The sequence below is a fragment of the Eubacterium sp. Marseille-QA0814 genome (assembly GCF_965119675.1).
Classification (GTDB): domain Bacteria; phylum Bacillota; class Clostridia; order Lachnospirales; family Lachnospiraceae; genus Eubacterium_G.
Genome location: NZ_CBCPMG010000001.1, coordinates 330,856 through 388,526, shown reverse-complemented (window position 1 = coordinate 388,526; position 57,671 = coordinate 330,856). Strand labels below are relative to the sequence as shown.

The window sequence follows — 57,671 nt, the reverse complement described above, 5'->3', positions numbered from 1 at the left end:
CATTCCTGCTATGTAATCACACACCACCTGCTCTTTGTTCTCACCTTTTTCATTAATAAGGTATTTATATTCAGGTGGTAAATATTCTATGTTGTCTAAGTAATAATAAAATAGTTGTTTTAACATTTCTTTTACTTTTATTTCTTCTATTTTTGCAACCGGATTGGTATATACACTCTCAAACATATATTGTCTAAGCCCCATCATTGCTTCCTCTATCTCTTGGGACATTAATATATCCGGCTTATCATAGCTATTCTTCACTATATCGTGAACTAAAGTGTTTAATCGTTCTTTTGTAGACTTTCCTAAAATCTCTGTATAAGCCTTAGGAATATCATTTTCAGTTATGATTTTGCCTCTTATGGCATCATCTATGTCGTGATTAATATAGGCAATCTTATCTGACAGTCTTACAACCTTGCCTTCTAAAGTATGTGGAGTACCTGACGTTCTGTGATTAAGTATTCCATCACGAACTTCTTTTGTAAGATTAAGTCCTAAACCATTATTTTCTAAAACTTCAACCACTCTGATACTTTGCTTTGCATGTGCAAAACCTAATGAACAGACTTTATTTAAAGTTCTCTCTCCTGCATGACCAAATGGTGTATGACCTAAATCATGTCCCAAAGCAATTGCTTCAGTTAAATCCTCATTTAAATCTAAGGACTTTGAAATAGTTCTTGCAATCTGAGACACTTCCAATGTGTGGGTTAATCTTGTTCTATAATGATCTCCCATTGGTGCCAGAAAAACCTGTGTTTTGTGTTTCAGTCTTCTAAAAGCCTTACAATGTATAATTCTGTCCCTATCTCTTTGATAGACAGTTCTTATGTCACATTGAGCCTCTTCTCTGTCCCTACCCATACTCTCACAGCTCTTCGCTGCGTAAAGACTTAAATATTCCATTTCCATTTTTTCATTTTTCTCTCTGATATTCATAATATACCTCCGAAAAATGTGCCATCCTTAAACAATACTTAATTTAAATCATTAAATTTCCGTTATAAGCCTGCTTGCAAAAAAATTCCCTAGTTAATAGTAATTATACAACAAAAACACACTTTATAAAAGAGCTGCTTCAAAGCCTTAATAAAATCTTTTTTTAATTTTTTCATCTTTTTTGTAAAAAATTGTTGACACACTTAAAAACACATGGTATTATATGTCTTGCGTTTGAAACGTATGCGGAAGTGTCGGAACTGGCAGACGAGCAAGACTAAGGATCTTGTGATCAATGCGATCGTGTGGGTTCAAGTCCCATCTTCCGCATTTTATTTTTTTGTTACCTTGAGTTATCAAGGTATTTTTTTTGCTTATTTTTAAGTATATTAACATATTTGTACTTGCTTTTATTAATATTTACTCTTGATATTTTCTCTAAAATGTAGTAAATATTTATATGAATCAAACACTAATATGCTTGGCAGCTATGGCGGAATTGGCATACGCGCATGATTCAGGTTCATGTCCATATTACCTTGGGTGTGGGTTCAAGTCCCACTAGCTGCATAATAAGAGTTGTTATAACTCAAAAAGCCACAGCTATTTTTTAGCTGTGGCTTTCGTTTAAATCAGAAGATACAGTATACACATTATCGTCTCCCTTAACCATCATATAATAAAGCGTTGAATCATACGGATTGACACTTCCAAAATAAATTCGTAGTTTTTACCATTTGAATCTGTTACAGTAATGTTATTTGTACTTCCTGTAATTTCTTCGTTCTTTTTGGTAAATCCATAATCCTTTATATCACTGGGACTGCTTATTTTATCAGAAGCATCAATTTCCACTAATTTTGATAGCATTTCAGAGTTTATTGTACTTCTGCTTACATTTACTGATGAATCACTTTCTATGGTCCATTTTCCACCATTATTTGTTAATTTCGTGTTTTTCTTTCTTTTTCACATGACTATCCATCAAAAAATATCCACCTACGAAAACTACAAGCAAAACAATTACAACTATAACTTGCCCAGGCTTAATTAGATGTAACAACTCCGGCAAGTAAATTAACAAAAATCGTAATAACAACTATAATTGCTATAAAGCTGCCGCTGAAGCTTCGTTACCGGCGCGTGCCTATTTAGCAACATTTTTCCATTCGTGCAAGTACCCATCCATAGTGGAACGTTTCTTATTACACAAAAAAAGAAGACCTTTCGGTCTTCTTTTTATAAGAATAATAAAACTTATGCTAATTTTCCTTTAGCTACGTCTACTAATTTTGCAAATCCTTCTGCATCATTAACAGCCATTTCAGCTAACATTTTTCTGTTCATTTCAACTCCAGCAAGCTTAAGTCCATACATGAACTTGCTGTATGAAAGACCATTGATTCTAGCTGCAGCATTGATTCTTGCAATCCATAACTGTCTGAACTGTCTCTTTCTCTGCTTTCTACCTGCGTATGAGCTTGTTAATGCTCTCATAACAGACTGCTTAGCTACTCTGTACTGTTTTGATCTAGCTCCTCTATAACCTTTAGCTAGCTTTAATACTCTATTATGTTTCTTTTTAGCGTTCATTCCGCCTTTAATTCTTGCCATTTCTTCTTCCTCCTACTTCAGATTATAAATAAGGTAAAATCTTCTTCATATTCTTTACATTTGTAGCATCAGTTGTTGTTGCTTTTCTAAGATTTCTCTTTCTCTTAGCTGTCTTCTTTGTTAAGATATGTGATTTGTAAGCTTTATTTCTTTTAAGCTTTCCTGTTCCTGTCTTTTTAAAACGTTTTGCAGCTGCTCTGTTTGTCTTAATTTTTGGCATGATTAATTCCTCCTTAAATATGTTAAAAGCTTAACGCTTTTTTTCTAAAAACATTGTCATGTTTCTGCCTTCAAGTTTTGCCGCCTTGCTTACCTGAGCAATATCCTCAAGCATCTTTGCAAAGTCGTCTAAAACATGTGCACTACTACCTATATGAGCCATTTCTCTTCCTCTAAAGCGTAAAGTTACTTTGACCTTATCACCTTTTGTGATAAATTTTCTAGCATTGTTTGCCTTAGTCTTTAAATCATTCATTTCAACGTTTGGTGAAAGTCTGATTTCCTTAGTTTCAACAACATGCTGTTTCTTCTTTGCTTCTTTTTCTCTCTTCTGTTGCTCATATCTGAACTTTCCATAGTCCATGATCTTGCATACAGGAGGTTTCGCCTTTGGAGCAATTTTGATGAGGTCAAGTTCTGCTTCGTCAGCTAATTTCTGAGCATCTCTGGCAGACATAACTCCCAACTGTTCTCCATCTGTTCCAATTACGCGGACTTCTCTGTCTCTAATCTGTCCGTTGATCATTAACTCGCTAATAGTATTGCACCTCCATAAATAATTCTTTATGATAGCAGACTATCAAAAAAGTGGATAATCTGCACAGACTATCCACTAAATAATTTCAAAATTAATATTAAACCTCGATTCGCCTTTGCGTCTGGGTGAGAGTGGATAACTCTGCTTTCTTTTCTCAACAGACAATATGTTATCATTTATGAATAACATTGTCAACAACTTTTTAAAAAAATTACAACTTTTATGAAAATTCTAACTTTTTAGATATTTCTAATTAATTTACAATTTCCAAAATTTATATTTTTTATTTTACCCAACCTAGATTATAACACATATTTATCAAAAAATTATAGGTAAAACATTATAGAAATAATTTTTTTAAAATATTTCTTTTTAACTTAGCAGGTACATTCAAAACTACAACATTCTGTTTGGCTCTGGTGTGTTGCACCATTTCCATCAATTGTAATTTCCTTTGCGTGACACATACAATTATCATTATAAGTGCAATGTACCGCATCGCATTTTACGTCCATTTTTGTTTCCGGACCGCAGTTACAATGCTCAACTGTATTTGTCATACTGTTAGTTTTTTCTCTAAAATCTTCACAATATGTGGCATCCATAATTGTGGCATCTGTACCTCCAATTTGTATACCATCCTTGCAGCATTTTGAACTTTTGTTAAAATAACAATTTTTAACATCACAATTTAAAACAGTCATAAAAAACCTCCATACTATTTATTTTCGGAAAACCGATTATTAATAGTATGGAGATTTCTTTTACTTCTATTCAAAAAGCCTAAATACTTTTTTTAACAAAAATCTTATTTTTCTATTTTTGTTTATTATTTTTGATTTTCTTTGAACTCTTCTTTTCTAATTTCTTTTGTATCAATTTCCTTGCAAATCTGATTAATGAAATCATCAAGAGGTTTTACACCTTCATCGCCTGCAAATCTGCTTCTTACTGAAACAGTACCGTCTTCTTCCTCCTGCTGTCCAACAACTAACATGTATGGAAGTTTATCAAGACGTGCTTCACGAATCTTGTAACCAATCTTTTCTGAACGTGAATCTACAGTTACATCTACATGTCTTTCCTTTAATGCCTTTGCTACTGACTGAGCATATTCTTCATATTTTTCTGAAATAGGAAGAACTCTTACCTGTTCAGGGCATAACCATGTTGGGAACTTACCTGCATATTTTTCAATTAACCATGCTAAAGTTCTTTCATAACATCCCATAGATGTTCTGTGAATAATGTATGGTCTAACTTTTTCACCGTTCTGATCCACATAGTACATATCAAACTGTTCAGCTAATAAAGCATCCCACTGAATTGTAATCATTGTATCTTCTTTTCCGTATACATTCTTTGCATTAATATCTACCTTAGGTCCATAGAAAGCTGCTTCTCCAACGTCTTCTGTGTAGTTTATACCAAGTTCGTCTAAGATATTTCTAATATCCTGTTCTGTTTCATTCCAAACATCTGCATCACCAATGTATTTTTCCTTGTTTTCAGGATCCCATTTTGACAGATGATATGTTACATCTTCTTCAACACCTAATGTTTCCAAACAATATTTTGCAAGTGCAAGACAACCCTTGAATTCTTCTACCATCTGATCAGGACGAACAATTAAATGTCCTTCTGAAATTGTAAACTGACGTACACGTGTTAATCCGTGCATTTCTCCTGAATCTTCATTTCTAAATAATGTAGATGTTTCACTGTATCTACATGGCAAATCTCTATATGATTTCTGACTTGCTTTATATACATAATACTGGAATGGACATGTCATAGGACGAAGAGCAAGAACTTCTTTGTCATTTTCCTTATCTCCTAACACAAACATTCCATCTGTATAATGATCCCAATGTCCTGAAATCTTGTATAAGTCTGACTTAGCCATAAGTGGAGTCTTTGTTCTCATGTAGCCCCATTCATTATCCTCTAAGTCTTCAATCCATCTTTGCATTTTCTGAATCATCTTTGTACCCTTTGGAAGCAACAAAGGTAATCCCTGACCAATAACATCTACAGTTGTAAATAATTCCATTTCACGACCAAGCTTGTTGTGATCTCTGTTCTTCTGGTCTTCTAACATTTCAAGATATTCATTTAAAGCATCTTTGTTGTCAAATGCTGTTCCATAAATCCTCTGAAGTCTTGCATTGTCTGAATCACCTCTCCAATATGCCATTGATGATGATGTAAGCTTAAATGCCTTAATTGGCTTTGTGCTCATAAGATGTGGGCCTGCACAAAGGTCTACAAACTCACCTTGACTATAAAATGAAATTGTTGAATCTTCAGGTAAATCTTTAATTAACTCTACCTTGTATGGTTCATTTCTATCTTCCATATATTTAATTGCATCTTCTCTTGGGAGTGTAAATCTTTCAAGTCTTGCTCCTGACTTGATAATTTTCTTCATTTCTTTTTCGATTTTATCTAAATCTTCTCTTGAAAATGGTTCACTGTCAAAATCATAATAGAAACCATCATCAATTGAAGGTCCAATTGCTAATTTAGCTTCAGGGAAAAGATTTTTAACAGCTTCTGCTAATACATGTGATGCTGTATGTCTATAAGCAGCCTTACCTGCTTCATCTTTAAATGTTAAAATATTTAATGTACAGTCCTTATCAATAGTTGTTCTTAAATCTACAACTTCTCCATCTACTTCTCCTGCACATGCAGCTCTTCCTAATCCTCCTGAAATATCAAAAGCTATATCGTTTACTGTCATTGCTTCTGAATATTCTCTTACTGATCCATCTTTTAATGTAATTTTCATGTTTCCTACTTATGGCCTTGCCATATTTCTCCTTTCTGTTTTGACGTAAAACATAAACATTTTTTTCAAAAAGAAAAGTCCCTGTTTATGTTTCCATAAACAGGGACGTATTATGCGCGGTTCCACCCTGATTGCTTTCAAAACAAAAGCCTCTCATTTGGACTATAACGGAGTCACCGGGCTTGATTAGAGCCACTCCAAGGTAGTCTTCAATTATCTTTCTGTAAGATGTTTCCAGCCTAGACATCTCTCTCTGTAACCCTCCGGATAACCTACTGTCCTCTTCAACGTTTTATTCAGTATAAGTATCTTCCTAAGACACTCTCTACTTTTCCCATTATAACATTCAATAATAAGTTGTCAACAAAAGTTTTTATTAATTTTCAAAAATCTTTTTCTTTGTTTTTTCTTTATAGGAAAATCTCTTTCCACGACTTTTTTGCATTAATTTTGGCAAGCTTTTACACCTGCCAAAATCAATATATATTACCAATACCCTTTGGATTTTAAGAATTTCCGATGATTTTCATATTACATAAAATTATTTTCTTACTTTATAAGAATATTTAATTTTTGCATTTTTGAAAACGTAATTCTGTGCTTTATCTAATAAAACAACTTCTTTGATTTCCTCTTTAGTATAAAGCTTTTTCATCTCTTCTACACTATCCAAATTTGCATCTGCGTATGAATTTTCGTACTGTTCTTCAATTTCGTCGTTACTAGCAGTTAATTTTAAGTCCTTTACAAGTTGCCACATTAATAATTCAGACTTTAATTCTGTCTTATAATTCTCCTGCATAGTCTTGTCATCTAAACCTTCTCTCTTCTTATATTCATCAAGAGAAAGGCTTTCATATTCAGCCTGAGCTTCTGCACCACCATTCATTGAATCAATTACTTCCTGCTGTAATTTTGATGGAATAGCTTTCAAATTAACTTTTTCCAAAGCCTTCTGCCATAATTCCGGCTTGATAATTTCTTCTTTGATGTATTCCAAAATCCATTCGTTGTATTCTTTTACAGTTGAAATTCCACGTTCTTCGTAATAATTGTCTTTTACCCATTTATCAGTAATTTTGTTTCTTGTCAACTTATTAACTGATGTAATTTTCAACTTAAATACAACTGTTTTACTGCTATAATCTTTATTTGCTAACGAAAAATCATTAACTTCCTTATTATTTTTTACTTCAACAGTAACTGTTTCGCCACTCTTATGACCTGTAAGTTTGTCTGAAAAAGTCTTTGTAAGTCCTTCATTTGAACTTAAAATATTAATATCCTGCTCTTCTCCTGACAAATCATCTACTTTCTTGTTGTCAACATAAGCTACTCTGTTATATTCTACCTGATCAGTTTCTTTTGCAGCTCTATTAACAACTTCATATTCATCTGTATCTTCATATACAGATTCATCCCACATGTCCTGTGTTAATTCATATGTAAGCCCCTTAACATCGCCAACTGAAATGTAATCTTCAGTTTTTATTCCAAGGTCCTTATCCACATCTGACTTTGGTTTCATAACCTTTGCCCAATAAACAACAACTGCAAAAACAATAATAATAACAACAATTATCCCAGGTACCAACAATCTTTTAGATAAAGGTTTCTTTTCTACCTGTTCAGGTTCTACTGCTTTCACTTTTAATATTTTTTTCTTTTCCGTTGTAGTATTTTCGTTATTAACAATTTCATCTTTCTTTTCGTTCTTGTTTTCCACCGTCTTCTCTCCTTTATGCATAATAAGAAAGAATCTTTATAATAAAGATTCTTTCTTATTCTATCACATATTTAAAAAATAATATACGTTTTTATTAACTTTCTGTTGTATAGTTTGGTGCTTCCTTTGTAATATGAATGTCATGTGGATGACTTTCTTTCAATGAAGCTGCTGAAATCTTAACAAACTTACCTGTTTCTTTTAATGTTTCAACATCCTTTGCACCACAATATCCCATACCTGAACGAAGTCCACCCATAAGCTGGAATACTGTATCTTCAATACTTCCCTTATAAGCAACACGGCCTTCAACACCTTCAGGTACAAGTTTCTTTGCATTAGACTGGAAATATCTGTCTTTGCTACCATTTTCCATAGCAGCGATACTTCCCATTCCTCTATATACTTTATATTTACGTCCCTGGAATATTTCAAAATCTCCAGGTGCTTCATCACAACCTGCAAACATTGAACCCATCATACAAACGCTACCACCTGCAGCGATTGCCTTAACAATGTCACCTGAGAACTTAATACCACCATCAGCGATAATTGGAACACCATATTCCTTAGCTGCTTCATAACAATCCATAATTGCTGTAACCTGTGGTACACCGATACCTGCAACTACACGAGTTGTACAAATTGAGCCAGGTCCAATACCAACCTTAACTGCATCAGCTCCTGCTTCAATAAGATCTCTTGTAGCAGCACCTGTTGCAACGTTTCCTGCAATTACCTGTAAATCAGGGAATTCTGATTTAATCATCTTTAATGTTTTGAAAATATTTGCTGAATGACCATGAGCTGAGTCAATTACAACAACGTCAACCTTAGCGTCAACTAAAGCTCTAACTCTATCCATAACGTTTGCAGTGATACCTACAGCAGCCCCACAAAGTAATCTTCCCTGTGCATCTTTTGCTGATAAAGGATACTTAATCTGCTTTTCAATATCCTTAATTGTAATTAAACCAACTAAGTTAAAATCATCATCTACTAATGGTAATTTTTCTTTTCTTGATTTTGCCAAAATTGCCTTTGCTTCTTCAAGAGTTACTCCGGCCTTTGCTGTAATAAGACCTTCTGTTGTCATTGAATCCTTAATAAGCTTTGTTTCATCTGTTTCAAATTTAAGATCACGGTTAGTAATAATACCTACTAACTTCTTTCCTACTACAATTGGAACACCTGAAATTCTGAATTTTGCCATTAAGTCATTTGCATCTTTAAGTGTATGTTCCGGAGATAAATAGAACGGATCAGTGATGACACCGTTTTCAGAACGTTTAACCTTATCTACCTCATCTGCCTGCTGTTCAATAGTCATATTCTTATGAATGATACCAATTCCACCTTGTCTTGCCATTGCAATTGCCATTCTGTGTTCTGTAACTGTGTCCATTCCGGCACTCATCATAGGAATGTTTAATTTGATCTTCTTTGTTAAATGTGTAGATAAATCTACCATATTAGGTGTCACTTCTGAATACTGTGGTACCAAAAGCACATCATCAAATGTAATTCCTTCGCCAATAATTTTACCCACTGATTCTTTCCTCCTTATTCTATCGTATAATTAAATTAAAGCGCAAATTTCTTCACGCTATTTTAACGAAAATAGTAACATAAAAAAGAGACATCGTCAATGACCATATCTCTTTTTCCCGACATTTTTTATTATTTTTTGCACGCATAAAAATTAAATGTTTATACGTTTTTTACAACAATATTAGGTCTGTAGTGATATAGTGCATCAATTACTTTTTCATTAGGTTCAATAACAACTTTAGTTTTTCCATCGTTGTTACTAATAATCATGGCATATACACCTTCACTTTTTCTTCCTGTTGAATAATCTTTTACGATTGCATTCATGGAACCTCTTATAACCTGCTCTGAATTAATTGGTGCAATTACTTCTGCATCCTTAATTTCATAATTTGCAATGTTTTTTCTTTTTCTCTGGCCCATTATCTTATCAACAGAAAATTCTCCATTTACCAAAGAATATTCATATTCAATGCTTGTATAGCACCATAACATGTATTCTCCGTATATAAGCAATATTTCAATTGTAAAAGCAAGAATTCCTAAGTTAAACATAAGCATTAAAAGAAATGCCATTATTAAAACAATAATAGAAAATACTCGCATTAAAACAACAGAAATACCTGTTTTTCTTTTTACAATCTGTTCTACAAAAATCTCGTCCATACTTTGTCCTTTCTATTCTACAGAAACAATGTAGTAATATACAGGCTGACCACCTGGATATACTTCTACTTCCAAGTCAGGAAGTTCTTCTGTTATTTTTGAAGCAAGGACATCAGCATCTTCTTTTGTTATGCCTTCACCAAAGTAAACGCTAACGATTTCAGAATCCTCATCCTGCATTTCCTTAATCATGTCAACTGTTGTTGCCACAATATCATCGCCAACTGCAAGCATTCCTTCATCGCCAATACCCATAATATTGCCTTCTCTAATTTCTTTATCATCAATTACTGTATCTCTTACAGCGTATGTTACTTCGCCTGTCTTAACGTATGACATACTGTCAATCATAGCTTCTTTGTTTTCTTCCGGTGAACAGTCATCTACAAAACCAATCATGGCTGAAATTCCCTGAGGAATTGTCTTTGATGGAATTACAATTAAATTCTTATCTTCAACTAAACTTTCTGCCTGATTTGCTGCAAGAATAATGTTCTTGTTATTTGGAAGAACAAAAATATTTTCTGCATTAACTTCATCTACCGCATTTAAAATATCTTCTGTACTTGGATTCATTGTCTGACCACCTGAAATAATATAGTCAACATTTAATCCCTTAAATATTTCATCTAAACCTTCACCTACTGATACCGCAATAAAACCATATTTTTTCTTAGGTTCATTCTTTTTAGCTTCTGCTTCTTCCTGCTTCTGCTTTTCTGCCATCTTTTCAGCATTCTTAATGAGTCTTTCATGATGTTCTTCTCTCATGTTATCAATCTTCATTCTTGATAATGAACCGTATGTTAAAGCTCTTGTGAAAGCCTCACCCGGCTGATTTGTATGAACATGAACCTTTACAATCTCATCATCTGCTACAAGAACAATTGAATCTCCAATTGACTCTAAGAAATCCTTAAATAATTTCTCTTCTTTATCATCCATTGGCTTGTCTAAATTAATAATAAATTCAGTACAATATCCAAACTTAATATCTGCTTCGTCCATTGGTAAATCGTCTGTAGATACTGAGGTTGATGAAGCTTTTGATACATTCTCAAGTGTATAATCAACTTCTTTTCCTAAGAAAGCATCATATGCTCCCTGTAAAACAACCATAAGTCCCTGTCCGCCTGAGTCAACCACTCCTGCCTGTTTCAGTACAGGTAGCATTTCAGGTGTCTGACTTAAAACATATTCACCATGTTTTATGATTTCGCCAATTACAACTGTTAAATCGTCGCTTTGACCTAGCATCTCACAAGCTTTGTCTGACATTCCTTTTGCTACAGTTAAAATTGTTCCTTCTTTTGGTTTCATAACAGCCTTATATGCTGTTTCAACCGCTCTTACACATGCCTTTGATAAAATCTCAACGTTAATTTCATCATATTTCTTGATTTCTCTTGTAAAACCTCTGAAAAGCTGTGATAAAATTACACCTGAATTTCCTCTTGCTCCTCTAAGAGAACCTGTAGAAATAGCCTTTGCTACTGTTTCCATTGTTGGGTCAGCAATTGCACCAACTTCATTAGCAGCTGACATTATTGTAAGTGTCATATTAGTTCCGGTGTCTCCATCAGGAACAGGAAATACATTTAATTCGTTAATCCATTCTTTCTTTGCTTCAAGATTCTTTGCACCTGCAATAAACATTTTTTGTAGCATCTGTGCGTCAATTACATTAATTTCCAAAACTTTATCCTCCTAAGCATAAGACACATTAGTCAATTGTTCTTACACCTTCAACATAAATATTTACTTTCTTTACAGTCATTCCTGTAAATTCTTCTATTTTATATTTTACACTTGAAATAATATTTTCTGCTATTGTTGCAATATTAACACCATAAGCAACAATAATATGAAAATCTATTGTTATTTCGTTATTTTCATCTATAACAACATTAATTCCTTTTGTAGAGCTGTCTCTCTTTAATAATCTAACAATTCCGTCTTTTACACTAACCATAGCCATACCAACAATGCCAAAACATTCATAAGCTGTTTCACCAGCATACTTTGCAATAACTTCCTGGCTGATTAATATTTGTCCCATGTCAGTATTCATCTTACCCTTCATATGTTATCCTCCTTTACAAGTGTATTTGCATACTTGCTTACACAGCTACGGATATTATACCCTTTTTGGTATAAAAAGACAAGAAAAAAGACACTACCAAATGCAGCGTCTTTTTATCTAATAACATATACTATGCTCTTTCTACTTTTCCTGATTTCAAACAAGATGTGCAAACGTACATTTTCTTTGCTCCGCCTTCAGTCTTAACTTTAACAGACTTTACGTTTGACTTCCACATTTTATTAGACTTTCTATGTGAATGACTCACTGCGTTTCCAAAATGAGCACCCTTACCGCAAATACTACATTTAGCCATAATAGCACCTCCCTTGTATAAATTAAGTCGAACCTTCTTCGACCTGACACAAAGGCTATCTTAACAGACTATTCAAAAAATTGCAAGCACTTTCGCATATTTTTTCTTTAGCTTTTCTTTAGCCAAGCACTTCTTTGGCAATATCGGCGCTCATTTTCGCATCTTTTGCATAATAATCAGCCCCAATTTCCATTGCATAATCTTCTGTTAAAACAGCTCCTCCTACCATTATCTTACAATCAACATTGTTGTGGTGTAATAATTTAATAGTATCTTCCATAGAACCTAATGTAGTTGTCATCAAAGCTGACAGACCAACTAATTTAACATCATTTTCTACGGTAGCTTTCAAAACTGCTTCAGGATCCACGTCCCTGCCTAAATCAAGAACATCAAATCCATAGTTTTCTAAAATTACTTTTACGATATTTTTTCCAATATCATGTATATCACCTTTTACGGTGGCAATAACAATCTTTCCTTTGGATTCTGATGCTGCCCCCTTATTTGCCATAAATGTTTTTATTTCCTCAAAACATTCCTTGGCAACATCAGCAGCTAAAATTAACTGTGGCAGGAAAATCTTTCCCTTCTCAAACTTATCACCAATTACATCAAGTGCAGGAATAAGCATTTCATTAATAATTATCATTGAATCCTGAGTTTCAAGATATGTTTTAGTTAATTGTCTGCCTTCACTTTTCATTCCCGTTTCCATTGCATGAAGAATAGCTTTTGCTTCGTCAGACTTCAAGTTATCATTCCCCTGTGAAGCTGCCGCCTGTGGTGTACCACCTGACTTTGCACTGGCAGATGTTTCAGGTTCATGGGTATTTGAATACTCAATAAAATCCATTGAATTTTTATCAATGTTTGCCAGAACTTTATATGACTTAACAGCCCAAACCATAGATGAAACATTTGGATTAATAATTGGCAAATCAAGTCCGCTATGAAGTGCCATTGTTAAGAAATATTTATTTATGATTTCTCTGTTTGGAAGACCAAAGGAAATATTTGATACTCCAAGAACTGTTCTTAACCCTAATTTATTTTTTACAGTGTTAAGGGCTTCAAGAGTTTCAAAGCATGCCTTCTGCTCTGCTGAAACTGTTAAAGTTAAACAGTCGATAATTATATCTTCTTTTGGGATGCCATAAGACATTGCCCTGTTCATTATTTTTTCTGCAATAGCTACTCTGCCTTCTGCACTATCTGGTATACCATTTTCATCCAATGCAAGTCCAATAACTGCAGCACCGTATTTTGCTACTACAGGTAAAATTGTATCTAAAACTGCATCTTCTCCATTTACAGAGTTAATAATCGGCTTACCATTATAAACTCTAAGTGCAGCTTCAATTACTTCAGGTTTTGTTGAGTCAATCTGTAAAGGCACATCAACGATTCCCTGCAACGCCTTTACGGTTTTTATCATCATTTCCTTTTCATCAATTTCAGGTAAACCTACATTTACATCTAAAATTTCTGCCCCTGCTTCTACCTGTTCTATTGCCTGCCCAAGAATGTAATCCATATCATCTTCTATAAGCGCCTGTTTAAATCTTTTCTTACCTGTTGGATTAATTCTTTCACCTACAATACGAGGCTGGTCCACTATAACTGTCTTTGTTGGAGAACATACTGCAAGGTGCTTCTTTGTATTATTTTCGTTAAAAGCCCCTTCTTTTTCTGCTTCAACAAGCATTGCCTTAACTGCTTTAATATAGTCAGGCTTTGTACCACAACAGCCACCTAAGGTTCTAACACCGTATTTAAGCATTTCTCTGTATATGGATGCGAACTGGTCTGCATCAACATCGTATGTGTTTGTTACAGGATCAGGCAAGCCGGCATTTGCTTTTACAACAATTGGTAAACTTGTCCACTTAGATATTTCCTCAACAATAGGAATTAAGTCTTTTGGTCCTAAAGAACAGTTTACACCCATTGCATCCACACCCAAGCCTTCCAGTGTAAGACACATGGCTGAAACTGAACAACCTGTGAATGTACGTTTATTTTCTTCAAATGTCATTGTTGTAATAACAGGCAGATTAGAATTTTCTTTTGCAGCTAAAACCGCCGCCTTTGTTTCCAATAAGTCAGTCATTGTTTCAATAACAATAATATCTGCATCTTTTGCCGCAACAACTTCTTCTTTGAAAATATCATAAGCCTCTTCAAAAGAAAGATTTCCTGTTGGTTCTAAAAGTTGTCCAATAGGTCCCATATCTAAGGCAACCATTGCATCTGTTCCTTTTGCTGCTTCCTTTGCATTAGCAATGGCAGCATTTATTAACTCATCAACAGTGTAACCTGTATCTTTCATCTTGTAACGGTTGGCACCAAATGTATTAGCATATACAACATCAGCTCCCGCCTCTATATATTGCTTATGAATATCTACAATCCAATCACTTTTTGTTATATTTAAAGTTTCTGGAACAGTTCCTAATTCCATTCCTTTTTGCTGAAGCATTGTTCCCATTGCTCCGTCTAATACAACATAATTTTTGTCAAATAATTTATTGTTCATTTATAGATTATCTCCTGTTTTCACTTGGGTGTTATTTTAATCTTTATTTAACTACAGGTAGTACCCTGTTTTCTAAACTGACATTTATCCTTAAAATTACAGAAATCACAATTCTTTTTGCTTGAAACTTTTAAATTATGTCCCAAACCTATAACACATGTAACAGACTTAGTTGGCGTAAGCATCATGCTACTGTTTACACACACACCGATTCTTTTAGGTGCATCCAATATATCCAAAAACTGTCCCTGCAATTCAAGTGGAAAATCTCCATATCCCAGACCAAATCTCCACGTATGCTCGTATTCTTTAAAATCTTTTAATATAATTTCTTCTGCCTTGTCACATACCTGTTCAATTACTGCAGAAGCCAAACTGTCTGTAACCATTGCCTCTGCCATACTTACAATCTGCTTTTTTCTAATTAAAGAATCCACTCCGCCTGATAAGGTTGCACACATAAAAACCGCCTTTTCGCAGTTTTCTAAATGTTTCTTGATTGAATTGCCCTTTAATTCAAAATTAGTACCTTCTACTATGCCATCAGCAATAGGGAAAACCTTGTATATAAATTTTCCCTTCATGTTTGCTTTTAATTCTTTTGCACATTTTGAAAGCATCTTCTCTGTCTGTTCATCAGGCTTGTTATTTCCATATCCTAAATATCTTAAAGCTTCACCAAAATTAACATTGTCAATTTCAATAATTCTATGACCATTCATTTAACCAACTTGTCCTTTTTATTTATTCTTTACAAGATTAGTCACACTGTCACTAATTCTTTTTGCCACATAAGGATCGTTCATTGTATAAATGTGAACACCGTCCACACCATTGGCAACAAGGTCAACAATCTGGTCAATAGCGTATGATATACCGGCATCACGCATTGCAACCGGATCATCTCCAAACCTCTGTAAAACCTTAGATAATTTGGCTGGTATGCTGGCGCCACACATTGAAACCATTCTTTCAATCTGTTTTTTATTTGTAACAGGCATAATTCCTGCTTCAACAGGAACATCAATTCCTGCAACTCTTACTTTTTCAATAAAATCATAGAAAACATTGTTATCAAAGAATAACTGAGAAATTAAATGATCTGCACCTGCTTCTACTTTGATTTTTAAATTTTTAATATCTTCTACAATATTTGCTGCTTCCTGATGTGTTTCCGGATAACAGGCACCTGAAACATGAAAGCCCATATTTTTTGACATAATATATTCTGTTAAATCAGATGCGTATTTAAAATCATGTTTTACTTCATAATCAGGATTAGCGTCACCACGTAATGCCAAAATATTCTTAACACCTTTTTCATTTAAGTCATTTAAAATTCTGTCAATATCTGCTTTGGAATTATATAAGCATGATAAATGAGCAATTGTTTCTGTGTTCAATTCATTTTTGATTTTTGCGCATAAATCAACTGTTGTTGCCTTGGCAATTCCTGAGCCGCCGGCACCATATGTTACACTAATAAAATCAGGGTTTAAATCCTTTAATTCTCTTAATGTATTGTACACTGTTTCTACTCCACTTTCTTTCTTAGGTGGGAACACCTCAAAAGAAAACACTGTTTTTTTCTTAAAAATATCTGCTATATTCATCTTATTTTCACTTTCCTTATTTGCATTTTTCTAACTTATCTATTTATATTAGTTTTATTTAATTCCTGCAATTGTATTAGTTCTAATTATATTAATTTTCATATCATACCAATATATTTCAATACATTACTTTTATTAACACATTAATTTTTGCAAAACAAATTAAATCCAACTATTAAACACGTAATAATAATGCATACCGCAAAGAACGTACTCTCTATAAGCATAGAGAAAATCATTCCCACTGCAAACCAAAATAACGCAAATCCAAATAACCTATGCATACAACTCCTGTTTTATCTTCCTGTTTTACTAACAGTATATGCATGTATTATATTTTATTTGCTACTATTCCTTTTATTTAATGTAATCCCTATTCAACTACATCTTCGTCATCAATAGTGTCATCTTCTTTGTTTGTAAACTTGTTTACAATATCAGGTACCATGTCAATTATTCTTGCAAAGCCATCCTGATCCTTAACACTTATAAGTTTTGATGAGCCATCCTTTATAACTAAAACAGCACTTGGTGTAATCTTACCGCCAACACCGCCTGTTCCATTATCGCCTTTTGAAAATGTACCTAGTGCCATTCCAAAAGATACATCTGCCATTGGTAAAATTATAGTTTCACCAATTACAATTGGCTCTCCAACCACAGACTTAGTTGTTATAAAATTTTCCATTGCCTTAAGCAAATCTTCTGAATTTTTCTTATTATCAGCCATAATCAAAGCCTCCTTATACTAACCGATTTTTTTAATTATACGGTGAATTTCTTTATTAAAATAAAATCTCAAGCCGTAATAAAGAACAACACCTAACATTATATGTCCACTTAATTTAACATTTCCATTAAATATTTCATTTTGAAAATCCGGTGTGATTTTTATTTTTTTAGGATTCACATTAAAAACCGAATAGCCCATGGCTATATAGCCTAATGTCTTTCCTGTTAAATCAGGACTTTCAAAACCAATTTCGATATTTCCTTTTATTTTTTTAGGGAAAATATGCCTTAATGTTTTTATAATAATTTCTTTTCCAAACTTAAATGCTTTTTTAGTAGTTGGACTGTTTATAAATGCCTTTATGGCTCTTACCTTCGCGCATTTTTCTTTGAATTTGGAATAAATATTCTTTATATTTTTTCTAACACTAAGTATAAAACCTTTTATATCTTTAATTTTTTCTTTCAGAAAATTAAAGATATAGTTTATATTAATGTGCGTTTTTTTTCGTTCTTTATTATCTGATTCTTGTTTTTTCTCAATTAAGCGATTTGTTTCTTCTGTTTTTCCAATATCTTCTGAAATTTTCTGTTCAAATGTTTTTTCAGAATTTGTATTTTCAGAATCATTTTTATTATTGCCCTGAGTTTTTTGTTGTTTTAATTCTGTAGTCTCACAACTTTCTAATACTTTTTTGTCAGAAGTATCTTTTAGTGAATCCTGTTTTTGTGAACCCTGTTTCTTCAAATCAGTTTTCTCAGGTTTATCTTTTTTATCTTTTTTTTGCTTTTTTTTCAAAAAATCAATTGGCACAAAAAATATTCTAAGTTTTGATACATTACCATCATTGCTGATTACTCCCTTGTAACTTACAAAACGAAGTAACCAGTGAGCTTTTATGGATAATTGATAATCTTTGTCAGATTTACTTCCCTGAATCTTATATGCAATAGGATAAAACAGGATTAACAAAGCCAGTGCAATAATCACCAGCAAAAGTATTCCAATTATTTTTAATATTAATAAAAAAATATGTAACATAGGCTAATTCATTTGCTCCATAATATATTTCTTAACATTTACATTTCCTGTTTTTTCAAGGCATTCCATTATAATAAGCGTCATCATGTCAAGTGCCTCTTCCCTACCTTTTGCAATTCCAATTACAACCATATCAGACTTATGATACCATTTTTGAATCAAAACGTTAGAAGGATATATTTCCAATGTATCATAATCATTTCTTGGCAGAGTGATTACATATGTATCAAACGTTGGTTTTCTATTTTTAATTTTTCCTATAACCTTTCTTTTTTTGTCTAAAAGATTATAGCCTACATATAAATCCTCATACCAAATCATAATTATCCTGCCATTATTCCGTTAATAATTTCTATACAAGCCAGTTTTTCTGCCTTATCGTTGCAAATTGACAAAGTATTATATATATAATCCTGCAATTCGCTTATGTTATTAAAGAAGATTGGAAGTTCACTTAAAGCCTGCGCCATAACTGCCCTTGTAATCATTTTATCTGTCTCTTTAAATAACTCTCTGTATTCATTTATTAACTGTTCTTTTTGTTTTTCTAAATAAGCTTCATCAACTACATCGTTGTTTTCTACCTTATCCAGTTTTACAAACATACTGTCTGAATTTAGTTTAGGAAGCTTAAATACAATATTATATTCTTCCACCAAATCTAACTGTTTAATCTTGTCTGCGTAACTTTCTTTTATCTGGTCTGTTATGTCATAAGCTGAAAGGTGTGGATATATTTTCTCCTGTTCACCTTCGAGCATAACAAACATATCCTCTATTTTCTCAAGTGATTTTGAAGAAAATTTATTTAAAAATAACAAGTTGGTATTTTTTATTATTTCATCACAGCCTTTTACAACATTATCTTCTTCTTTTTCATTGTTAGTATATAAAATCAATAAAAGGTCATTTAGAACTTCCTGAACTCTCATAAGGTTGTCCATTTCATCATCTATATACATGGTTATATCCGATAATCTGTCCTTAAACTCATCATATCCTTTAGAATCCATTTCTTTAAACTTAACATTTTTCAGATTGTCAAATTCTTCATATAAATGGGGATAGTTAGTTGCCATTGTATCCGTCTTATGAAGCATGGAGCATGTTTTAATCATGTACAAAAAGTCGTCTAAAGCTTCCTTTGTGCCGCCGTTGTAAATTGACAAGCCGTTAGAGAGCATTTCGAAAAATTTATTTTTTGTAAGCCTTACAGGAAGTTGTCCAATAACATCTTTAATCTTACTGTTAATCATCATGTTATCTTCATCTTCTAAAATAAACTGCATAATTGTTCTTGTGAAATTTTCATCACTATAGCCACTAGGATAATCTTCTTCCCTGAATCTATACTCCACTCTGTTTACTGCATGCTCGTATACGTTATACTTGTCCACATAACATGTAATATCAGCTACCTTTTCAATAATGATATTTCTAATTGCCTCTAATTCCGCAATATTTTCCGAAAAATCATCTCCGCCATTGGCATACTTTTCAATTGTTTCATTGATAGTTTTAACATATTCATTAAAGCCGGGAGCTACCATGCCACCATCCTCTGAAAGAGACACATAATATGTGTAATAATTCATCGCAAGACGAATTAAAGCATACTTGTTATTTATTTTCATAAATCCACCGGTATACTTTTTCAAACTTTCTTCAATGTTTCTATTTTTTAATAAATCTCCAACTATTTTCTTCATATACACTCTCTTTTAACATATAGAGTGCCTAATACAAGCGCTCTATGTTTTATTCTTTATTTGTAATTCCTATAATTTTCATATAGATATTTTATTTTAAAATGTCAGAAAAATCAAATGTAGCAAAATAATCCTTTGGAGTTTCTGCTCTTCTTATAAGTTCAACTTCTCCATTTTCTTTAAGCAATAATTCTGCTGACTTTAATCTTCCGTTGTAGTTATAGCCCATTGCAAAACCATGTGCGCCTGTATCGTGAATATATAAATAATCACCCATTTCAATCTTAGGAAGTTTTCTGTCTATTGCGAACTTGTCATTGTTTTCGCATAAACTTCCAACAACATCATATGTTTCAGTGCATGGTTCATTTTCTTTGCCAAGAACTGTAATATGATGATATGCACCATACATAGCAGGTCTCATTAAATTAACTGCACAGGCATCAACACCAATATATTCCTTGTAAATGTGTTTTTCGTGAACAGCCTTAGTTACTAATGCACCATAAGGTCCCATCATAAATCTTCCCATTTCTGTAAAGATTGCAACGTCGCCCATTCCGGCTGGAGTTAAAATTTCATCATAAACTTTGTGTACTCCTTCTCCAATAACCATAATGTCATTTGGTGTCTGATCAGGTGTATAAGGGATTCCAACTCCACCTGATAAATTAATGAACTTAATGTCTGCTCCTGTTTCTTTTTCAAGTTCAACAGCCAACTGGAAAATTGTCTTAGCAAGCATTGGATAATATTCGTTTGTTACTGTGTTTGATGCTAAAAATGCATGTATACCAAAATTCTTAACACCTTTTGATTTTAAAATCTTGAAGGCTTCAGTTATCTGTTCTCTTGTCATACCATATTTTGAATCACCAGGGTTATCCATGATTCCGTTACAAACTTCAAAAATTCCACCTGGATTAAATCTGCAGCTTACTGTTTCAGGTATTCCACATTCCTTTTCCATGTAATCAATCATTGTAATGTCATCTAAGTTAATAATGCCACCTAATTCATTACAATACTTGAACTCTCCTTCAGGTGTTTCATTTGAAGAAAACATGATTTCATCGTTTCTAAAGCCTAACTTATCAGCAATCATAAGTTCTGTTGCAGATGAGCAGTCAACTCCACAGCCTGCTTCTTTTAATTTTTTAATAATAAATGGATTTGGAGTTGCCTTTACTGCAAAATATTCTCTAAATCCTTTATTCCATGAAAAAGCTTCATTTACTTTTCTTGCATTTTCCATAAATCCTTTTTCATCATAAATATGAAATGGTGTAGGATATTTTTTTACAATTTCTTCAACCTGTTCTTTTGTTACAAATGGTTTCTTATTCATTATTTTCAGTCCTCCTAAATATTTATCTACCGTAGATATCACAAAGATATCTTAGTCTTTCAATTTCTTTTGCACCAAACTGGCCGTCTAACATTCGCCATCTCCAGTTTGTCCCCATTGATGATGGAAGATTCATTCTTCCTATATATCCAATCTTTAAAATGTCCTGTATTTGAAAAATCACCAAATTGGCAACACTTTCATAAGCCACTTTAAAAATCTTATCAACTAAATCTTCTACTGAGCCTTCTCTACACTCAACATACTCTCTTATGTAGCCAAGCTCACATTTTTCAAAGCTTGTAAAATACCCAACTAATGTGTCATTGTCATGAGTACCACCATAAGCTACAGTATTAGGCACCCAGTTGTATGGCAAATGATCATTACGTCTGTTACCATCAAAAGCAAATTCCAGAACTTTCATGCCGGGATAACCTGATTTTTCAAGTACCTCTACAACTTCAGGCATTTTTATACCTAAATCTTCAGCAATAATGTGTTTGTCACCTATGGACTCGTTAATTGCATTAATAAGTTTAAGTCCCGGTCCTTTTTGCCACTGACCGTTTCTTGCATCACTGTCTTCTGCAGGAATTGCATAATATTTGACAGTGCCTATAAAATGGTCAATTCTTATTACATCATATATTTTAGCTGAATGTTCCATTCGTTTTCTCCACCATGAAAAATCATCAGCTTCCATTTTGTCCCAGTCATAAAGTGGATTGCCCCATCTCTGACCTAAATCAGAAAACGCATCAGGGGGTACACCTGCAACTTTTTTAGGATTTAATTCTTCATCTAATTGGAACATGCCTGTATTCTGCCAAACATCAGCAGAATCCATTGCCACATATATTGGTATATCACCAATAATCAGGATTCCATTTTCATTAGCATATTCTTTTAATTTGCACCACTGCTCATTAAACTTAAACTGTATGAACTTGTAAAAGTCCATATCATCCTTTAGTTCTTCTTTAAAAGCCCCTACTGTTTCGGCTTCTCTAAACTTTATTTCCTTATCCCACTCACTCCAAGGTCTGCCTTCATATTTATCTTTGCAGGCTCTATACAAACTATAATCTTCAAGCCAGAATTCATTTTCTGTAAAAAACTCTTTATATTCATCTAATTCCTTATGATTACTATTCTCATAAGCCACTCTTAAAACTTCAAATCTTGAATTATAAACCAAGCCATAGTCAACATACTGGTCTTCAATATTCCATCTTTTACTGTCAACAAATTCTTTAGTCAAAAGTCCTTCTTCTATCAACATATCTAAATCTATAAAATATGGATTTCCCGCAAAAGCAGAAAAAGAAGCATAAGGGCTGTCTCCAAAACTTGTAGGTCCAAGAGGTAACACCTGCCAATATTTCTGTCTCGCTTTAACTAAGTTATCTACAAACTCATAAGCTTTTTTTCCAAAAGTTCCGATTCCGTATGGACCCGGTAAACTACTAACAGGCATTAACACACCTGCACTTCTGCTAAATTGTTCCTGCATATTATTTATTCCTTTAATATTTTTTCATTTTTTTATGTTTGGACCTGTTACATTTCAACAGGATATAGCATTAATTCCTAGTCATTGCATTAGCAATCACACTTCACACAAATCATAAACCATAGTTTTTATTTATGTTCATGTGTAAATAAATGTTCCTGACAATATTCCTTATTTCCCGAACATTTTGAACAATATCTAAATGTTAATGTTGGATCATCTAATTCTGTTCTGCCACATATAGCACATTTATGTCTTGCACCATTTGCATAAACATTAGGCTTTGCTTTTTTAATTGACTTATTATATTGTGCTTTTCTTTTTATTGAGGAAGGTCTTCTTCCTGATTTTTTATCTAAAATAACATATATAACAACATTAAGTAATGATGCGGCAATTAACACAAGCACTATTAAACCTAAATTCATACTTGTTCTAAACGCACTGATAATGTCATAAATAATATATGCTACATATAGGAATCCGAACCATTTAATCTTAATTGGAATTATGAAATATAACAGTAATTCCTGTTCCGGATAAGTAAAAGCGTATGCTAAAAATATAGACATGTTAATGTAATATGTGCTTACATAGCCACCAATAATTACTCCAAATATACTGCCCATGGCTGTTCCATAAATAACTGTAAGAACTACATATAAAATAAGTCCTGCTATTACTGTAAATATAATTCCTGAAAAAATATACTTTGTGAAGCGTTCACTTCCCCATGTATGTTCAAGTTCACGTCCCAATGAATAATATAGGAACAACATAATAATAGTAAAAATTCCTAAACTTTCAGGTGGTACTAAAATCCATGTAACCACTCTCCATATCTGTCCCTGAAAGATCTCGTATGGATTAAACTGTAAAAACTGATATAGTTCAGGAGTTGTCAACTGAATAACATATCCTATTACATAAGCAATGATTAAATACAATGGTAAATTTGGAATTGAAAAACTCTGTTTTCTTCTATTAAATTCTGACATTCTAATCTCCTTATTTTCCTAATATAACAATCCCATCTAATTTCTAGAGGGTTATAAGTCACATTCTTTGTTCTAAATAACCATATTACAGTATAATTTCTACAGGGTACTTTGTCAAACAAAGTACAGCTTTTTCTTTTAGTTTGTAAACAAACTTTTTTCACATCTTTTTCTGTTGTTTTTTTTTCTTATTTATAATATAATAATAAGTCGATTTTGATATTTTTATGTCAAAAGCATTTTAATAGGTAATAAAACATATATTTAATATACGTTACTCGTATTAATAAGGGTAATTAGGAGGCAAATATGAACGAGAATGCAAATTATAGTTTAGGTATTGATATTGGTTCTACTACTGTAAAAATTGCAATACTTGACCAAGATAACAATCTTGTTTTTTCAGATTACGAAAGACATTATGCAAATATTCAGGAAACTTTAGCTTTACTTTTAGATAAGGCACGTAAACAGTTAGGTTCAATTGAATTAAGTCCTATGATTACAGGTTCAGGTGGTTTAGCACTTTCTGAACATTTGAAAGTGCCATTTGTACAGGAAGTTGTGGCAGTATCTACTGCTCTTGAAGATTATGCACCACAAACTGATGTAGCAATCGAATTAGGTGGCGAAGATGCCAAAATTATTTATTTTACAAATGGTATCGAACAAAGAATGAATGGTATCTGTGCCGGTGGTACAGGTTCTTTTATTGACCAGATGGCTTCACTTTTACAGACAGACGCTTCAGGTCTTAATGAATATGCAAAAAATTATCAGGAGATATATCCTATTGCAGCCCGTTGTGGTGTATTTGCGAAAACAGATATACAGCCACTTATTAACGAAGGTGCCACAAAAGAAGATTTGGCAGCTTCAATTTTTCAGGCTGTTGTAAATCAGACTATTTCAGGTTTAGCCTGTGGTAAACCAATTAGAGGGACAGTTGCTTTCCTTGGTGGTCCTCTTCATTTCTTACCTGAATTAAAAAATGCATTTATCAGGACTTTAAAATTAGACGACGAACATGTTGTTGCACCGGAACATTCTCATTTATTTGCCGCTACAGGTGCAGCATTAAATCATAAAGAAAATATTAAAGTAGACATTGATGACTTATACGAACAGTTATCTCATGGTGTTCAGATGTCAATGGAAATCAAGAGACTGGAGCCATTATTCCAGAATCAGGAAGCTTATGACAAGTTTACTGAAAGACATAATAAGGCAAAAGTTAAAAAAGGTGACTTGGCATCTTATAGTGGTAACTGCTACCTTGGTATTGACTCAGGTTCTACTACAACTAAGGCAGCTTTAGTTGGCGAAGACGGTACATTACTCTACTCTTTCTATAGTGGAAACAACGGTAATCCGTTAAAAACAATTATTGATTCAATTAAAGATATTTACACAAAGCTTCCAAAAGACGCTCACATTGTCCGTTCCTGTTCAACAGGTTATGGTGAAGCTTTAATAAAAAATGCCCTTCTTTTAGATGAAGGCGAAGTTGAAACTGTTGCCCATTATAATGCGGCTGCATTTTTTGAGCCACAGGTAGACTGCATTCTTGATATCGGTGGTCAGGACATGAAGTGTATCAAGATTAAAAACAATTCTGTTGACAGTGTTCAGTTAAACGAGGCCTGCTCTTCAGGATGTGGTTCATTTATTGAAACTTTCGCAAAATCTCTTAACTATTCTGTTGAAGATTTTGCCAAAGAAGCTTTATTCGCTTCTAATCCAACTGACCTTGGTACAAGATGTACAGTATTTATGAATTCAAATGTTAAACAGGCTCAAAAGGAAGGGGCCAGCGTTGCAGACATTTCTGCCGGTTTGGCATACTCAGTTATAAAAAATGCTTTATATAAAGTTATTAAAATATCAGATGCCAGAGACCTTGGTAGAAAAATTGTTGTTCAGGGTGGTACATTCTACAATGACGCCGTTTTAAGAAGTTTGGAAAAAGTTGCCCACATCCACGCAATCAGACCTGACATTGCAGGTATTATGGGTGCTTTCGGTGCTGCTCTTATTGCAAGAGACAGATATAAAGGCGAGCCTACAACAATGTTGAATCTTAAGCAGTTAGAAGAATTTACATACACAACTTCAATGACTAGATGCAAAGGTTGTACAAACTCATGTTTACTTACAATCAACAAATTCTCTGATGGCAGAAGATTTATAAGTGGTAACAGATGTGAAAAAGGTATTGGTGGCCAGAAAAACAAAGATAACATACCAAACCTTTTTGAATATAAACTTAAAAGAATGTTTGATTATGAGCCATTGTCACCTGACAATGCGCCTAGAGGAATTGTGGGTATTCCAAGAGTTCTTAATATGTATGAAAATTTTCCATTCTGGGCTACATTCTTTAAGAAACTTGGCTATAGTGTTGTTCTTTCACCAGAATCATCACATAAACTTTACGAAATGGGTATTGAATCAATACCTAGTGAATCGGAATGTTATCCTGCAAAACTTGTACACGGACACATTACATGGTTAATTAAACAGGGTGTTAAATTTATTTTCTATCCTTGTATACCATACGAGAGAAACGAAACGCCTGATGCAAACAACCATTATAACTGTCCTATTGTTACATCTTATGCAGAAAATATAAAGAACAACGTTGAAGAATTAGAAGATCCTTCAATGAAGTTTATGAATCCTTTCATGGCTCTCACAAATGAAGAAACAATTACTTCAAGACTTGTTGAAGAGTTTGGAAAAGAATTTGGAATTAATGCCGGCGAGGTTAAGGAAGCTGCTCACTTAGCTTGGGAAGAACTTCTTAACTCAAGAAACGATATGGCAAAAAAAGGTGAAGAAACTCTTAAATACATGGAAGAAAACGGAAAGCGTGGTATTGTTCTTGCAGGCCGTCCATACCATGTTGACCCTGAAATAAATCATGGTATACCTGAAATGATTAATTCATACGGTCTTGCTGTTTTAACTGAAGACTCAATTTCTCATTTGGCAGAAGTTGAACGTCCGTTGATTGTATCTGACCAGTGGATGTATCACTCAAGATTATATCGTGCAGCTAACTATGTAAAAACAAGAGACGATTTAGACCTTGTTCAGTTAAACTCTTTTGGATGTGGTTTAGATGCTGTAACTACTGACTGCGTTAGTGATATTTTAACTAAGTCAGGAAAAATCTACACTGTACTTAAAATTGATGAAGTAAATAACTTAGGTGCCGCAAGAATCCGTATTCGTTCACTTCTTGCAGCAATTAGAGTTCGTTCAGAAAATCATTTTGAAAGAACAATTCAGCCTTCTTCAATTAACAAGGTTGAATTTACAAAACAAATGTATGAGGATAAATACACAATTCTTACACCACAGATGAGTCCAATTCATTTCAAAATGCTTCAGGCTGCTTTAAATTCATGTGGTTACAACTTTGAAGTAATGGACAGTAAGCCATCATGCGTAGATGTAGGTTTAAAATATGTAAACAATGATGCCTGCTACCCTTCTTTAATTGTTGTTGGTCAGATTATGGAAGCTTTGCTTTCAGGTAAATATGACTTAAACAAAACAGCAGTTATTATTACTCAGACAGGTGGGGGTTGTCGTGCAACTAACTACATTGGTTTCATTAGACGTGCTCTTGAAAAAGCAGGTATGTCACATATTCCTGTTCTTTCTCTTTCACTACAGGGCTTAGAGAAAAACAGTGGCTTTAAGATTACACCAAAGTTTGCTATTAAGGCTGTTGAAGCTGCAATGTACGGTGACTTATTTATGAGAGTTGTTTACAGAACAAGACCTTACGAAGTAAACGAAGGCGAAACTGATGCTTTACATAAAAAATGGGAATATAAATTATGTAAAGAACTTGCCGATAATAAATTTGGTATCAGACGTTTTAAGAAAAACATGAAAAAAATCGTTAAAGAATTTGATGCCATTCCTGTAAAAGATATTAAGAAACCTAGAGTTGGTATTGTAGGTGAAATTCTTGTTAAATTCTCTCCTACTGCTAACAATAACTTAGTTGAATTATTAGAGTCAGAAGGTGCTGAAGCTGTAATGCCTGACTTGGTAGACTTCTTCCTATATGGATTTAGAAATGCTACTTTTAAATACGAGAATTTAGGTTTTGATAAAAAATCAGTTCGTATTAACAATTTAGGTATAAAAGCTATTGAATGGTTTAGAAATTCAGCCAAAAAGGCACTTATTGAGAGCAAGCACTTCACTCCTACTTCCGATATATGGGAAATGAGCGAAATGGCTGAAAAAGTTGTTTCTATAGGCAACCAGACAGGTGAAGGTTGGTTCTTAACAGGTGAAATGCTTCATTTGCTACATGATGGCGTTCCAAATATTATTTGTACTCAGCCTTTTGCATGTTTACCAAACCACATTGTAGGTAAAGGTGTAATTAAAAAATTAAGAGCCATGAATCCTGATGCAAATATTGTAGCCGTTGACTATGATCCCGGTGCCAGCGAAGTAAACCAGCTTAACCGAATTAAGTTAATGCTTGCAACTGCAAACAAACGACTAAATCAGGAAAAAAAATAGATAATTAGATAATTTCAAAATTATAAAGTAAAACAAAAAACCGGTTAATAGTTGTAATCTATGATGTGACCCCAAAAAGTTAGACTTTTATTGCGTAACAGGTTTTAATATCTGTTACGCATTTTTCATGCAACCAAGAGGCTGAGTCTGTATTGGACAGGACTCAACCATCCTAGTTTTTCTTTAATTCTTTTTTCATTGTAATATCTTATATATTTTTCAATTTCAGTTTTCAATTCTTCATAACTGTAATAAACAGTTCCATAGTATATTTCTTGTTTAAGCAGACCAAAGAAATTTTCCATGACTGAATTATCAAGGCAATTACCTTTTCGTGACATGCTTTGAAATATTTTCTCTTCTCTAAGTCTATGTGAATAAGCTTTCATCTGATATGCCCATCCTTGATCTGAGTGAAAGGTCCTTCGAAATGGGCAGTCAGAAGTTACCTCAATGGCTTCATTTAGTGCATTCATCACATTTGCTGCTGAAGGACGTTTATCTATTCCATAACTTATTATTTCACCATTGAACATATCCATGAATGGATCTAAATATAGCTTATGCATTGTCATTTTACCTTTAGAATCTACTTCATAGTATTTAAACTCTGTTGTATCAGTTGTAATCTTCTGATGAGGTATATGTGTATTAAATCTTCTTTTGATTCTATTAGGAGCAACCGTTCCAATTCTACCTTTGTAAGAACTATATTTACGGCTCTTCCTCGTAAATGACATCACCTGAAGATTATATTTCTGCATAATGCGTTGAACCTTCTTCTTGTTCACGATATAGCCTTGATTACGGAGTTCACCACACATGCGACGGTAGCCATAATCTTTGTTACGTTTATGTATTTCATGAATCTTTTCTTCTAATTCTATATCTGGATTTTCTCTATCAAATCTTTTTTGCCAATACATATATGTTGCCTTTGGAAAACCAACAACTGCGAGAATGTCTTTTAGTTTGAATTCTCCCCGGAGGCTGTGGACGATTCTCGCTGTTTTTTCAAAAGAGTATTTATCTTGTTTTCGCGAACGCATAAGTCCTTTGTCACCATGAGTTTCATAATTCCGAACCCATTTCTTAATGTTTGACCAGGCAGGTACACCATATTGTTTGGCTAAGTATTCATAGCCACCTTCACCGCTAAGATATGCTTCAACAACCTGCTTTTTGAATTCATAACTGTATTTTGCCATAAAAATACCGACCTCCAATCGTTAGATTTTTAGGTCTAACTTTTGGGGGTCGGTACACTACTATTAACCGTTTTTTATTTAGGTTTAACATTCTTTTTTATATTTAGATATTACTACCCCTGCAATCCATTTGCCTGTCTAATCATATCTTCCACAACAATGTCGAATATTTCACCAACAGTATTGCAGTATTCTAATATTTTCCAAGGTTCATTTGTATGAAAATGAATTTTTACTAAATCTTCATCTCCTGCTGCAATTAAACTGTTTCCTTCAAAATTATCTGTTATGTAATCAGAAATTTCATCCTCATCTAAATCTTTATCTCTTCTTTCGATTAATAACTGTGTGTCATAACGATATGCGAACTGATCCTCTTCCGCATCAATTGAATTTACTGCCATTTCTTCTCTCCTTTATATATTTTCTATTTGCCAATCTATTGGCTCTAGGCCACTTGCCTTTAAGAACTCATTTGCCTTGCTGAAATGTTTACATCCGAAAAAGCCTCTGTACGCTGATAAAGGGCTTGGATGTGGTGCTTCTAAAATCAAATGTTTTGGGTTAGTGAGCATTGCTTTTTTTCTTCTTGCAGGCGCTCCCCACAACATATACACAATTGGTCTGTCCTGTGCATTAACTGCCTGAATTACCGCATCAGTAAACTGTTCCCAGCCATGTCCCTGATGAGAATTTGCCTGATGTGCTCTAACAGTCAAAACTGTGTTTAGTAATAAAACTCCCTGGTCTGCCCATTTTTTCAAATAACCGTTATTTGGAATATAGCATCCTAAATCATCATGTAATTCCTTGTAAATATTTACAAGAGATGGCGGAATATCCTGTCCCGGCTGAACTGAAAAAGACAACCCATGTGCCTGGTGTTCATTATGGTAAGGATCCTGCCCTAATAATAAAACTTTTACATCTTTTAAAGGTGTAAAATGAAATGCATTAAAAATATCCTCTGCGGGAGGATATACAACTGTTTTACTGTATTCATCTTTTACAAAATTGTATAACTGACTGTAATATCCTTTTCTAAACTCACTGCTTAAAGGCTCAAGCCAGTCATTTGTTATCATTGACATAAAAACTCCCTCTTGTACTAATTTATATACCAATTTGTTGGTACTCGTTTATAAACCGAATCATTTATAAAATAAATTATTTGTACTCATTTATCTGATAAACTATTTTTTCTCTTACTTCTGCAAAATTTCATCAATAAAATTCCTGTCGTTGTATACTTTTATGCCACCTGAAATATTAATGATTTCAAAATGATTTGACGTCATTTTTTCTCCATCAACATTAAAAGTACATAACTCATCAGTATCTATTATAATCTTATTTTCTGAAAATCTTGTAACGTATTCTGAATTTTCGTGTTTTCCTCTTAACAGTTTAATTAAAATTGGAATAATCTTAGGTTTAGGCAATTTTTCAACAAAATATATGTCAAACATACCATCTTCCAATAAAGCATGAGGTGCAATTCTAAAACCGCCACCATAATACTGTCCATTTCCAACTGCAAGAATTGTGCATGAATTTTCTACCTGAGTTTCTCCCATTGTTATTTTCAAATCCTTAAACTTATATTTAAAATAAGAGTATACAAGACTTGCATTGTATCTTTGAGAAACCGGAATCCATTTTTTCTTTCTTATAAATGATATGTTATTTGCCACATCTGCATCCAGTCCAAGACACGCCACATTTATAAAAAATCTGTTATTGATTTTTCCTAAGTCAATATTCAGTATCCCATTTTGATACTGCTTTAGGGTTTTATCAAAATCATTTCCACTGCCTGTTGGAATATTTCCAAGAATCTTGTTTTCAGATTTTGCAATTCCGTTAAGCACTTCGTTTAAATTACCGTCACCACCAACGGAAAAAACTACACATTCCTCATCAGGTATTTTTTTTGCCAGATACTGTGCATCACCTGTTTTCTTTGTGTACATAACTTTGTAAGGCACCTGTCTTTTAAGACATGCCTCTCTTATATTCTTTTCTAATAATTGTTTGTTAATTTTTCCACTTATAGGATTAATTATAAAATAATACTTCATTTGTATCACTCTCTTCTGTAATTAATTATTTTTCTGTCTGATTAACTATTACTATTTTCTTTTTTAACTATTACTATTTTCTTTTTTTGAGTATAGTTATAATCTAACAGAAACCCCATTTTCGTTTAGATATTTCTTTAAATCGCTTATTTCCAATTCCTTATAATGGAACAATGATGCGGCAAGAGCTGCGTCTGCCTTACCATCTGTTAATGCTTCTAAGAAATGTTCTTTCTTTCCTGCGCCACCTGATGCAATTACAGGAATTGAAACATTCTCTGCAATTGTTCTTGTTAATTCAAGGTCATAACCCTGCTTAATGCCGTCACAATCCATACTTGTAAGAAGAATCTCTCCTGCTCCAAGTTCATTTGCCTTCATTGCCCACTCAACGGCATCAATTCCCATATCGATTCTGCCACCGTTTTTGAAAATGTTCCAGCCACTTCCATCCTCACGTCTCTTTGCATCAATTGCCACAACTACGCACTGACTTCCAAACTTGTCCGCTGCTTCACTTATTAAATTAGGATTCATTATAGCTGATGAATTAATTGAAATCTTGTCAGCTCCCTCACGTAAAAGCACCTTAAAGTCATCAACAGTTCTAATTCCTCCACCAACTGTAAAAGGAATAAATACCTGTTCCGCAACCTTTCTAACTAATTCCGTAACAGTGGCTCTATGGTCAGATGTTGCTGTTATATCCAAAAAAACAAGCTCATCTGCCCCTGCTTTGTTGTAAGCCTTAGCTACTTCAACAGGATCTCCGGCATCCCTTAAATTGACGAAATTGGTCCCTTTAACTACTCTGTTGTTATTTATATCCAAACATGGAATAATTCTCTTTGTATGCATATTCTGTCTCCATTCTTACTTTAAATATTTGCAAAATTGTCCAGTATCTTCAAGCCAACATCACCACTTTTTTCAGGATGAAACTGGCACGCAAAAACATTGTCTTTTTCAACTGATGAATGAAAATCAGTAATGTAGTTTGTTTTTGCCTTTACTATTTCCTCTTCTCTTGCTTTTAAATAATAAGAATGAACAAAATAAACATACGCCTGGTGGTCAATATCTTTAAATAGGCGGCCATTGTTTGTAAGTTCTAGGGAATTCCAGCCAATATGTGGAATTTTAAAGCCCGGTGTTTCAGGGAATTTAACAATCTCTCCCGGTAAAATTCCAAGACCTGCCACTCCCGGTGTCTCCTCACTACTTTCAAACAATAACTGAAGTCCAAGACATATTCCCAAAAAAGGAATCTTCTTATCCACAACATCATATATTGTGTTCACTAAATTGTATTCTTTTAATTTGTTCATTGCATCACCAAAAGAACCAACTCCCGGTAATACAACCTTGTCTGCTGAAAGTATTTCATCTCTGTCTCTTGATAAAATAGTATCCTGATCTAAAAACTGAAATGCCTTTTCAACACTCTTAATGTTTCCTGCATCATAATCAATAATTGCTATCATTAATCAAGTCTCTCCTCTGAATTATTGCAGTCTAACTGGAACCAAAATTCCACTCCATTTTCTTTATTTACAACACCACATTCTTTATTATGTCTGTCCATTATTGCCTTAACAATAGAAAGTCCAATACCGTTTCCACCGTAGGCTCTTGTTCTTGCTTTGTCAACTTTATAGAATTTAATCCAAATATTTTCCAGTTCATTTTCCGGAATGTTTTTTCCAGTGTTAAAAACCGCTACTCTTACTATACCATTTTTTTCAGTAATTTCTACTTTAATTATTTTGTTTTCGTCAACATGGTTAATTGCATTGTTCAAATAATTAGTAATTACTTCCTCAATTTGGAACTCATCTGCGTATACATATAAAGGTTCATTATAATCAAAAGTTACATTAATATCCTTTTCTTCCAACTTAATCTTAAGGGAAGCAATAACACCTTTAATTACTGATACAATATCAAATCTCTCCAGATTAACATGTGTGTCACCAAACTCTAACTGGTTTAATGTAAGAAGGTTCTTAACCATCTTATTCATTTTGGAAGCCTCATCAATAATAACATTACAATAATACTTCATATCTTCCGGATCTTCTGTAATTCCGTCCTGAAGCCCCTCAGCATAACCCTGTATTAAAGCAATTGGTGTTTTTAATTCATGAGATACGTTTGAGATAAACTCTTTTCGCATTTCATCTATTTCATTTTTCTTTTCAATATCTTTTTGAAGTTCAATATTAGCAGACTTCAAATCAGTAATGGCTTTCTCCAATTTATCCGACATATCATTCATGCTGTTTCCAAGAACACCTAACTCGTCATTATGATGCCCCTTGTACTTAACATCAAAATCCAAATTCGACATTCTCTTTGAAATATCTGCCAACTCCAACAGTGGCTTAGTATATCTGCTGGTTACAATTAAAATAATTATTGTTGCCACTAATATTGCAACAACTCCTATACCTAAATAAAATTTATTAGAAATACTTATACTTTCCTTAAAGCTTTCCACTGACATACGAATCATTATTGTATAACCGTTAGACAAAGTGCTGGTTAATTCATAATATTTATCAGAAGACTCCTTATCTACTGTGGAATGAATTTTATACCCATTGCCTTTTTCCACAAGAGTAGGTGTCTTGTTTTGCATAATATTTCGACCAAAAATAATGTCACGCCATCTGTCTTCAAGCATTTTACCGGCACCATAGTCGTAAACAACATTACCAGAGTCATCTACTACAATAGATGTAGCCCCTGCCTTTTCACAGGTCTTATTTACCGACTTAGTGCTTGAATCATCAGAAAATGTACTGTCTTCTTTTACAACCTGCTTTATTTTGTAATAAACTTCCTTTATGGAATCCTGTTTTGTTTTCGTATAATATTTCTCCATAAAAAGACTGCTATATATTACAAGTGATGCCATTGACAATGTCATAATAATAACTATTAAAGCAGCCATTTTATATCTTATTGATTTTTTCATTAATTTACCTCGAACTTGTATCCCATTCCCCAAATAGTAAGAATGTATTTTCCGCAGTCGCCTAATTTGCTTCTAAGTTTCTTTACGTGAGTATCGATTGTTCTAGCATCGCCAAAATAATCGTAATTCCAAACATTATTTAGGATTTTTTCTCTTGATAAGGCTATACCTTCATTTTCAACAAAGTATGTAAGAAGTTCAAACTCCTTGAAACTTAAGTCTACAATTTCTCCATGAACTTTTACTAAATGTGCAGCCTTATTAATTTCAATATCTCCTGCCTGCTCAATTTCATTTTGGTCAATCTTGTTAGTTCTTCTAAGAATTGCGTCAACTCTTGCCACCAAAATCCTTGGACTGAAAGGTTTTGAAATATATTCATCCACACCTAATTCAAATCCTAATAATTCATCACTTTCCTCACTTTTTGCAGTAAGCATGATAATTGGAATCTTTGAGAATTTTCTAATTTCCCTGCATACTTCCCAGCCGTCCATCTTTGGCATCATTACATCCAATATAATTAAATCAAAATCATTATGTTCAACAAATAAGTCAATAGCCTCTTCCCCATCAGCCGCTTCTATTACTTCATAGTCTTTTCTAACAAGGAAATCTTTCACTAATTTTCTCATTCTTGCTTCATCATCTACAACTAATATTTTCAACTTTGACATATCCATTATTCCTCCTGCTATACTTTTAGTTATTGTATCATAATAATTTTAAATTAACAAAAAGTTGTGTTTATTATGTGTATTAGAATGAAAAACTTAATGCTAATGCCATTCCAAATATTGATGGTCAACCGTAAATGCCATTTGTTTCTCCTGTCTGTGCTATTATTTTTTCCTATATGTTCTTAAATTAATTAAGTAGAAACTTAAAAACATTTTCAATATACATCTTTTTTCTAAAATTGGGACGTTTTTATTTGATTTTATTAATATTTCTTATTTTTTATTTTTCTTTATTGTTTACAGTGTTTTTTACCCGGCTTTCTTTTTTTTTTATTAGACAAATATTTTTTTTTTTACAATTTGGTAACTTTTTTATTATTGACTTTTATGCCTTAAAAGTTTAACATAATACTTGCACAATTTAATATTTATGGGCTAGTACTGGTTTCGACAGGGATTTGGAATCTGGTGAAGCTATCCGTAGGTGATACGTTAAATCACAACTTTAAAATTAAACGCTGAAGATAATTTAGCTTACGCTGCCTAGTTGCAGCTGTCACTAATAAGTCTCCTACAGCTTGTTAGTTGGCATCGACTTTCGTAGGGAACCCTAATTACAAAGCTTTGAGTAATTAGGAGCATTATGAAGCTACTAAGAGGTAAAGGGTGTTAGTTCCCGTTATCTTAAGGGAATGTCAAATAACTGACTATGATAGTAGAAGAACGGTGGAAGGATTTTTGGACAGGGGTTCGACTCCCCTCTAGTCCACTCTATTTATCCCCTATAAATAAAGGGATTCAGGTGTGTCAAATTTGTTTGACACCAATTTGACACCAATTTTTTAGAATTCTTCTTCCAGCTTTTGTTTTGGAAGATTTTTTTATCTATCATATTTCGTTTTAGTTTTTTATCTGTTCAACCTTATCGCCTACTTTCTTATAATAAAAAGAAGTGAAAAAACTAGATTTCACTTCTTTTCAATGTTTATTATTATATACAATATTATTATTTTGTTTATTTTAATTGACATTACTAATCTTCGTAATGTCCTCGACATGCAATTATCCACAAGAAACCATTTTCGTCTATATTATAAATAAGTCTATTTACCTCATCAATCCTTCTACTCCAAGCCTTTCTATGTCTAAGTGGTTCTGGTTTTCCTATTCCTTGTGTTAATCCCTCTCGTTCAATTGATTTAACAAGTTCGTTAATTCGTTTTAATGTTTTCTTGTCTTGCGTTTGCCAATATAAATAATCATCCCATGCTCTATCTGACCATAATTTCTTCATTAATCCACCTCAATCAATTCATGTTCTTGACCTTTTCCTGATTCAAGTTGTGCAATTCCTCTATCTATCATGGCAAGATATTCATTATTTCTAGCTGCCTTTTCTAATTGATTATATTTATCAAGACTCATAAGGACAACATTTTTTTCATTTTTTCTTGTTACGATGACCGTTTCCTGATTATCAGTAGCCTTATCACAATAATCCTTTAGATTATTTCTTATTGTTGAATAATTTACTGCTAACATATTTCCACCTCTCTTTATAACATGTTCAATTTATTGTACAATATTTTGTACATTTATTTTATCATATTATTATATGCAAATCAAATAGAACTTATTATCCGTAGATGCCCCAAATTTTGTTGTTGATGCAAATGGAGATACATCTTGCTTTAGATTTATTGACAAAATCTTCTAAAGCTACTGAATTAGGTATACTAGTATTATCATTGGCTGGCAATATGATTGCAAGCGCATGGATTAGATTGGCAATTTCTAAAGTGATTTCTGCTCTCTACAATTTAGTATATTTCCCTTATTTCTACATACACTGTTAATATGAATTTAATTGAAGGTGGCTTTATGTATAAAAATTTCAAAAAATATATTATCAGTGGCATTATTTTTACAATTGTTTTCGGCTCTCTTCTCCACTTCTTTTATGACTGGTCGGGAAAAAATGCAATTGTAGGTTTATTCTCCCCTATTAACGAAAGTGTTTTTGAACATTTAAAACTTTTATATTTTCCTATGTTATTGTGGATCGTTCCGGGATATTTTATTTACGGAAAGAAAAACCGCAACTACTTCCTATCTTCATTCATAGGATTAGTTTGCGGTTTAATCTTAACACCTGTTCTATTTTATTTATATACGTCATACACTAAAACATCTATTCTTCCGGTTGATATAGGAATTTTTGTAATTAGTGTTGTTGTATCTTTCGCCTTGTTTGCGTATATATTTTTAAATTATAATTTTAATTTCTTCTCCGTAAAAATGGGAATACTTCTTTGGGAACTTGTTTTTGCAATGTTTATTATTTCTTATCTCTTGCGGTAAACAAAAACATAAATCCAATAAACAAGCCACCAACAATATTTCCAAGTGTAACGGGAACTAAGTTGCTTACTAAAAAGTTATACCATGTAAGACCTGCTGTATCTATTCCAAGGCTACCATACTGTGAATGAATAAATAAACCACCACTTATATAACTCATGTTTGCAACGCTATGCTCGAACCCTGAAATAACGAATACCATAATTGGTAAGAATAATGCCATGATTTTACCTGATACTCTTTCAGCTGTAAGTGCCATCATAACTGCCACACAAACTAATATGTTACAGAATATACCTTTAATAAATGCATCTGAAAAAGAAAGATTACATTTTGCAACTGCTGTTGTCATAATATTCTTTGCTACACCATTGTTAAATAATGAAAATTCATGACCTAACGCATAACCGCCTGTAACAAAAATAGAACCAACAAAGTTTCCAATATATACTACTATCCAGTTTTTAAGCATTGAATAGAATTTAATTCGTTTATCTAATACTGAAATAATTAATAAGTTGTTTCCTGTAAAAAGTTCTGAATTATTTAATATTACCATTGCAAGTCCTGCCGGAAATATTAATGCTGCTATTAACTTTCCAAGTGATGCATTTTCTACTGTTGTTGCAGCAACTGATGATGCAACTCCTGCAAATGAAATAAACATACCTGCCATAAATGCCAATGCAAACATTTTACCTAATGGCATGGTTGTTTTTCCCATTCCTCCTTCTGAATATTTTACTGTTGCCTGCTTCGCGTTTAACATTTTTTATACCTCTTTAAATTTTTTTCCTGTAGTATTCTAACAGATTTTCCGACAAATTGTTAGTGTTTTTTATCTGCAGGGAAAACTATCCCCTGAATTGCTCTTGCCTTGTCCATAATTTCAAGTGCCATAAGTGAATATTTGCTATGTTTATCACTATAGTCATGGCTATTTATCATTGTCTCCCACTCTTTCGCTTCAAATACCAGATTATTGTCTAACTCTACGTTATAGACTTCCTCTGTAGTTCCATCGTTGTAACGAACTATTACACGTCTTGGACAATCTATTGCTTCAATTAAAATTGCTCCTTTTTCACCTTGTATTTCACTTGGTGTAAAACCATTTGAAATTTTTGAATAGGTTATGTCTGCCAACATATCCTTATACTTAAGGGATATAGTTCCTTCTCCGTCTATACTATCCGGTAAAATAATGGCGCTTGCATCAATTTGCTCAGGCATACCAAATAATTTTACCATTGGATGAACGCAATATACTCCAATATCCATAATCGCTCCATTGGAAAATTTAGGGTTAAAAGCATTTTCCACAATACCGTTTTTAAACTTATTATATCTTGATGAATACTGGCATAGCTTAAAGCTTGCTCTTCTTACAGGAGCTATTTTTTCTATGGCCTTTTCCACCGCCTTAAAGCCATCATCATAAACAGGGCGCATTCCTTCAATTAAAACCACATTGTTTTCATTTGCTTTTTCAATTAAAATTTCCACTTCCCTGCTATTACTTGCCATAGGCTTTTCAACAAATACATGTTTCCTATTTTCAATCATTTTAAGAGCCTGTTCAAAATGAAAGGATGTTGGACTTGCAATATAAACAGCGTCTATGCTATCGCATTTTGCAAGTTTATCTAAATCATCAAAGAAAAGAGTGCTTCCGTACTTTTCACCAAACTCTTTTGCTTTTTCAATGTTTCGTGAATATGTTCCCTTGTATTTCAAGCTATCACATTGTGAAGCCGCCTCAAGGAACCAATCTACAACAAAATTAGTGCCAACAGTTGCAAAATTAATCATAATTTCCTCCTAATCTATAAATGTTACTTAACGTTTCACCTTATACCTATTAGGATTATACCGTTGGCACTAACTTATTTCAATTTTCTATTAATTGCTTTTTTGCACTTTAGGTAATTCAATGTAGAAAACAACACCGTTCTCAACATTTTCACACCCGTACTTTCCATGATGTAACTCTACAATACTTTTTACAAGATATAGACCAAGTCCACTGCCTTTTTGTCCATTTAAGGTTGCACTGTCGTTGCCCTGATAAAACATGTTCCAAATATTTTCAATGTTTTCTTCAGGTATATGTTTTCCATCATTTTCAACTTCGACTTTAATATTGTTTTCGCCAGACATAACTCTAACGTAAACATTACCTTCTTCTTTGCAATGTTTTATTGCATTTGTTATGTAATTACTCACTGCCTGAGTGAAAAATCTTTCATTAACTTCTGCCATACATTTTTCAGTATAGCTTTCATGAAGAGAAATGTTTTTCGCAAAGAAAAGCTTATCATAGTCTCTACAAGTGAATTCTACAAGTTCGTTAATATCAGCACTTACAACCATTAACTCTTCCTCTGCACTTTGCATTGAATATATAACTATCATGTCATTAATCATTTGAGACATATTCTCCGTTTCCTCTATGATAGACTGACAATATTCCTTCTTTTTCTGCTTATCCTGCAATAGTTCTAACATTTCCACCTGACTTGAAATAATGGCAAGTGGTGTTTTCATTTCATGGGAAACATTGTTTACAAACTGCTTTCTGAGATTTTCAACTTTTGTTTTATTTTCTATTTCATTTTCCAATTCAGTAATCTGTTCCCTGATTTTTGATAACATAATATTAATGCTATGGGCTAAACCTGAAAGTTCAACAAATTCCTGATTTTCATTAATATTAAGTTCAAAGTTATTCTTTACAGCAAGTTTTGTATTTTCTTCAATTTGTCTTATTGGCTTACAAATACGGTTAGAAATTACAACAGAAACAATTACTCCAACTACAGCAACAAGAATTAACATTATCCCAAAGAATAACTTATAATATGATAAATGTATTTTCATATTACTTTTTAATTCATATACATATAAATAATATTTGTTGCCATTCTGAGTTATTATTTCACGCCCTGAAATTTTTCCCACACCATTATTTGTAACTATTTCTTTCTCAGAGAATCTATACAATCTACTGACAATGCTATTTTCAACCTTTGCTTTTGCCTTTGCATTTTGTGCCATAGGCTTAAAATTCTTTGTTTTTGACGTTACATATATTGGTTCAAATTTTTCATTTGCAATAACAAATCTCAACTTCTGTTCTTCATAAGAAATAATATACCTGTTTTTATATGTAAGAGTAGATATATCCTCTTTTTGCAGTGTGTTGAGCGATTGCTTAATTACCCCAATCTTTCTGCTGAAATAATAATCCTCTGCAAATGCACTAAATAAAACAAACAATATACCCAATATAAAAAATATTGTAATTGTCTGCATAATTATCATTCGGCTTTTTATTGTTTTAAACATCTTCAACCTCAAAAATATAACCAATGCCATATATTGATTTAATATATGGACACTCATCACTTAATTTTATTCTTATCTGTTTTACAATTGTGTCAACTGTTCTATAAGTCCCGTCATAATCCGGTCCCCATACAGCATCAAGAATCTGCTCTCTTTTCAAAGTGACATTTTGATTTTCAATAAAGAAACTTAACAAATCAAATTCCTTTGGTGTTGTAACTATATGTTGGTTATTTACATACACTTTCCTTGCTTTGCAATCCAATGAAAGTTTGCCAGCTTCAAGCTTCTTATGTCTGTTCTCTGATTTGTATGTTCTTTTTAAAACTGCTTCAATTCTTGCTTTCAAAAGAGCTAACATAAACGGTTTCTTAATGTAATCGTCTACACCATTTCCAAAACTTTTTACCTGTTCCACATCTCCCGATTTTGCTGTCATCATAATAACTGGAACCTCTGATGTTTCTCTTATCTTCTGTAAAACATACTGACCATCATAAATTGGAAGCATTATATCTAGTAAAACTAAGTCAATTGAGTGAATGTTTTTTTCAAATTGTTCCAATGCCATTTCACCATCTTTTGCTTCAATAATGTTATAGTCATATAATTTCAAAAAATCACTTACAGTTGTTCTTAATTTTTCTTCATCTTCAACAATAAGTATTGTTCTATTAATTTTCATCAGTTAATCTCCTCGTATCTTAAAACTCCATCTTTCAGTAAAAATTCTGTAATATACTGCAGATTTCTAAACCATCGATTATTAAGCCATTATCACAGCAATCTATTACAACTATCCATACTCTATCTCCTATATAGTATCTTAATAAATTGATAGAATTAAAATATAATGTGTCCATTAATCTTTAAATTGCTATTAATTGCTGTAATTTACTGCTAATTTAATATTTTCACACAATCAGTTTTATTTTAGTAATTCTAAAACTTCTTCTTTTGATACAAGTCCCACTGATCTGTTTACCTCAACACAATTTTCAAATACAAGTAATGTTGGAATACTCATAATGTTGTACTCAATTGAAATTGTAGGTTCTGTATCAACATTTACCTTGCATACTTTTACATCTTCTAATTCTTCTGCCAACTTATCAATTACAGGACTTAACATTTTACATGGTCCACACCAGTCTGCCCAGAAATCTACTAAAACTTTCTTATCAGACTTTAAAACTTCCTCTTCAAAATTATCTTTATTTACTTCAATAATTGCCATAATATTCTCCTCCTAACTGTTTGCTTAGCTATTTGTTGTTTAACTTTTTTGTTTTATTGGCTAATTGTTTAACCTATTGTTCTTTATTGATTATTAATCATTTAGCTGATTGATATTTGTTCTTCAGCCATTCATTCTTTTGTAGTATAACCATTTTTTATATATAATTATACTAATTTTGATTTTAACTTTTTTACGGAAATGTTTCAACACAAAAAAGGATACCTTCCATACATGATTAGCTGCAAATTTAATTGCAAAAGATGCATAACTCTTTGAGTTGTCAGCCTTATCAAACACTTCTGCCACAGGTTTTGGTGGTGTTGCAAGCATTCCACCTTTTACCGGTTCCATAATAATTACAGGTAAGTTATATTTTCTTGCCACCTCATAACATGCTCTAGATTGAATTGAAAATACATCGGAACATAACTAATCAATGTTTAATTTAATTTTAGACTTTTTTCTTTTCTATGTCTAATGCTTATTTATTATCTTTTATGCTTTTTAAGTATATTATATATGCTTATAATGTTTAATAACATTAATCAGGAAAGCTTCTTGAAAGGCATAGAGCACCCGAGGATGTCAAGTCATTGCTACAAACTTTTTTGCCACTTTTTCCTCGATTTTTCCCATAAAACCGTTGTTTTGGAACAGAGGACGTTATATTGTTGTCACAAAATCAGCAGGGAGGATGTAACGTCATTGCTACAAGTTCAGTAGTAGTGGACGTTACATTATTGCTACAAATCAAGCCAGTGATTTCCATTCCACCTCCACTCTCCCATCATCATACACATATATCCCCTGCACATATTCTTCCAGCATCTCTCGTGTCAGCTTTTCATAGCCTAAATACATCAACATCTGCTCCACCGGAACATTCTTTTTCATCAGGATTTCTTTCTCACCGTTTATCAGTTCTTCCAACTCCTGTATACGTTTCTGCAATCGTTCTCTTTCTTCTTCCAACTGCTTCTTGGCTTCCATGAACTGTTTCTGGTTCATCTGTCCCTCATGATACTTCTCATAGTTCTGACGGTTCTGAAGCTTTATCTGCTCCTGACGTTTTTCACAGTCCGTACTTTCCAGCTCATAGGCTTCTATGCTGTCCGTATGCTGTTTTCTCATAGATTGCTGCATCTGTTCCTGGCTGATATTCTGACGTAAATATGCCTTAATTTCTGCCAGCACGATATGCTCTAGCATTTTGTTATCAGCTTTTCCGGCAAAGCATCCTGTATCTTCTTTTCCTTTACTGTAAGCACAGCTATAAAGGATATGACCATGAACCGGACTGCTTGAAGTCAGGCTTCTGCGACAATTTCCGCATTTCACATAGCCACCTAACAATGTTGTTTCCCTGTCGAATTTGCTTTTCTTGGTGTATCTGATCTGCAAGGACTGTGCTTTTTCAAAAATTTCTTTTGATACGATCGGCTCGTGATGATTTTCCATCACTTTCCACTGATTTCTCGGTACCGGTACTTCTTTCCCTGTTCCGGGATCTGGAATTTTTGTCTTTCCATAGACCATACAGCCTATATAAGTTTTATCATCCACAATCTTCCGTATCATATCACTCGTCCACTGCAGTCCTCTTGATGCAGCTTTCTTGCTGTCTGATTTCTGTCGTCTGCTCATGGACTGCAAGGGAGTCAGTACCCCCTCTTCATTAAATAACCGACAAATCTCCATCTTGGAATACCGCTGATTTGTCAGTTCAAATACTCTGCGAATCACTTCTGCTTCGTCCTCTACAATCACCAGTTCTTTCTTATTTTCAGGATTGATTCGATACCCATAAGGTGCAGATCCACAGCAATACTCACCTTTTCCTCGTCTGGTACTGACTGCCGATTTTACCTTTACAGACTGGTCTTTCACATAAAAATCTGCGATCAGTCCTTTAAACTGTACTTCGATGTCGGAACTCTTTCCTATATAATCTTTAGAATCATATCGGTCTGAGATAGAAATAAATCGTACTCCCAGGAATGGAAAAATCTGTTCCAGATAAGTTCCCATCTCAATATAGTTTCTGGCAAAACGTGAAAAATCTTTTACCACAATACACTGCACTTTATTCTCCCTAGCAAGTTCCAGAACCTGCTTAATTGCCGGACGCTCCATACTGGAACCAGAATATCCATCGTCGTAGAACTCCTGAAATGGCATAGAAGCCAGTTCCGGGATATTGGAAATATAATCTTTTACCAGTTTTCTCTGATTGATAATGCTGTTACTTTCTCCCTCTGAATCATCTTCCATGGAAAGACGGTAATATCCAATAATCAGTTTCTGATCACTCATGTTCTACCGCCCCCTTAAACCCGAAGTTGATTTCCAGTCTGCCATCACCATACAGATACATACTTTCAATCAAGCCCTCCGCAAGTTCCGCATTGATTCTGGTTGTCCCATCCAGTTCCAACAGACTTCGTAAAAATCTGGCTTCTTTTTTCTGTTGTTTTTCCAGCTTTCGTATGGTCTGCTCCAGAGACTTCTTTCTCTCTTCACAAAACTCTTTCCAGTTATTACGGTCATCTTTCATTTCTATATAGGCTTCTTTGGAAAATTCACCCTCTTTATATTTCATAAATGCCTGTGCCAGTTTTTCTGAACGTCTTTCCATATCTGCATCCAATTTTCTGATCTCAGTTTGAATCTCATTGATTTTGGAAAGAAATACCGCACTGCTTATAGCAGACATATCCTTTTTCCGCAATCCAGATAACTGAAACTGTCTGGTTAGCTCCGAACGGACAATTTTCTGCAGCTTCTCTTCGGAAATAGATTTGTGACTACATTTTCTTTCATCCCGATACCAGGCAGCATTGCAAAAGTAATACACATTGCCTCTGTATCTACGTGTACACATTTTCCGCTTACAATCACCACAATAGAATACATTGTAAAATGCTCTTTCATCATCTTCCCACCCTGCAGTAGTTTTTGTTGCTTTCTGTTGTGCTGCTTTTAGCCTGACCTGTGCTTTTTCAAACAATTCTCTGCTAATAATTGGCTCATGGGCATTTGGCGTAATAATCCACTGGCTCTCGTCCAATATGTCACACCATTTTTCACCTCTTTGAAATCTGGATTCATATTTTCTCTGAACCAGATCGCCATAATAATTATTCCGGTTCAGCACTGCACGTATCGAAGAATTTCCCCACTGATGAAGGTTCTCTCCGTCCTGACAGTACACATGATGATATTGGTTATAATCTGAAATCCGATGTACCCTATCCTCAAACAGCCTGTCAATAATGCTCTGTACGCCATCTCCCGAAGCATATTCTTCAAAAATCCTGCGGACAATCTTTGCAGCTTCCGGTTCCACCATCAACTTATAAATTCCATTTATCTTTTCCACACAATATCCATATGGAGCTGTAGATCCCACATACTCACCATTTTTCTGTGCAATACGTTTCGCTGCCCGTTCTTTTGCGGAAATGTCTTTCGCATAAGCATCATTCACCAGATTCTTGATATTCATGGATAATTCCTGATTCTTGGCATCCGGTGCAAATGAATCATAGTTGTCACATACAGAAATAAACCGCACTTTCATAAAAGGAAGAATCTTTTCCAGATAGTTGCCAGTTTCGATATAATTTCTTCCAAATCGTGAGAAATCCTTTACCAGAATACAGTTTATTTTACCTTCCCTGACATCATTCATCATCCGTTCAAATCCCGGTCTGTCAAAATTTGTTCCGGTTTTTCCCAGATCAGAATAAATGTTATATACAGCAATTTCATACTCTCTGTTCGGATTTTCATTGTGCTTCTGAATGAACTCTTTTATCAGCGTAACCTGTGTTTCAATAGGTTCTGACTTTTTTTCATCACTGTCTACGGATAATCTGACATAAATTGCAGCCATACATACCGGAATCCCAAGAACTTTCTTCTCTGTGTTTTTCTTATATCTTTTTGCTGTCCTTGCCATTTATCCCACCTCTTTCCTGCACTCTGTCCGGTGTTCCGCATAAAACCGTCTTATGACTTTCATTTTCTCAATCATATCCTGATAACGGATATGAATTTTGATCTGTTTGTTTTCATAAATATAGATTTTATCTACAGTCAGTGCCAGCAATGTGCGATCCAGTTCTTTGATTTCCAGTGATTTCTTCCAGTCCTCCAACTGAACAGTTGCAGACACTCCACCCTCAAACATTTGCTTTACCAGTTTTTTCTGGTTTTCAATCATCTGCTCCAGTTCTTCACATTTTCTTCCGTAACTTTCCCGAAAATCATCGAACTCCTCTTTGCTGATCAATCCCTCTTTCAAGTCATCACCCAAAGATGCTTTCAGGCTGTAATAACGGTTATATTCTTCCTGCAACTTACTAATCTGCGTATCATAACCGATTACCTGATCGTAACTGACTTTCATTTCACAAAGTTCTTCCATAATCATCTGATAGTCTACGAAAAGTGCCGTATATGCCTGAATCTCTTTCAATACAATCCTTTTCAGCACCTCTTCCGGAATACTGTGTCTGGTGCAATCTCCACCTTTATTTTTTGTCTGGCAAATATAAAAGGCTTTTTTCTTTCCCTTATACTGATTTACCCTGCGTATCATCGGTGTATGGCAATCTCCGCAAAATACAAAACCCGAAAAAAAGTTTGCACTGTCCGATGTTTTCGATGCCCTGCCATCATACTGAAGTAGCTTCTGCACCACATCAAAATCATTCTGCCTGATTATTGCCGGATGCGTATTTTCTACTTTCACCCACTCTGATTCTGGCTTATCCAGACGTTGCTTTACCTTATAGCTGATTCGTTCCTGCTTGCCTTGCACCATGTTTCCAATGTAAACCTCGTTGGTCAGAATCCTTTTAATCTGCACTGCCGACCATTTCGGTGTGTCTGAGCTGTGAAATCCAGAATTGTAATTCTCGCCATTTGCCTTTTTATATTCTTTTGGCGACTGCACATGACGTACATTCAGTTTTTCTGCGATTGCTCCAAGACTGAATCCATCAATTTTCCACGAAAATATTTTTCTTACAATATCTGATGCATAAGAATCAATCACCAGACAATTCTTATTCTCTGGATCTTTGCAGTAACCATACGGGGCAAACGCTCCAATAAATTCACCTTTTTCACGTTTGATTTTCTGGTGGCTTCGCACTTTACCGGAAATGTCCCGACAATAGCTTTCATTTACGAAATTTTTGATTGGAACTACAAATGACTTCTCTGAAAAATCTGCTGTTTTACTGTCAAACTGGTCTGTAACTGAAATAAAACGCACATTTAAAGCCGGGTAGGTCTTTTCGATCCATCGCCCGGCTTCTATATATTCTCTTCCGAATCTGGATAAGTCTTTTACAATCACGCAATTTACTTTTCCAGCTTCTATATCAGTTGTCATTCGTTTAAACTCAGGTCGATCAAAATTTCCTCCTGAGTATCCGTCATCCACATATATATCAAAGATCTGAATATCCGGCTGGCTTTTTACAAAGCTCCGAAGTAACTCTCTCTGATTTGCAATGCTGTTGCTCTCTGACTTCACACCGCCCTCTTCCATATCATCTTTCGATAATCGAAGATACAATGCAGCATCGTATATATCTGGCATATTCATTTGCATCTGTTCCATTTTACATCGCTCCCAACTTACTTATTCCATTGAATTTGAAGTCAGAAACCATGTATCACGTTCATTTTCCCTGACCTCACATTAACATAACATCTGTACCTTTGCAAGACATTTTAATACATCAACTCCGTCCTTTTTCTCAGATAATCACTAATGGCATCTGTGGCATCCATTTCTCCTGTCATCTCCACAACCACTACATATCCTTCATTCATGTGAGCATACGGCTGATCGCCGGATTTATCCAGAAAAGTTTCCACTTTCTCAGAAATAGCTTTATCCATATCAGGAATTAAATCTTCAATGTCCTTTAACTGCTCCAGATCAACACTAGAATCTATTACCGACTGATTCACCATGATGCTCACCTCTTTTCCAACATATTCTTTGTATCAGTTGTCCTATACCTACAATTTTCTCAATCACATCACCTTACCTTTCACATTTTGTTCTCAAATTTTATCTATTACTATGGCATTGCATATTCTGTTCGGCGTGTTGGCTTCCATTTGTATAACCCGTTGTCAACGTCACAGTCAACCTCTATCAGAGTATTTCTGAATACTGCCAGCTTCTTCGCAAGCTTACCAGTCGTTTCCGGAGTATCTTCGACGCTCGCCCATAAAATCATTTACAGGGTTATGGCATCTGTGAGATCAGATTATACAGCTCATGTAATTTTCAAGGTACAAAAGAGTTTTTTTGAATATCCTTTCACTTATTACAGCCTGGAAACACCAAAATGTTGTTCACTTCAAAAAAATCCTCTCACTAATAAAGCCTGACAGAAGGATTTTACCAACCTCATTTTGCAATAATTTGCAAAAAGTATTTATCCTCATCTGTACATTCGCTTTCATGCGAACCTTTATCGTACTGTTATTTTAATTCGCATTCATGCGAATGTCAAGTGTTTTGTTCGCTTCAATGCGAATCTTTCTGTTTACATTCACTGTTTTTGGTAGTAAAATGGATTTATCAAAAAGAAAGTGGGAAATCTGATATGACAATCGGTGATAAAATAAAAAAAATCCGGACATTCCGGAATATGACACAGGCAGAACTTGGTGCTGCCCTCGGTTGGGGCGATAAAGGTGCAAATCGTCTTGCCCAATATGAAACGAATTACCGGGTTCCCCGCAAAGATCTGGTAACTGAAATGGCTAAGATTCTGGACGTAAACCCACTGACACTACATGAGCCAACCACGATGGACGCCTCTGAACTGATGGAAATTCTGTTCTGGATTGATGAATTTAACCCAGCAGCTATTAATCTCTTTCAGTTAGAAACCTATCCGGGTGAAAAATGCAATTCCAGTGAGGATACCGCTGTCCGTTATCATGATTCTGATAACTGGCCGGCTCATCCACCTGTTGGTATGTGGTTCAATTATGGAGTTCTCAATGATTTTATGAAAGAATGGGTTCTCAGAAAAGAAGAATTGAAATCCGGTAAAATTACCAGAGATGAGTATTTTGAGTGGAAAATTAACTGGCCACAGACCTGTGATGGGTGTGGGAAATATGAGCCGAAAAGGCAATGGCGATCTGCAAATGCAGAACTTAGTGAAACTTAGCAAAACTTAAATTTATTATGTTTTTTCTCTTTAACCAAAGAAGAAAGCACTGAAAACCATTAGTCCAACGGTTTTCAGTGCTTTTTTCATATTGCTCTATTGAATTTTCCTCATTCCACCTATACAAGTGAAACTTAGAGAAACTTAAATGAAATCTCTTTCAGACAATTCAATTTGGATATTCTCCAACTGTGGATTATTTCTCAGTGGGCCAGTTTCCAGCTTACTGCCTGTTGCCTTGCATCCACAAATCTCTTATAAATACCTTCCTGCTTCATTAGCTGCTCATGTGTTCCCTGCTGTACAATTCTTCCTTTGTCAACAACCACAATCTGGTCTGCATGTCTGACTGTTTTTAATCTGTGGGCAATCATAATAATCGTTTTTTCCTTTGTAAGTGCATCTACTGCATCCATCAGATCCTTTTCATTCTCCGGATCAACATTGGCTGTTGCCTCATCTAATATAACGATCGGTGCATCCTTCATGATTGCTCTGGCTATCGAGATCCGCTGTTTCTCGCCACCGGAAAGTGTAGCTCCACCTTCTCCGATCACTGTGTCATATCCATCCGGAAGTTTGCTGATGAAATCGTGACAGCACGCTTTCTTTGCCGCTTCCACCACTTCCTCATGGCTTGCATCCTGACGTCCGAATTTAATATTATTCTCAATGGTATCTGCGAACAAATACACTGACTGAAATACGAATGAAAAATTACGCATCAGACTGTTCATGCTATAGTCTTTTACATTCACGCCTCCAAGCGTTACTTCCCCGGAATCCACATCCCAGAATCTGGCAATCAGATTGCAAAGTGTTGTTTTTCCTCCACCGGATGGTCCAACAATTGCTGTCGTCGTTTTCTGTGGGATAGAGAGCGATACATCATCAATAATTTTCCGTTTATCATAGGAAAACGAAATGTAAGAAAGTCTGATATCGTAATTTTCCGGCTGGATCTCTTTGCCGTCGATATCCATGGTATCCAGTTCCAGTATTGCATTTGCTTTATCTACACATACACTTACCACATGTAAAAGGGATGAATAATTTCCTGCACATTCCAGGCTGGAATAAAGCATAAATGCTGAGATTGTCATACCAATTGCATAGACTGCACTCATAGTTCCATTAATATAAAAATATGCACTGCATGCTACAATCACTGCACCTGTGATTTTTGTTATCACACTTTGCAGAAAATGATAGGGAACAAACAACATCTCCATCTTTGTATTGATCTTTTCACATGCTTCATTTGCATCATTTAATCTTTTCGCCTGTTTTCCAAGCAGGTTGTATGATTTAACTTCTGATATTCCCTGCAGATACTCCATGATCTGGTTTACAAGTTCCGTATCGCATACCACTTTTTGCTCTGAATCTTTTTTACCCGCATTCTGCATCACAGAATTGACCCCAAAGAAAATAAGTACTCCTGCTGCAGCGATCAGTCCGATTCTCCAGTCAAAAATAAACAGCATAAGAATGATCATGGATGTTTCCAGAATTCCCTGCATGGTCAGCATAACCACTCTCGCAGCTACATCGCCAAGTGTTTCCATTGTATTCGTCGTAATAGAAGAAATTTCCCCGATGCTGTTGGCATTAAAATATCCCATCGGCAGATAACGCAGATGCTCTGCAATCTTGATTCTCATAAAAGCACTCGCATTATATCCGCCTTCTGTCTGAAGCACCGTAGAGTATCTCTTACAGATGACATCAACTACAATTGCAATCACCATGATCGCAATTGAACCACCAATATATTTTCCTATTGGTTTTCCACTCATCAAACCAATCAATATGTACATAATAGCCGGTATCTTCATTGCTGAAGCGAGAGCCTCTATAAGTCCGATCACTATCGACAGTTTAAATTTATTACCATTTTCCCTGCCTGAAAAACGAAAGAATTTTGCCAGAATTCCAAACATATCATTCTCCCTCCTTCACCGTATCTTTTACAGAAATATGGGCATCCCACATTTCCTTATAAAGCGGGCATGACATCAGTAGTTCCTCATGTGTACCATGTGCTGTTACATTTCCATCATTTACGACAAAGATCTGATCACTGTCCTTAACGGTAGAAAGCCTGTGTGCGATTACGATCAGTGTCTTCCCTGCTACCAGTTTTGCAATAGAATTCTGCAGAATCGCCTCATTTTCCGGATCCGTATAAGCAGTTGCCTCATCAAGAATTACAATCGGAGCATCCTTCAGCATTGCCCTTGCAATGGAGATACGCTGCCTCTCTCCTCCTGACAGATGTCCTCCTGCACCTCCTACAACCGTATCAAATCCGTTCTCAAGCTGCATGATAAATTCATAGCATCCGCTTTTCTTTGTCACCTCGATGATCTGTTCATCTGTAGCCTCCGGATTTCCCTGTCTGATATTTTCACGTACCGTTTCATTGAACAGATAATTATCCTGTGCAACATATGCAATTTTCCGATTAAAATCTGCAAGCGACATTTCTTTGACATCAACTCCACCGATTTTAATACTTCCGGAATCCACATCCCACAAGGACGCAATCAGCTTTGCGATGGTTGACTTGCCGCTTCCGGAAGGTCCTACGATTGCATTTACCGTTCCTGCTTTTAGCTCCATAGTTACTCCATGCAGAATCTCTTTGTCGTGATAACCAAATCTGACATCTTCAAGAGTAACGGAGTTATCTTTTGGAACACTTTTACTTTTCTCTGGACGTTCAAGCTCCGGCTGTTCCAGAATTCCTGCCACTTCACCAACAATCACTCCGATCTTGCCAAGATCATCTGTATAGGAACCCACTGTGATCAACGGTCCAACGATTCCAAGTGATAAAATAATGCAGATGACAAAATCTGAAATCGCAAGTGTTCCATTGGCTACATAATGTGCCCCAAACGGCAATACCGTAAGAAGCGTATAAGGTGTGACCACCATCATCAGTCCATGAAAGATCGAGCACCGTTTCATCCAGGAAATAAAGGAATCTGCATAAGCCATAGCCGCCTTTGTAAATTTTGCATAAGAACTTTCTGTCTTTCCAAATGCCTTGATCACTTCGATTCCGTCAATATATTCCACTGCCGCATCATTCAGATCTTTTGTTGTCTGAACCGTTCTCTCGAAGCTTGGTTTATAATCCAGCATCATTCCGAAATAGGAAAGAAATCCCACTATAACCGGCACCAATGACCAGAGTGCCAGTCTCCAGTCTGTCAGGAAGAAATAAATCAAAATCAAAATCGGTGCCAGCAGATTGGACGTGAATTCCGGGACAATATGCGCCAGTGTTGTCTCGATACTGTCGATTCTTTCCACCATAATATTTTTAAATGTACCGGAAGGTGTGTCTTTCACATAGCCAAGAGGTACCCGCGCCAGCTTGTCACAGCAGGATTTTCTTATATTTGCAAGTACTGCAAACGTTGCTTTATGTGACAATGCTGTCGAAAGTGAATGAAGCAGTTCTGCAATGATAAACGATAATGCAATCAGAACCGCTTTTGCAAGATATATTTCAAGCTCCTTTTCACCATTTAAAAACAGCTTTACTATATCTGCAATAATAAAATACGGCAAAATCTTAAAAATCACATTTCCGATTGCAAGTAACACACTCCATACATAGGCAATTCTTTTTTGTCCGGCCCATGTCAGGATCCAGCTGACTGCCGACTTCTTTTTTTCTTTCACATTCGTTCACTCCTTACTTTGGTTTTATTGTTGTTTCTTTCATTAGTTTATTCTAACTCATATATAATAAAATAGGTGGCTTACTGGCATTAGCCACCTGATTTACATTAGTTATACCGGGAATTCAATATTCCACAATCGTTCCCAGCCACCTGTATTGAATTCTTTCAGCTGATGTACATTTTTCTTTGCAGTCTCTCTATCTATATCGTGCTCAATGATCTGAAATACTGATGAAAAAAATCCCGTATAGATCATATGCATAAGGCTTTCCTCTACAATCGGTATTTTCACACCGTTCTCTTTCATCTTTTCCATATAATTCAAGCTGGACTTCATTTCCCGCTCTACCATATTGTGTATGAATAGTTCAAATTTTCCACTGTCTCCACATTTCAACAATAATCTGAAATTATCATAATGATCATAAATATAATCAACCATCCGCTCCATTCCGTCACTGGATGTATACGACATATTCCTTGTCTGATCACTGGCCGAAAGCTTTTCAAACTCCTCAACGATCTGATCATAAATCTGATAAATGTGTTCCATATAAGGATCTGTCAGTGCATCAAAAAGTGCCTCTTTCGTCGGATAATATTTGTAAAATGCACCAGTAGTAAGTCCGGCATCTTTTACAATGTTTCTTAAAGATGCTCCGGTCAGACCATCTTTCAGGAAATGTTTTCTGGCTGTATTTAATATATTTTTCTGTGTATCTTCTGCTTTTGTCGACATTCTTTTCGTATCCTCTAAAGTTCTTTCCAAAAATATAACAGTGCTATATAGCACTGTTATATTTTAACTCATTACAGGAATTTGTCAAGTCTGCTGTTTCGATTTTTTATTTTCCCGTGTATTCAATTTTCACTTAGCAGATGCATCTGTAGTTTGATTTTGCCGTCGTCACACCACATGATTCTCTTCAGCATCTTTCCTTTTGACCAATATAAACTTTTCATTGCTATATATAAGAACGGAACCATGATTTTGCGTGTTGCCTTTCCAATTTGTACAAACTGTCCACCATCAAAAAATACATGCTTTAACGGTATTTTTGCCTATGTCAGAAATGCCATGGCAAGATCTGCACCAATCGAAGATGCAACTACAAGTTCTATTTCTTTGATTCCATGTTTAAGCCTCCTCTTCGACTTTTTCAAAATCTACTGTCTGTTCCTTCATAGAAATTTTTACCACCTTAAAACCATACTGCAAAAGTTCCTTTTTGAATGTAAGGAACGAATGATCTATAGGCACTCCGGCAATGTTTTCAATTTCAGCAAAAGTCAACTTGAAATCGTCTGTTTTATTTTTATTGATCCACTTCCATAAAGGATTATATTTGCTCATAATTATCATTCATCTACTTTCCAAAACTATTTACAATATCCTTTACCATCAGTCAGATTTACTCCACTTGCCACAACACTTTCCCTGGATAAAATATTTTCTTATCTTCTCCATTCCTTCTGCATCCATCTGATACTGATCTGCAATAGTTCCATTTTCAAAATGAATGACATCAGTGCAACACTCTATAATCAGTTCCAAATCATGTGTGATCACATAAACCGAAATTCCGGTATCCCACACTTCTCTTAGAACCTCTGCAACCTCCAGCATATGCTTATGATCAAGACCACTGGTTGGTTCATCCAAAAACAGCACAGAGCGCCCGGAGGCAATTGCAGATGCGATAGCCGCCCGCTGCTTCTGACCTCCGGAAAGTGACATTGGATGACGGTCTTTGACTTTTATCAGATCCAGCATATCAAGAAATTTGTCTGCTTCTTTCTCATTTTCTTCTTTCATGCTAATCATAACTTCATCCTGTATTGTCTCTGTAAAAAGCTGATGATTCACTTCCTGCATAACCATATAACAGGCTTTCAGCCTTTCTTTTGGTCTGTAAGTTTTTCCATTCCAGATGATTGTGCCACATTGTTTTTCCAAACCACAGAAACAACGGGAAAAAGTAGATTTTCCAGCTCCATTATTGCCCGTAATTGCGACAATTCGATTTGCCGGAATCTCACATTCTCTGATATATAAAATCTGTGGACCATTCTTATATGCAAAATTAAAATCATGAAGCTCCATTGTGGTTCTTTCTGATATCAACATCTCTGGCATAAGGAGATTTTCCAGAACATAAGCCCGCAGTCCCATCTCTCCTCGCTTTTCTTCTGTCAGATTTTCAAACTCTGTGGCTGAATAATCCTGAATAATCTGTCCCTCTTTCATATAAATAAACCGATCCGCCAGCCCACGCAGATAATACAGGCGATGCTCCGATATAATAATTGTTTTTCCCTGTTCCTTCCAGTGGGCGATTATTCTTCGCAGATCCATGATTGAAGCTGCATCCAGATTAGAAGAGGGTTCGTCCAGGACAAAAATATCCGGTTTCATAATAGAAACCCCTGCACAGGCAATCTTCTGCTTCTCTCCACCTGAAAGCTGAAAAATATTGCGTCCAATCAATTTTTTCAGATGCAGCTCCTGAATTGTAGCCTGCAATCGATCTTTGATTTCTTCCTTTGGCATTCCAAGATTTTCACATCCAAAAGTAATCTCGCTTGTTGTGTCTACATTAAAAAACTGTGACCGTGGATTTTGAAAAACACTTCCAACAATTTTTGCTGTATCATACAGTGGCTGCTGCGAAACATTTATCCCATTTATCCATATCTCACCAGTTAATTTTCCTTCATAATAATGTGGAATCAACCCATTGATCATTCGAGTGAGTGTTGTTTTTCCACAACCGCTCTCCCCACATAGCACAATAACCTGACCATCTTCTATCTCCAGATCAATATCCCGGATTCCCACAGAATATTCATTATTTTCTCCATATGTAAATGTTGCATGATCTATTTTTATCATAATGTACTACCTCAAAAAACAATATACTGATGCAAAAAGAACAATATAAAGCATGCAAAGCAAACAACAATGGCAATAAAATCCTGTACATGAAAGCCAATCTCGCAGACATTGGTTCTTCTGACCGGTGCACCAAGTCCCCTTGTTAGAGCTGCTGCAGACAGCTCATCACCAATTTTTATTACGGATACCATCAATGGTATCAGCCGGTATTCAATCATAAGGAATGGATTTTTACCACCAAAACGGATATTTCTCATTTTCATTGCATCCCGGATTGCCTGATATTCTTCCTTGATTGTAGGAAAGAAACGGAAAATAACTGACAACGGTATTATGATTTTTTCTGTGACATGCATCCGCTCCATTGCACTGATAAACTCACTTACAGATGTAGAAGAAATCAGATATGCGCCTGTCATAATTCCCGGTGCAAAACGCGTCATAATTGATGTTGCTGCCAATATCAGAAAAGAAATCATACCACTCCAAACATTCAATGCCAGCCGCTCCAGTACAAAGCATACCGCATAGAGAACTGCATATTTACCGGCTGTTTTGAATTTGTGCTCTGACAAAATCAATGCAAATGGTATAAGGCTTAGTATTGGTTTCACTATATTCATGATTCCATCATTGCTGGTACTGAACATCAATGTTGTAATCGTTATAAGCATAAACAATTTTGTTCTAGGATCTAAAACAATTCCATTTCTGCTGTCAACAGTAGCAGATAATATCTCATCCATTACACGATTCCTGCTTTTACAAAGTGTTTTTTGAGCAACGCTTTTCCAATCATTCCTCCAATGATTGCGCAGATAAAGATACCTGCAATCACAAGAACAATGCTCCACATAGGCATGACAGCCATTACTTTATCTGCATACTCTTTACCAAAACTGGCTGCGAAGCTGGCTCTTGAATCTTCTACCATGAAGTACATTGGAATATATGTACCAACCATCCAGAGACTGAATACTGCATATCCAATCAGGCTCCTTTTAGCACTTTTATAATTGCCAAATTTCAGAATCAAATCTCCCAGCAGCCCAAAGATAAGTCCCAAAGGTACACCCCAATATCCCATTCCGGTAAGTCCCATCAAAAGGCCACTCAGAATTGCCATCAGCGTTACCATACCAAACTTCTTTACCCTTGTCAGGAATAACATAAATGGAATTCCTGTGATCAGTGTCCACAATGCACCAAGAATCGGAAGAAATATCGGAACAAAGCCAATCGGAATTGCCACACAACATCCGAGTACAAAATAAAGGACTGTGAAAAGTCCCAGATTAATCAGGTCCTTCGCCTGTAATTTGTTATTCATACAGAATACCTCCCTTGTATAATTAGCTCTATCTAACTACTCCATAAAATACCATATGTTTTGTTATATCTCTACAACCAAATATCATTTTAGCTCCAAACAGCATTGGGTTTTATTGTTGACTCTGCT

Annotated in this window: 54 protein-coding genes, 2 tRNA genes, 1 other RNA gene and 1 other annotated feature (1 of these 58 running past the window's edge); of the genes, 6 read left to right on the top strand and 51 right to left on the bottom strand. The window is 34.6% G+C overall.

The features are described from left to right. Nucleotides 1-945, bottom strand: partial view of a deoxyguanosinetriphosphate triphosphohydrolase gene (locus ACQY63_RS01805; protein WP_022165608.1) — the 5' portion only. It extends 63 nt beyond the left edge of the window; only the first 945 of its 1,008 coding nucleotides appear in the window; it begins with the start codon at nt 943-945; its stop codon lies beyond the left edge, outside the window. A 245-nt stretch (nt 946-1,190) separates the two neighbouring features. Here ACQY63_RS01805 and ACQY63_RS01800 point away from each other — a divergent pair. Continuing rightward, nucleotides 1,191-1,275 (top strand) — tRNA-Leu (locus ACQY63_RS01800). A gap of 154 nt (nt 1,276-1,429) precedes the next feature. After that, nucleotides 1,430-1,515 (top strand) — tRNA-Leu (locus ACQY63_RS01795). Between the two features lie 40 nt (nt 1,516-1,555). On the opposite strand, the gene ACQY63_RS01790 is transcribed toward ACQY63_RS01795, so the two are convergent. From ACQY63_RS01790 to ACQY63_RS01680, 23 genes are all read right to left on the bottom strand, one after another. Continuing rightward, nucleotides 1,556-1,621, bottom strand: a complete 66-nt coding sequence (locus ACQY63_RS01790) for a hypothetical protein (protein WP_428245270.1) — start codon at nt 1,619-1,621, stop codon at nt 1,556-1,558. Continuing rightward, complete coding sequence (locus ACQY63_RS01785; protein ID WP_428244627.1) at nt 1,618-1,815, bottom strand: hypothetical protein; 198 nt, start codon at nt 1,813-1,815, stop codon at nt 1,618-1,620. Before ACQY63_RS01785 ends, ACQY63_RS01790 begins: the two co-directional genes overlap by 4 nt. Before the next feature lie 387 nt (nt 1,816-2,202). After that, on the bottom strand, nt 2,203-2,559 hold the full coding sequence (gene rplT / locus ACQY63_RS01780) for a 50S ribosomal protein L20 (RefSeq protein ID WP_022165610.1): 357 nt from the start codon (nt 2,557-2,559) through the stop codon (nt 2,203-2,205). A 22-nt stretch (nt 2,560-2,581) separates the two neighbouring features. Continuing rightward, complete coding sequence (rpmI, locus tag ACQY63_RS01775; RefSeq protein ID WP_022165611.1) at nt 2,582-2,779, bottom strand: 50S ribosomal protein L35; 198 nt, start codon at nt 2,777-2,779, stop codon at nt 2,582-2,584. A 30-nt stretch (nt 2,780-2,809) separates the two neighbouring features. Further along, a complete protein-coding gene (gene infC, locus ACQY63_RS01770; RefSeq protein ID WP_022165612.1) occupies nt 2,810-3,304 on the bottom strand; it encodes a translation initiation factor IF-3 in 495 nt (164 codons plus the stop codon). Between the two features lie 389 nt (nt 3,305-3,693). Further along, on the bottom strand, nt 3,694-4,020 hold the full coding sequence (locus tag ACQY63_RS01765; RefSeq protein ID WP_022165613.1) for a DUF1540 domain-containing protein: 327 nt from the start codon (nt 4,018-4,020) through the stop codon (nt 3,694-3,696). 125 nt (nt 4,021-4,145) lie between these two features. Beyond that, the gene (thrS, locus tag ACQY63_RS01760; RefSeq protein WP_428244626.1) at nt 4,146-6,110 is read right to left on the bottom strand and encodes a threonine--tRNA ligase; all 1,965 of its coding nucleotides are present in this window, start codon (nt 6,108-6,110) and stop codon (nt 4,146-4,148) included. 98 nt (nt 6,111-6,208) lie between these two features. Then, nucleotides 6,209-6,407 (bottom strand) — a binding site (T-box leader). A 244-nt stretch (nt 6,408-6,651) separates the two neighbouring features. Next, nucleotides 6,652-7,836 carry an FKBP-type peptidyl-prolyl cis-trans isomerase gene (locus ACQY63_RS01755; protein WP_428244625.1) on the bottom strand — a complete coding sequence of 395 codons (1,185 nt, stop codon included), beginning with the start codon at nt 7,834-7,836 and terminating at the stop codon, nt 6,652-6,654. Nucleotides 7,837-7,930: 94 nt separating this feature from the next. Beyond that, the gene (guaB, locus tag ACQY63_RS01750; RefSeq protein WP_022165616.1) at nt 7,931-9,385 is read right to left on the bottom strand and encodes an IMP dehydrogenase; all 1,455 of its coding nucleotides are present in this window, start codon (nt 9,383-9,385) and stop codon (nt 7,931-7,933) included. A 161-nt stretch (nt 9,386-9,546) separates the two neighbouring features. Continuing rightward, the gene (locus ACQY63_RS01745; RefSeq protein ID WP_022165617.1) at nt 9,547-10,053 is read right to left on the bottom strand and encodes a DUF6106 family protein; all 507 of its coding nucleotides are present in this window, start codon (nt 10,051-10,053) and stop codon (nt 9,547-9,549) included. Between the two features lie 12 nt (nt 10,054-10,065). Continuing rightward, nucleotides 10,066-11,748 (bottom strand): DAK2 domain-containing protein, encoded by a 1,683-nt coding sequence (locus ACQY63_RS01740; protein WP_428244624.1) that lies wholly within the window; start codon nt 11,746-11,748, stop codon nt 10,066-10,068. A gap of 28 nt (nt 11,749-11,776) precedes the next feature. After that, the gene (locus ACQY63_RS01735; protein ID WP_022165619.1) at nt 11,777-12,136 is read right to left on the bottom strand and encodes an Asp23/Gls24 family envelope stress response protein; all 360 of its coding nucleotides are present in this window, start codon (nt 12,134-12,136) and stop codon (nt 11,777-11,779) included. Nucleotides 12,137-12,266: 130 nt separating this feature from the next. Then, nucleotides 12,267-12,452, bottom strand: coding sequence for a 50S ribosomal protein L28 (rpmB, locus tag ACQY63_RS01730; protein WP_022165620.1), 186 nt, complete (start codon nt 12,450-12,452; stop codon nt 12,267-12,269). A 118-nt stretch (nt 12,453-12,570) separates the two neighbouring features. Beyond that, nucleotides 12,571-14,991 carry a homocysteine S-methyltransferase family protein gene (locus tag ACQY63_RS01725; protein WP_428244623.1) on the bottom strand — a complete coding sequence of 807 codons (2,421 nt, stop codon included), beginning with the start codon at nt 14,989-14,991 and terminating at the stop codon, nt 12,571-12,573. Between the two features lie 47 nt (nt 14,992-15,038). Beyond that, entirely contained in the window at nt 15,039-15,713 is a 675-nt protein-coding gene (locus ACQY63_RS01720; protein WP_412335017.1) for a methionine synthase, read from the bottom strand. Between the two features lie 18 nt (nt 15,714-15,731). Continuing rightward, nucleotides 15,732-16,604: a methylenetetrahydrofolate reductase [NAD(P)H] gene (metF, locus tag ACQY63_RS01715; RefSeq protein ID WP_412592958.1), complete on the bottom strand. Its 873-nt coding sequence runs from the start codon at nt 16,602-16,604 to the stop codon at nt 15,732-15,734. A 373-nt stretch (nt 16,605-16,977) separates the two neighbouring features. After that, the gene (locus ACQY63_RS01710) at nt 16,978-17,334 is read right to left on the bottom strand and encodes a GerW family sporulation protein (RefSeq protein WP_117999058.1); all 357 of its coding nucleotides are present in this window, start codon (nt 17,332-17,334) and stop codon (nt 16,978-16,980) included. Nucleotides 17,335-17,352: 18 nt separating this feature from the next. Continuing rightward, nucleotides 17,353-18,378 (bottom strand): DUF2953 domain-containing protein, encoded by a 1,026-nt coding sequence (locus ACQY63_RS01705; RefSeq protein WP_428244622.1) that lies wholly within the window; start codon nt 18,376-18,378, stop codon nt 17,353-17,355. A 3-nt stretch (nt 18,379-18,381) separates the two neighbouring features. Continuing rightward, nucleotides 18,382-18,699, bottom strand: coding sequence for a hypothetical protein (locus ACQY63_RS01700; RefSeq protein ID WP_428244621.1), 318 nt, complete (start codon nt 18,697-18,699; stop codon nt 18,382-18,384). Nucleotides 18,700-18,701: 2 nt separating this feature from the next. Beyond that, on the bottom strand, nt 18,702-20,087 hold the full coding sequence (locus tag ACQY63_RS01695; RefSeq protein WP_428244620.1) for a hypothetical protein: 1,386 nt from the start codon (nt 20,085-20,087) through the stop codon (nt 18,702-18,704). A 91-nt stretch (nt 20,088-20,178) separates the two neighbouring features. Then, nucleotides 20,179-21,435, bottom strand: coding sequence for a diaminopimelate decarboxylase (locus tag ACQY63_RS01690; RefSeq protein WP_022165630.1), 1,257 nt, complete (start codon nt 21,433-21,435; stop codon nt 20,179-20,181). Nucleotides 21,436-21,457: 22 nt separating this feature from the next. After that, on the bottom strand, nt 21,458-22,951 hold the full coding sequence (gene malQ / locus ACQY63_RS01685; protein ID WP_428244619.1) for a 4-alpha-glucanotransferase: 1,494 nt from the start codon (nt 22,949-22,951) through the stop codon (nt 21,458-21,460). A gap of 128 nt (nt 22,952-23,079) precedes the next feature. After that, nucleotides 23,080-23,949: a rhomboid family intramembrane serine protease gene (locus tag ACQY63_RS01680; protein ID WP_117999064.1), complete on the bottom strand. Its 870-nt coding sequence runs from the start codon at nt 23,947-23,949 to the stop codon at nt 23,080-23,082. Nucleotides 23,950-24,258: 309 nt separating this feature from the next. Between ACQY63_RS01680 and ACQY63_RS01675 the strand changes: the two genes are divergently transcribed. Further along, nucleotides 24,259-28,503: an acyl-CoA dehydratase activase-related protein gene (locus ACQY63_RS01675; protein ID WP_428244618.1), complete on the top strand. Its 4,245-nt coding sequence runs from the start codon at nt 24,259-24,261 to the stop codon at nt 28,501-28,503. 125 nt (nt 28,504-28,628) lie between these two features. On the opposite strand, the gene ACQY63_RS01670 is transcribed toward ACQY63_RS01675, so the two are convergent. The 8 genes from ACQY63_RS01670 to ACQY63_RS01635 form a co-directional block, all read right to left on the bottom strand. Next, nucleotides 28,629-29,711, bottom strand: a complete 1,083-nt coding sequence (locus tag ACQY63_RS01670) for an IS3 family transposase (RefSeq protein WP_428244617.1) — start codon at nt 29,709-29,711, stop codon at nt 28,629-28,631. Between the two features lie 113 nt (nt 29,712-29,824). Further along, entirely contained in the window at nt 29,825-30,115 is a 291-nt protein-coding gene (locus ACQY63_RS01665; RefSeq protein ID WP_022164505.1) for a hypothetical protein, read from the bottom strand. A gap of 12 nt (nt 30,116-30,127) precedes the next feature. Continuing rightward, nucleotides 30,128-30,802 carry a uracil-DNA glycosylase gene (gene ung / locus ACQY63_RS01660; RefSeq protein WP_022164504.1) on the bottom strand — a complete coding sequence of 225 codons (675 nt, stop codon included), beginning with the start codon at nt 30,800-30,802 and terminating at the stop codon, nt 30,128-30,130. A gap of 114 nt (nt 30,803-30,916) precedes the next feature. Continuing rightward, on the bottom strand, nt 30,917-31,792 hold the full coding sequence (locus ACQY63_RS01655; RefSeq protein ID WP_428244616.1) for a diacylglycerol/lipid kinase family protein: 876 nt from the start codon (nt 31,790-31,792) through the stop codon (nt 30,917-30,919). A gap of 96 nt (nt 31,793-31,888) precedes the next feature. Next, entirely contained in the window at nt 31,889-32,650 is a 762-nt protein-coding gene (gene hisF, locus ACQY63_RS01650) for an imidazole glycerol phosphate synthase subunit HisF (protein WP_022166206.1), read from the bottom strand. 20 nt (nt 32,651-32,670) lie between these two features. After that, a complete protein-coding gene (hisH, locus tag ACQY63_RS01645; protein WP_022166207.1) occupies nt 32,671-33,276 on the bottom strand; it encodes an imidazole glycerol phosphate synthase subunit HisH in 606 nt (201 codons plus the stop codon). Beyond that, on the bottom strand, nt 33,276-34,772 hold the full coding sequence (locus ACQY63_RS01640) for a sensor histidine kinase (RefSeq protein WP_022166208.1): 1,497 nt from the start codon (nt 34,770-34,772) through the stop codon (nt 33,276-33,278). Before ACQY63_RS01640 ends, hisH begins: the two co-directional genes overlap by 1 nt. After that, nucleotides 34,772-35,449, bottom strand: coding sequence for a response regulator transcription factor (locus ACQY63_RS01635; RefSeq protein WP_022166209.1), 678 nt, complete (start codon nt 35,447-35,449; stop codon nt 34,772-34,774). The genes ACQY63_RS01640 and ACQY63_RS01635 overlap by 1 nt, the downstream gene beginning before the upstream one ends. Nucleotides 35,450-35,884: 435 nt before the next feature. Between ACQY63_RS01635 and ssrA the strand changes: the two genes are divergently transcribed. Beyond that, nucleotides 35,885-36,224, top strand: a transfer-messenger RNA (tmRNA) gene (gene ssrA / locus ACQY63_RS01630). A 261-nt stretch (nt 36,225-36,485) separates the two neighbouring features. Here the strand turns inward: ssrA and ACQY63_RS01625 are convergent. Both ACQY63_RS01625 and ACQY63_RS01620 read right to left on the bottom strand, forming a co-directional pair. After that, the gene (locus tag ACQY63_RS01625) at nt 36,486-36,746 is read right to left on the bottom strand and encodes a Txe/YoeB family addiction module toxin (protein WP_022166210.1); all 261 of its coding nucleotides are present in this window, start codon (nt 36,744-36,746) and stop codon (nt 36,486-36,488) included. Continuing rightward, a complete protein-coding gene (locus tag ACQY63_RS01620; RefSeq protein WP_022166211.1) occupies nt 36,746-36,994 on the bottom strand; it encodes a type II toxin-antitoxin system Phd/YefM family antitoxin in 249 nt (82 codons plus the stop codon). The genes ACQY63_RS01625 and ACQY63_RS01620 overlap by 1 nt, the downstream gene beginning before the upstream one ends. A 339-nt stretch (nt 36,995-37,333) precedes the next feature. On the opposite strand from ACQY63_RS01620, the gene ACQY63_RS01615 reads away from it, so the two are divergent. After that, complete coding sequence (locus tag ACQY63_RS01615) at nt 37,334-37,813, top strand: DUF6512 family protein (RefSeq protein ID WP_022166212.1); 480 nt, start codon at nt 37,334-37,336, stop codon at nt 37,811-37,813. Here ACQY63_RS01615 and ACQY63_RS01610 read toward each other — a convergent pair. The 10 genes from ACQY63_RS01610 to ACQY63_RS01565 form a co-directional block, all read right to left on the bottom strand. After that, nucleotides 37,791-38,582, bottom strand: coding sequence for a formate/nitrite transporter family protein (locus ACQY63_RS01610; RefSeq protein WP_428244615.1), 792 nt, complete (start codon nt 38,580-38,582; stop codon nt 37,791-37,793). The two genes, ACQY63_RS01615 and ACQY63_RS01610, sit on opposite strands and share 23 nt — an antisense overlap. Before the next feature lie 59 nt (nt 38,583-38,641). Continuing rightward, nucleotides 38,642-39,625 (bottom strand): Gfo/Idh/MocA family protein, encoded by a 984-nt coding sequence (locus ACQY63_RS01605; protein ID WP_412335030.1) that lies wholly within the window; start codon nt 39,623-39,625, stop codon nt 38,642-38,644. A 90-nt stretch (nt 39,626-39,715) separates the two neighbouring features. After that, complete coding sequence (locus ACQY63_RS01600; protein ID WP_412621965.1) at nt 39,716-41,161, bottom strand: sensor histidine kinase; 1,446 nt, start codon at nt 41,159-41,161, stop codon at nt 39,716-39,718. Further along, the gene (locus ACQY63_RS01595) at nt 41,154-41,846 is read right to left on the bottom strand and encodes a response regulator transcription factor (protein ID WP_412335034.1); all 693 of its coding nucleotides are present in this window, start codon (nt 41,844-41,846) and stop codon (nt 41,154-41,156) included. The genes ACQY63_RS01600 and ACQY63_RS01595 overlap by 8 nt, the downstream gene beginning before the upstream one ends. Before the next feature lie 243 nt (nt 41,847-42,089). Further along, complete coding sequence (gene trxA / locus ACQY63_RS01590; RefSeq protein WP_302689180.1) at nt 42,090-42,398, bottom strand: thioredoxin; 309 nt, start codon at nt 42,396-42,398, stop codon at nt 42,090-42,092. Nucleotides 42,399-42,521: 123 nt separating this feature from the next. Further along, nucleotides 42,522-42,785, bottom strand: coding sequence for a hypothetical protein (locus tag ACQY63_RS01585; RefSeq protein WP_412335036.1), 264 nt, complete (start codon nt 42,783-42,785; stop codon nt 42,522-42,524). Nucleotides 42,786-43,151: 366 nt separating this feature from the next. Beyond that, nucleotides 43,152-44,714, bottom strand: coding sequence for a recombinase family protein (locus ACQY63_RS01580; protein WP_055146821.1), 1,563 nt, complete (start codon nt 44,712-44,714; stop codon nt 43,152-43,154). Then, complete coding sequence (locus tag ACQY63_RS01575) at nt 44,707-46,362, bottom strand: recombinase family protein (RefSeq protein WP_008369877.1); 1,656 nt, start codon at nt 46,360-46,362, stop codon at nt 44,707-44,709. Before ACQY63_RS01575 ends, ACQY63_RS01580 begins: the two co-directional genes overlap by 8 nt. Beyond that, nucleotides 46,363-48,021, bottom strand: coding sequence for a recombinase family protein (locus ACQY63_RS01570; protein ID WP_428244614.1), 1,659 nt, complete (start codon nt 48,019-48,021; stop codon nt 46,363-46,365). It lies immediately after the preceding gene. A gap of 128 nt (nt 48,022-48,149) precedes the next feature. Next, nucleotides 48,150-48,395, bottom strand: coding sequence for a DUF6870 family protein (locus ACQY63_RS01565; protein ID WP_008369874.1), 246 nt, complete (start codon nt 48,393-48,395; stop codon nt 48,150-48,152). Nucleotides 48,396-49,039: 644 nt separating this feature from the next. On the opposite strand from ACQY63_RS01565, the gene ACQY63_RS01560 reads away from it, so the two are divergent. Further along, nucleotides 49,040-49,615: a helix-turn-helix domain-containing protein gene (locus ACQY63_RS01560; RefSeq protein WP_055146818.1), complete on the top strand. Its 576-nt coding sequence runs from the start codon at nt 49,040-49,042 to the stop codon at nt 49,613-49,615. Between the two features lie 203 nt (nt 49,616-49,818). Here ACQY63_RS01560 and ACQY63_RS01555 read toward each other — a convergent pair whose 3' ends face one another. The 7 genes from ACQY63_RS01555 to ACQY63_RS01525 form a co-directional block, all read right to left on the bottom strand. After that, nucleotides 49,819-51,558: an ABC transporter ATP-binding protein gene (locus ACQY63_RS01555; RefSeq protein WP_015540892.1), complete on the bottom strand. Its 1,740-nt coding sequence runs from the start codon at nt 51,556-51,558 to the stop codon at nt 49,819-49,821. Between the two features lies 1 nt (nt 51,559). Further along, nucleotides 51,560-53,314 carry an ABC transporter ATP-binding protein gene (locus ACQY63_RS01550; protein ID WP_428244613.1) on the bottom strand — a complete coding sequence of 585 codons (1,755 nt, stop codon included), beginning with the start codon at nt 53,312-53,314 and terminating at the stop codon, nt 51,560-51,562. A 111-nt stretch (nt 53,315-53,425) separates the two neighbouring features. Then, entirely contained in the window at nt 53,426-54,055 is a 630-nt protein-coding gene (locus tag ACQY63_RS01545; RefSeq protein ID WP_015540891.1) for a TetR/AcrR family transcriptional regulator, read from the bottom strand. A gap of 399 nt (nt 54,056-54,454) precedes the next feature. After that, complete coding sequence (locus tag ACQY63_RS01540; protein ID WP_015540890.1) at nt 54,455-54,679, bottom strand: hypothetical protein; 225 nt, start codon at nt 54,677-54,679, stop codon at nt 54,455-54,457. Nucleotides 54,680-54,718: 39 nt separating this feature from the next. Continuing rightward, nucleotides 54,719-56,209 (bottom strand): ABC transporter ATP-binding protein, encoded by a 1,491-nt coding sequence (locus ACQY63_RS01535; RefSeq protein ID WP_015540889.1) that lies wholly within the window; start codon nt 56,207-56,209, stop codon nt 54,719-54,721. 11 nt (nt 56,210-56,220) lie between these two features. After that, the gene (locus tag ACQY63_RS01530) at nt 56,221-56,958 is read right to left on the bottom strand and encodes an energy-coupling factor transporter transmembrane component T (RefSeq protein ID WP_015540888.1); all 738 of its coding nucleotides are present in this window, start codon (nt 56,956-56,958) and stop codon (nt 56,221-56,223) included. Then, a complete protein-coding gene (locus tag ACQY63_RS01525) occupies nt 56,958-57,542 on the bottom strand; it encodes an MptD family putative ECF transporter S component (RefSeq protein ID WP_005333775.1) in 585 nt (194 codons plus the stop codon). The genes ACQY63_RS01530 and ACQY63_RS01525 overlap by 1 nt, the downstream gene beginning before the upstream one ends. Between the last annotated feature and the right edge of the window lie 129 nt (nt 57,543-57,671).

Excerpts from the sequence above, each read along its gene's own strand:
- hisH (WP_022166207.1), bottom strand. The coding sequence starts at position 33,276 with ATGATAGCAATTATTGATTATGATGCAGGAAACATTAAGAGTGTTGAA.
- ACQY63_RS01570 (WP_428244614.1), bottom strand. The coding sequence starts at position 48,021 with ATGAATATGCCAGATATATACGATGCTGCATTGTATCTTCGATTATCG.
- ACQY63_RS01635 (WP_022166209.1), bottom strand. The coding sequence starts at position 35,449 with ATGTCAAAGTTGAAAATATTAGTTGTAGATGATGAAGCAAGAATGAGA.
- ACQY63_RS01765 (WP_022165613.1), bottom strand. The coding sequence starts at position 4,020 with ATGACTGTTTTAAATTGTGATGTTAAAAATTGTTATTTTAACAAAAGT.
- ACQY63_RS01690 (WP_022165630.1), bottom strand. The coding sequence starts at position 21,435 with ATGAATAAGAAACCATTTGTAACAAAAGAACAGGTTGAAGAAATTGTA.
- ACQY63_RS01665 (WP_022164505.1), bottom strand. The coding sequence starts at position 30,115 with ATGGCAGTAAATTCAATTGATGCGGAAGAGGATCAGTTCGCATATCGT.
- ACQY63_RS01655 (WP_428244616.1), bottom strand. The coding sequence starts at position 31,792 with ATGAAGTATTATTTTATAATTAATCCTATAAGTGGAAAAATTAACAAA.
- ACQY63_RS01575 (WP_008369877.1), bottom strand. The coding sequence starts at position 46,362 with ATGGCAAGGACAGCAAAAAGATATAAGAAAAACACAGAGAAGAAAGTT.
- ACQY63_RS01745 (WP_022165617.1), bottom strand. The coding sequence starts at position 10,053 with ATGGACGAGATTTTTGTAGAACAGATTGTAAAAAGAAAAACAGGTATT.
- ACQY63_RS01735 (WP_022165619.1), bottom strand. The coding sequence starts at position 12,136 with ATGAAGGGTAAGATGAATACTGACATGGGACAAATATTAATCAGCCAG.
- ACQY63_RS01605 (WP_412335030.1), bottom strand. The coding sequence starts at position 39,625 with ATGATTAATTTTGCAACTGTTGGCACTAATTTTGTTGTAGATTGGTTC.
- ACQY63_RS01675 (WP_428244618.1), top strand. The coding sequence starts at position 24,259 with ATGAACGAGAATGCAAATTATAGTTTAGGTATTGATATTGGTTCTACT.
- hisF (WP_022166206.1), bottom strand. The coding sequence starts at position 32,650 with ATGCATACAAAGAGAATTATTCCATGTTTGGATATAAATAACAACAGA.
- ACQY63_RS01705 (WP_428244622.1), bottom strand. The coding sequence starts at position 18,378 with ATGTTACATATTTTTTTATTAATATTAAAAATAATTGGAATACTTTTG.
- infC (WP_022165612.1), bottom strand. The coding sequence starts at position 3,304 with ATGATCAACGGACAGATTAGAGACAGAGAAGTCCGCGTAATTGGAACA.
- ACQY63_RS01610 (WP_428244615.1), bottom strand. The coding sequence starts at position 38,582 with ATGTTAAACGCGAAGCAGGCAACAGTAAAATATTCAGAAGGAGGAATG.
- ung (WP_022164504.1), bottom strand. The coding sequence starts at position 30,802 with ATGTCAATGATAACAAATGACTGGCTTGAGCCTTTAAGCAGTGAGTTT.
- ACQY63_RS01625 (WP_022166210.1), bottom strand. The coding sequence starts at position 36,746 with ATGAAGAAATTATGGTCAGATAGAGCATGGGATGATTATTTATATTGG.
- ACQY63_RS01545 (WP_015540891.1), bottom strand. The coding sequence starts at position 54,055 with ATGTCGACAAAAGCAGAAGATACACAGAAAAATATATTAAATACAGCC.
- ACQY63_RS01525 (WP_005333775.1), bottom strand. The coding sequence starts at position 57,542 with ATGAATAACAAATTACAGGCGAAGGACCTGATTAATCTGGGACTTTTC.
- ACQY63_RS01595 (WP_412335034.1), bottom strand. The coding sequence starts at position 41,846 with ATGAAAATTAATAGAACAATACTTATTGTTGAAGATGAAGAAAAATTA.
- ACQY63_RS01580 (WP_055146821.1), bottom strand. The coding sequence starts at position 44,714 with ATGAGTGATCAGAAACTGATTATTGGATATTACCGTCTTTCCATGGAA.
- ACQY63_RS01725 (WP_428244623.1), bottom strand. The coding sequence starts at position 14,991 with ATGAACAATAAATTATTTGACAAAAATTATGTTGTATTAGACGGAGCA.
- ACQY63_RS01720 (WP_412335017.1), bottom strand. The coding sequence starts at position 15,713 with ATGAATGGTCATAGAATTATTGAAATTGACAATGTTAATTTTGGTGAA.
- ACQY63_RS01615 (WP_022166212.1), top strand. The coding sequence starts at position 37,334 with ATGTATAAAAATTTCAAAAAATATATTATCAGTGGCATTATTTTTACA.
- ACQY63_RS01640 (WP_022166208.1), bottom strand. The coding sequence starts at position 34,772 with ATGAAAAAATCAATAAGATATAAAATGGCTGCTTTAATAGTTATTATT.
- ACQY63_RS01555 (WP_015540892.1), bottom strand. The coding sequence starts at position 51,558 with ATGTTTGGAATTCTGGCAAAATTCTTTCGTTTTTCAGGCAGGGAAAAT.
- ACQY63_RS01680 (WP_117999064.1), bottom strand. The coding sequence starts at position 23,949 with ATGTCAGAATTTAATAGAAGAAAACAGAGTTTTTCAATTCCAAATTTA.
- ACQY63_RS01670 (WP_428244617.1), bottom strand. The coding sequence starts at position 29,711 with ATGGCAAAATACAGTTATGAATTCAAAAAGCAGGTTGTTGAAGCATAT.
- thrS (WP_428244626.1), bottom strand. The coding sequence starts at position 6,110 with ATGAAAATTACATTAAAAGATGGATCAGTAAGAGAATATTCAGAAGCA.
- ACQY63_RS01620 (WP_022166211.1), bottom strand. The coding sequence starts at position 36,994 with ATGTTAGCAGTAAATTATTCAACAATAAGAAATAATCTAAAGGATTAT.
- ACQY63_RS01785 (WP_428244627.1), bottom strand. The coding sequence starts at position 1,815 with ATGCTATCAAAATTAGTGGAAATTGATGCTTCTGATAAAATAAGCAGT.
- rpmB (WP_022165620.1), bottom strand. The coding sequence starts at position 12,452 with ATGGCTAAATGTAGTATTTGCGGTAAGGGTGCTCATTTTGGAAACGCA.
- rplT (WP_022165610.1), bottom strand. The coding sequence starts at position 2,559 with ATGGCAAGAATTAAAGGCGGAATGAACGCTAAAAAGAAACATAATAGA.
- trxA (WP_302689180.1), bottom strand. The coding sequence starts at position 42,398 with ATGGCAATTATTGAAGTAAATAAAGATAATTTTGAAGAGGAAGTTTTA.
- metF (WP_412592958.1), bottom strand. The coding sequence starts at position 16,604 with ATGAATATAGCAGATATTTTTAAGAAAAAAACAGTGTTTTCTTTTGAG.
- ACQY63_RS01710 (WP_117999058.1), bottom strand. The coding sequence starts at position 17,334 with ATGGCTGATAATAAGAAAAATTCAGAAGATTTGCTTAAGGCAATGGAA.
- ACQY63_RS01700 (WP_428244621.1), bottom strand. The coding sequence starts at position 18,699 with ATGATTTGGTATGAGGATTTATATGTAGGCTATAATCTTTTAGACAAA.
- malQ (WP_428244619.1), bottom strand. The coding sequence starts at position 22,951 with ATGCAGGAACAATTTAGCAGAAGTGCAGGTGTGTTAATGCCTGTTAGT.
- ACQY63_RS01600 (WP_412621965.1), bottom strand. The coding sequence starts at position 41,161 with ATGTTTAAAACAATAAAAAGCCGAATGATAATTATGCAGACAATTACA.
- ACQY63_RS01695 (WP_428244620.1), bottom strand. The coding sequence starts at position 20,087 with ATGAAGAAAATAGTTGGAGATTTATTAAAAAATAGAAACATTGAAGAA.
- ACQY63_RS01560 (WP_055146818.1), top strand. The coding sequence starts at position 49,040 with ATGACAATCGGTGATAAAATAAAAAAAATCCGGACATTCCGGAATATG.
- ACQY63_RS01535 (WP_015540889.1), bottom strand. The coding sequence starts at position 56,209 with ATGATAAAAATAGATCATGCAACATTTACATATGGAGAAAATAATGAA.
- rpmI (WP_022165611.1), bottom strand. The coding sequence starts at position 2,779 with ATGCCAAAAATTAAGACAAACAGAGCAGCTGCAAAACGTTTTAAAAAG.
- ACQY63_RS01530 (WP_015540888.1), bottom strand. The coding sequence starts at position 56,958 with ATGGATGAGATATTATCTGCTACTGTTGACAGCAGAAATGGAATTGTT.
- ACQY63_RS01540 (WP_015540890.1), bottom strand. The coding sequence starts at position 54,679 with ATGATAATTATGAGCAAATATAATCCTTTATGGAAGTGGATCAATAAA.
- ACQY63_RS01565 (WP_008369874.1), bottom strand. The coding sequence starts at position 48,395 with ATGGTGAATCAGTCGGTAATAGATTCTAGTGTTGATCTGGAGCAGTTA.